Origin of the sequence: Bacillus sp. SIMBA_008 (assembly GCF_046535495.1) — a bacterium.
GTDB lineage: Bacteria > Bacillota > Bacilli > Bacillales > Bacillaceae > Bacillus > Bacillus subtilis.
Genome location: NZ_JAWRWL010000001.1, coordinates 859757 through 917427, shown reverse-complemented (window position 1 = coordinate 917427; position 57671 = coordinate 859757). Strand labels below are relative to the sequence as shown.

General features: G+C 38.1%; 61 protein-coding genes, 1 other RNA gene, 2 pseudogenes and 1 riboswitch (1 of these 65 cut by a window edge). Of the genes and pseudogenes, 9 read left to right on the top strand and 55 right to left on the bottom strand.

Features of this window, described 5'->3' with window-relative positions:
- From dynA to SB658_RS04975, 11 genes and pseudogenes are all read right to left on the bottom strand, one after another.
- A protein-coding gene (dynA, locus tag SB658_RS05025; RefSeq protein WP_410601258.1) for a dynamin GTPase crosses the window boundary here: on the bottom strand, positions 1–2660 show its 5' portion. Its footprint begins 922 nt before the window's first position; the window shows 2660 of its 3582 coding nt (coding positions 1–2660); it begins with the start codon at positions 2658–2660; its stop codon lies beyond the left edge, outside the window.
- A 175-nt stretch (positions 2661–2835) separates the two neighbouring features.
- Entirely contained in the window at positions 2836–2925 is a 90-nt protein-coding gene (gene fbpC, locus SB658_RS05020; protein ID WP_100069434.1) for a Fur-regulated basic protein FbpC, read from the bottom strand.
- 70 nt (positions 2926–2995) lie between these two features.
- Positions 2996–3502, bottom strand: a complete 507-nt coding sequence (gene bpsB, locus SB658_RS05015) for an alkylpyrone methyltransferase (RefSeq protein ID WP_004398552.1) — start codon at positions 3500–3502, stop codon at positions 2996–2998.
- Between the two features lie 3 nt (positions 3503–3505).
- The gene (bpsA, locus tag SB658_RS05010) at positions 3506–4603 is read right to left on the bottom strand and encodes a type III polyketide synthase BpsA (RefSeq protein WP_015714140.1); all 1098 of its coding nucleotides are present in this window, start codon (positions 4601–4603) and stop codon (positions 3506–3508) included.
- 72 nt (positions 4604–4675) lie between these two features.
- A pseudogene (pbuX, locus tag SB658_RS05005) lies at positions 4676–5611 on the bottom strand (xanthine permease PbuX); the annotation flags it as partial.
- 24 nt (positions 5612–5635) lie between these two features.
- Positions 5636–7180, bottom strand: coding sequence for a recombinase family protein (locus SB658_RS05000; protein ID WP_208476266.1), 1545 nt, complete (start codon positions 7178–7180; stop codon positions 5636–5638).
- Between the two features lie 673 nt (positions 7181–7853).
- Positions 7854–8273: a hypothetical protein gene (locus SB658_RS04995; RefSeq protein WP_064815005.1), complete on the bottom strand. Its 420-nt coding sequence runs from the start codon at positions 8271–8273 to the stop codon at positions 7854–7856.
- Positions 8274–8291: 18 nt separating this feature from the next.
- Positions 8292–8795: a hypothetical protein gene (locus SB658_RS04990; RefSeq protein WP_064815004.1), complete on the bottom strand. Its 504-nt coding sequence runs from the start codon at positions 8793–8795 to the stop codon at positions 8292–8294.
- An 814-nt stretch (positions 8796–9609) separates the two neighbouring features.
- The gene (locus SB658_RS04985) at positions 9610–9855 is read right to left on the bottom strand and encodes a hypothetical protein (protein ID WP_208476265.1); all 246 of its coding nucleotides are present in this window, start codon (positions 9853–9855) and stop codon (positions 9610–9612) included.
- Positions 9856–10048: 193 nt separating this feature from the next.
- Complete coding sequence (locus SB658_RS04980) at positions 10049–10441, bottom strand: hypothetical protein (protein WP_153912185.1); 393 nt, start codon at positions 10439–10441, stop codon at positions 10049–10051.
- 14 nt (positions 10442–10455) lie between these two features.
- Positions 10456–10770, bottom strand: coding sequence for a hypothetical protein (locus SB658_RS04975; RefSeq protein ID WP_208476264.1), 315 nt, complete (start codon positions 10768–10770; stop codon positions 10456–10458).
- Between the two features lie 180 nt (positions 10771–10950).
- Between SB658_RS04975 and SB658_RS04970 the strand changes: the two genes are divergently transcribed.
- Both SB658_RS04970 and SB658_RS04965 read left to right on the top strand, forming a co-directional pair.
- Positions 10951–11169: a helix-turn-helix domain-containing protein gene (locus SB658_RS04970; RefSeq protein ID WP_166849125.1), complete on the top strand. Its 219-nt coding sequence runs from the start codon at positions 10951–10953 to the stop codon at positions 11167–11169.
- A gap of 47 nt (positions 11170–11216) precedes the next feature.
- Positions 11217–11519 (top strand): hypothetical protein, encoded by a 303-nt coding sequence (locus SB658_RS04965; RefSeq protein WP_208476263.1) that lies wholly within the window; start codon positions 11217–11219, stop codon positions 11517–11519.
- A 267-nt stretch (positions 11520–11786) separates the two neighbouring features.
- Here the strand turns inward: SB658_RS04965 and SB658_RS04960 are convergent, their stop codons facing one another.
- Positions 11787–12092 carry a hypothetical protein gene (locus SB658_RS04960; protein ID WP_064814998.1) on the bottom strand — a complete coding sequence of 102 codons (306 nt, stop codon included), beginning with the start codon at positions 12090–12092 and terminating at the stop codon, positions 11787–11789.
- 12 nt (positions 12093–12104) lie between these two features.
- Complete coding sequence (locus tag SB658_RS04955; RefSeq protein ID WP_410601252.1) at positions 12105–13520, bottom strand: lipase; 1416 nt, start codon at positions 13518–13520, stop codon at positions 12105–12107.
- A gap of 50 nt (positions 13521–13570) precedes the next feature.
- Between SB658_RS04955 and SB658_RS04950 the strand changes: the two genes are divergently transcribed.
- Complete coding sequence (locus SB658_RS04950; protein ID WP_326219458.1) at positions 13571–13936, top strand: DUF1433 domain-containing protein; 366 nt, start codon at positions 13571–13573, stop codon at positions 13934–13936.
- 139 nt (positions 13937–14075) lie between these two features.
- Complete coding sequence (locus SB658_RS04945; protein WP_208476124.1) at positions 14076–15143, top strand: DUF4917 family protein; 1068 nt, start codon at positions 14076–14078, stop codon at positions 15141–15143.
- Between the two features lie 28 nt (positions 15144–15171).
- On the opposite strand, the gene SB658_RS04940 is transcribed toward SB658_RS04945, so the two are convergent.
- From SB658_RS04940 to SB658_RS04895, 10 genes are all read right to left on the bottom strand, one after another.
- The gene (locus tag SB658_RS04940; RefSeq protein ID WP_208476123.1) at positions 15172–15879 is read right to left on the bottom strand and encodes a hypothetical protein; all 708 of its coding nucleotides are present in this window, start codon (positions 15877–15879) and stop codon (positions 15172–15174) included.
- 50 nt (positions 15880–15929) lie between these two features.
- Complete coding sequence (locus SB658_RS04935) at positions 15930–16880, bottom strand: SH3 domain-containing protein (RefSeq protein ID WP_208476122.1); 951 nt, start codon at positions 16878–16880, stop codon at positions 15930–15932.
- A gap of 139 nt (positions 16881–17019) precedes the next feature.
- Positions 17020–23829: a phage tail tape measure protein gene (locus tag SB658_RS04930; protein WP_410601248.1), complete on the bottom strand. Its 6810-nt coding sequence runs from the start codon at positions 23827–23829 to the stop codon at positions 17020–17022.
- A gap of 76 nt (positions 23830–23905) precedes the next feature.
- Positions 23906–24244 (bottom strand): hypothetical protein, encoded by a 339-nt coding sequence (locus SB658_RS04925; RefSeq protein WP_017697633.1) that lies wholly within the window; start codon positions 24242–24244, stop codon positions 23906–23908.
- Positions 24245–24247: 3 nt separating this feature from the next.
- Complete coding sequence (locus SB658_RS04920) at positions 24248–24562, bottom strand: head-tail connector protein (RefSeq protein ID WP_017697634.1); 315 nt, start codon at positions 24560–24562, stop codon at positions 24248–24250.
- Position 24563: 1 nt separating this feature from the next.
- Entirely contained in the window at positions 24564–24704 is a 141-nt protein-coding gene (locus SB658_RS04915) for a hypothetical protein (protein ID WP_017697635.1), read from the bottom strand.
- 63 nt (positions 24705–24767) lie between these two features.
- On the bottom strand, positions 24768–25658 hold the full coding sequence (locus SB658_RS04910; protein ID WP_208476120.1) for a phage major capsid protein: 891 nt from the start codon (positions 25656–25658) through the stop codon (positions 24768–24770).
- A gap of 24 nt (positions 25659–25682) precedes the next feature.
- Entirely contained in the window at positions 25683–26267 is a 585-nt protein-coding gene (locus SB658_RS04905; protein ID WP_208476119.1) for a DUF4355 domain-containing protein, read from the bottom strand.
- Between the two features lie 78 nt (positions 26268–26345).
- Positions 26346–27716 carry a phage portal protein gene (locus SB658_RS04900; RefSeq protein ID WP_208476118.1) on the bottom strand — a complete coding sequence of 457 codons (1371 nt, stop codon included), beginning with the start codon at positions 27714–27716 and terminating at the stop codon, positions 26346–26348.
- A gap of 12 nt (positions 27717–27728) precedes the next feature.
- On the bottom strand, positions 27729–29411 hold the full coding sequence (locus tag SB658_RS04895) for a hypothetical protein (protein WP_410601243.1): 1683 nt from the start codon (positions 29409–29411) through the stop codon (positions 27729–27731).
- 443 nt (positions 29412–29854) lie between these two features.
- Here SB658_RS04895 and SB658_RS04890 point away from each other — a divergent pair, with 443 nt between their 5' ends.
- On the top strand, positions 29855–30493 hold the full coding sequence (locus SB658_RS04890; protein WP_208476116.1) for a recombinase family protein: 639 nt from the start codon (positions 29855–29857) through the stop codon (positions 30491–30493).
- Between the two features lie 17 nt (positions 30494–30510).
- Here SB658_RS04890 and SB658_RS04885 read toward each other — a convergent pair whose 3' ends face one another.
- The 18 genes from SB658_RS04885 to SB658_RS04800 form a co-directional block, all read right to left on the bottom strand.
- A complete protein-coding gene (locus tag SB658_RS04885; protein WP_208476115.1) occupies positions 30511–30924 on the bottom strand; it encodes a phBC6A51 family helix-turn-helix protein in 414 nt (137 codons plus the stop codon).
- Between the two features lie 19 nt (positions 30925–30943).
- Positions 30944–31405 carry a hypothetical protein gene (locus tag SB658_RS04880; RefSeq protein ID WP_208476114.1) on the bottom strand — a complete coding sequence of 154 codons (462 nt, stop codon included), beginning with the start codon at positions 31403–31405 and terminating at the stop codon, positions 30944–30946.
- Positions 31405–31764 (bottom strand): WDGH domain-containing protein, encoded by a 360-nt coding sequence (locus SB658_RS04875; protein ID WP_252516129.1) that lies wholly within the window; start codon positions 31762–31764, stop codon positions 31405–31407. Before SB658_RS04875 ends, SB658_RS04880 begins: the two co-directional genes overlap by 1 nt.
- Complete coding sequence (locus SB658_RS04870; protein WP_208476113.1) at positions 31757–32251, bottom strand: hypothetical protein; 495 nt, start codon at positions 32249–32251, stop codon at positions 31757–31759. The genes SB658_RS04875 and SB658_RS04870 overlap by 8 nt, the downstream gene beginning before the upstream one ends.
- Before the next feature lie 64 nt (positions 32252–32315).
- Positions 32316–33098 (bottom strand): hypothetical protein, encoded by a 783-nt coding sequence (locus SB658_RS04865; protein WP_208476112.1) that lies wholly within the window; start codon positions 33096–33098, stop codon positions 32316–32318.
- Between the two features lie 28 nt (positions 33099–33126).
- Complete coding sequence (locus SB658_RS04860) at positions 33127–33837, bottom strand: hypothetical protein (protein WP_208476111.1); 711 nt, start codon at positions 33835–33837, stop codon at positions 33127–33129.
- Complete coding sequence (locus tag SB658_RS04855) at positions 33837–34313, bottom strand: hypothetical protein (RefSeq protein ID WP_208476110.1); 477 nt, start codon at positions 34311–34313, stop codon at positions 33837–33839. Before SB658_RS04855 ends, SB658_RS04860 begins: the two co-directional genes overlap by 1 nt.
- A gap of 159 nt (positions 34314–34472) precedes the next feature.
- The gene (locus SB658_RS04850) at positions 34473–34658 is read right to left on the bottom strand and encodes a hypothetical protein (protein WP_208476109.1); all 186 of its coding nucleotides are present in this window, start codon (positions 34656–34658) and stop codon (positions 34473–34475) included.
- 252 nt (positions 34659–34910) lie between these two features.
- Positions 34911–35129 carry a helix-turn-helix domain-containing protein gene (locus tag SB658_RS04845; RefSeq protein WP_208476108.1) on the bottom strand — a complete coding sequence of 73 codons (219 nt, stop codon included), beginning with the start codon at positions 35127–35129 and terminating at the stop codon, positions 34911–34913.
- A gap of 315 nt (positions 35130–35444) precedes the next feature.
- A complete protein-coding gene (locus SB658_RS04840; protein ID WP_208476107.1) occupies positions 35445–38351 on the bottom strand; it encodes an RNA dependent RNA polymerase in 2907 nt (968 codons plus the stop codon).
- Positions 38352–38575: 224 nt separating this feature from the next.
- Positions 38576–39217, bottom strand: a complete 642-nt coding sequence (locus tag SB658_RS04835; protein ID WP_252516128.1) for a hypothetical protein — start codon at positions 39215–39217, stop codon at positions 38576–38578.
- A 57-nt stretch (positions 39218–39274) separates the two neighbouring features.
- Positions 39275–39436 (bottom strand): hypothetical protein, encoded by a 162-nt coding sequence (locus SB658_RS04830; RefSeq protein ID WP_189319785.1) that lies wholly within the window; start codon positions 39434–39436, stop codon positions 39275–39277.
- Between the two features lie 59 nt (positions 39437–39495).
- On the bottom strand, positions 39496–40008 hold the full coding sequence (locus SB658_RS04825; protein WP_208476106.1) for a hypothetical protein: 513 nt from the start codon (positions 40006–40008) through the stop codon (positions 39496–39498).
- Complete coding sequence (locus SB658_RS04820; RefSeq protein ID WP_208476105.1) at positions 40005–40550, bottom strand: hypothetical protein; 546 nt, start codon at positions 40548–40550, stop codon at positions 40005–40007. Before SB658_RS04820 ends, SB658_RS04825 begins: the two co-directional genes overlap by 4 nt.
- On the bottom strand, positions 40547–40729 hold the full coding sequence (locus SB658_RS04815) for a hypothetical protein (RefSeq protein WP_208476104.1): 183 nt from the start codon (positions 40727–40729) through the stop codon (positions 40547–40549). Before SB658_RS04815 ends, SB658_RS04820 begins: the two co-directional genes overlap by 4 nt.
- 29 nt (positions 40730–40758) lie before the next feature.
- Complete coding sequence (locus SB658_RS04810; RefSeq protein ID WP_192852097.1) at positions 40759–41310, bottom strand: hypothetical protein; 552 nt, start codon at positions 41308–41310, stop codon at positions 40759–40761.
- A gap of 87 nt (positions 41311–41397) precedes the next feature.
- On the bottom strand, positions 41398–41523 hold the full coding sequence (locus SB658_RS04805; protein WP_159376941.1) for a lysogeny pheromone AimP family peptide: 126 nt from the start codon (positions 41521–41523) through the stop codon (positions 41398–41400).
- Between the two features lie 36 nt (positions 41524–41559).
- On the bottom strand, positions 41560–42741 hold the full coding sequence (locus SB658_RS04800; RefSeq protein ID WP_410601235.1) for an AimR family lysis-lysogeny pheromone receptor: 1182 nt from the start codon (positions 42739–42741) through the stop codon (positions 41560–41562).
- 625 nt (positions 42742–43366) lie between these two features.
- Here SB658_RS04800 and SB658_RS04795 point away from each other — a divergent pair.
- Positions 43367–43633 (top strand): hypothetical protein, encoded by a 267-nt coding sequence (locus SB658_RS04795; protein ID WP_017696977.1) that lies wholly within the window; start codon positions 43367–43369, stop codon positions 43631–43633.
- A gap of 47 nt (positions 43634–43680) precedes the next feature.
- Here the strand turns inward: SB658_RS04795 and pbuX (SB658_RS04790) are convergent.
- The 7 genes and pseudogenes from pbuX (SB658_RS04790) to kdgR all read right to left on the bottom strand — a co-directional run.
- Positions 43681–44070 (bottom strand): annotated as a pseudogene (pbuX, locus tag SB658_RS04790) (xanthine permease PbuX); the annotation flags it as partial.
- Entirely contained in the window at positions 44067–44651 is a 585-nt protein-coding gene (gene xpt, locus SB658_RS04785) for a xanthine phosphoribosyltransferase (protein WP_003230744.1), read from the bottom strand. The pseudogene pbuX (SB658_RS04790) and the gene xpt, both read right to left, overlap by 4 nt.
- 89 nt (positions 44652–44740) lie before the next feature.
- Positions 44741–44840: riboswitch (purine riboswitch) on the bottom strand.
- 140 nt (positions 44841–44980) lie between these two features.
- The gene (gene ypwA, locus SB658_RS04780) at positions 44981–46486 is read right to left on the bottom strand and encodes a carboxypeptidase (protein WP_017696980.1); all 1506 of its coding nucleotides are present in this window, start codon (positions 46484–46486) and stop codon (positions 44981–44983) included.
- Between the two features lie 111 nt (positions 46487–46597).
- Positions 46598–47590, bottom strand: a complete 993-nt coding sequence (kdgT, locus tag SB658_RS04775) for a 2-keto-3-deoxygluconate transporter (protein ID WP_129092492.1) — start codon at positions 47588–47590, stop codon at positions 46598–46600.
- A gap of 44 nt (positions 47591–47634) precedes the next feature.
- On the bottom strand, positions 47635–48225 hold the full coding sequence (eda, locus tag SB658_RS04770; protein WP_124058487.1) for a bifunctional 4-hydroxy-2-oxoglutarate aldolase/2-dehydro-3-deoxy-phosphogluconate aldolase: 591 nt from the start codon (positions 48223–48225) through the stop codon (positions 47635–47637).
- 1 nt (position 48226) lies between these two features.
- Complete coding sequence (gene kdgK, locus SB658_RS04765) at positions 48227–49201, bottom strand: 2-dehydro-3-deoxygluconokinase (RefSeq protein WP_015251846.1); 975 nt, start codon at positions 49199–49201, stop codon at positions 48227–48229.
- Positions 49202–49238: 37 nt separating this feature from the next.
- On the bottom strand, positions 49239–50258 hold the full coding sequence (kdgR, locus tag SB658_RS04760) for a pectin utilization transcriptional regulator KdgR (protein WP_144500729.1): 1020 nt from the start codon (positions 50256–50258) through the stop codon (positions 49239–49241).
- Positions 50259–50479: 221 nt separating this feature from the next.
- Between kdgR and kduI the strand changes: the two genes are divergently transcribed.
- Positions 50480–51307 (top strand): 5-dehydro-4-deoxy-D-glucuronate isomerase, encoded by an 828-nt coding sequence (gene kduI / locus SB658_RS04755; protein ID WP_086344004.1) that lies wholly within the window; start codon positions 50480–50482, stop codon positions 51305–51307.
- A gap of 1 nt (position 51308) precedes the next feature.
- Positions 51309–52073, top strand: a complete 765-nt coding sequence (kduD, locus tag SB658_RS04750; RefSeq protein WP_124058490.1) for a 2-dehydro-3-deoxy-D-gluconate 5-dehydrogenase KduD — start codon at positions 51309–51311, stop codon at positions 52071–52073.
- 41 nt (positions 52074–52114) lie between these two features.
- On the opposite strand, the gene SB658_RS04745 is transcribed toward kduD, so the two are convergent.
- Together SB658_RS04745 and SB658_RS04740 are read right to left on the bottom strand one after the other, a co-directional pair.
- A complete protein-coding gene (locus SB658_RS04745) occupies positions 52115–54040 on the bottom strand; it encodes an ATP-dependent DNA helicase (RefSeq protein ID WP_021481519.1) in 1926 nt (641 codons plus the stop codon).
- Positions 54041–54142: 102 nt separating this feature from the next.
- On the bottom strand, positions 54143–54334 hold the full coding sequence (locus tag SB658_RS04740) for a hypothetical protein (protein ID WP_003246090.1): 192 nt from the start codon (positions 54332–54334) through the stop codon (positions 54143–54145).
- Positions 54335–54497: 163 nt separating this feature from the next.
- On the opposite strand from SB658_RS04740, the gene SB658_RS04735 reads away from it, so the two are divergent.
- Positions 54498–54650 (top strand): YpzG family protein, encoded by a 153-nt coding sequence (locus SB658_RS04735; RefSeq protein WP_010327933.1) that lies wholly within the window; start codon positions 54498–54500, stop codon positions 54648–54650.
- Between the two features lie 52 nt (positions 54651–54702).
- On the opposite strand, the gene SB658_RS04730 is transcribed toward SB658_RS04735, so the two are convergent.
- The 5 genes from SB658_RS04730 to cotD all read right to left on the bottom strand — a co-directional run bounded on the left by SB658_RS04730 (position 54703) and on the right by cotD (position 57639).
- Entirely contained in the window at positions 54703–55860 is a 1158-nt protein-coding gene (locus SB658_RS04730) for a THUMP domain-containing class I SAM-dependent RNA methyltransferase (protein ID WP_009967571.1), read from the bottom strand.
- Positions 55861–55960: 100 nt separating this feature from the next.
- Positions 55961–56341: RNase P RNA component class B (gene rnpB / locus SB658_RS04725), an RNA gene on the bottom strand.
- Between the two features lie 65 nt (positions 56342–56406).
- Positions 56407–56703 (bottom strand): cell division regulator GpsB, encoded by a 297-nt coding sequence (gene gpsB, locus SB658_RS04720; RefSeq protein WP_003225629.1) that lies wholly within the window; start codon positions 56701–56703, stop codon positions 56407–56409.
- A gap of 77 nt (positions 56704–56780) precedes the next feature.
- The gene (locus SB658_RS04715; protein ID WP_029726791.1) at positions 56781–57323 is read right to left on the bottom strand and encodes an SLOG family protein; all 543 of its coding nucleotides are present in this window, start codon (positions 57321–57323) and stop codon (positions 56781–56783) included.
- An 88-nt stretch (positions 57324–57411) separates the two neighbouring features.
- Entirely contained in the window at positions 57412–57639 is a 228-nt protein-coding gene (gene cotD, locus SB658_RS04710; RefSeq protein ID WP_010886551.1) for a spore coat protein CotD, read from the bottom strand.
- Positions 57640–57671: the final 32 nt, after the last annotated feature.

Here is a 57671-nt window from a genome sequence, read left to right as displayed (position 1 = left end):
TTATAAAATGACTCCGGTTTTCCCACCAGTTCCTCCTTACTTGATACGGTAAAGAGCTGCGGCTCATAAACCCCTTCTTTTACAAGCTCTGTGCTGACATAATCGGTCACTGTTTCGAGTTCTGTTTTATCTTTTGCAAGGTCTGCAGCATTAATAATAAAAAACATTTTATCCATGCTGAGCGATTCTTTCACAAGTCCAAGCTTTCGCAAAAATGAACGGTCTCCTTTTGAAAAAGAGTGCTGATAATAAGTCATATAAAAAAATGCATCAGCATCTTTGATATATTGGAATGCCAGTTCTGTATGCCGTTTATTCATGCTGCTCGCGCCGGGTGTATCAACAATCGTAATCCCTTTTTCAGTGAGCGGGCATGTATAGTAGACCGTTACCTCTTTCACAGCACAGGCCGTTGTTTCCTCTGCTACATACGGCTTTAATTCAGATAGCGGAATCGTTAATTTCTTCTGTTCCTGTATATACTGCTGATACTTCTCATATGCAAGCAGGAAATTGCTGATCAATTTCACGTGTTCTTCCTGCAGCCTGTTTTTTTTGACTGCCTTTTCCCACTTCTCTGTGAAAGAACGGCCTGCCGGTTCCTTTGGTATTCCGGTGAGCTGCAAAATTTCAGCCGTTATGTCATCCTCTGTCTTAAACACTACATCCGCTGTTTTGTTTAAGTTGCCATTGATTGGCTTTGTGATCTTGTTAATTGTCGCTGTGGTTGGCGTTGGTGAAGATGGCAGCACTCTTTCGCCGACAAGCGCATTGGCAAATGATGATTTCCCCGAGCTGAAGCCTCCAAAAAGAGCGAGTGTAAATTTCCGTTCCTCAAGCCTTTTCACCCTTTCACGAAACGCTGAAGTTTGCTTTAACAACATGCTGCATTCGCTTAAAAGGTCAGACAAAGTGTAAAAGCGTTTGATTTGGTCTTGAAGCGGCATTTCTTGTTCCATTTTGATTTCTGATTTCGGCATCGGCTGCGCCGTCAGCTGGCTTCGGCCTTGTTTCTGCTCTGGAGCCGCCACTCTTGTTTTCTTCGATTTAAACCATTCTGTGTCTATATGCATTGGGCATGCGGACTCTTCTTCCCAAATGGCCCACAGGCGATCGGTTTTCTCTCGGGCATTATTCTCTAAACGTGCCTGTTCTTGAAGAAAGACAAGTTTTTCTGATTCTTGGACGAGCCGGTCGTTAATTGTTTGCACATCTTTGGAAACACGCTCTTTCACCATAGCGGAGAGCACCTTTATGATGTCTGCGGCTTCTCTTTTCGCCTCTTTCCGGATGAGCTCTGCCAAGTCTTTTGTATATTGCAATACATATTCAGAGGAAAAGGCTGCACCATGCTTGACCGCGCGTTCAATGATGCTTATATCAAGCGGTGTGCGATAGGCCTGAATCAGCTTTTCACTTTCAGCAGTATAAACATCAAATGCCTTGGCGAGTTTATGAAGCGTGTCTATCATATGCCAATCCGCTTCGGCCTCTGTTCGTTTTGCCACATCAGAGAAAAAAGCATTCCGCCTTTTCTCTCTTTCCTGTGCAGTTTTCGCTTTAGAAAAGAAAAAGCCGGTTTTAAAGGAAGGCTCTTGCGATTCTAAAAATGCAGCCGCCAATTCACGCATTTCAAAAGGCGTCAGGTTGGCGTTTTTTAAAATAAGATTGATTTCTTCCTGCATCCTCGTCTCTGCCTCAGTCGTTTGTTTTTCGGCCTCATTCAATTGATCACGCAGCGATTGGACCAGTCCAATTTGGATATTAAGCTGTTCAGCGAAACTCGGAGCGTCTGTTTCGTCTTTCTTCAGCATTTCCGTATGTTCCTTTAGCAGATTACGGACTTTTTGTTCCGTTAAAGCCTGCATATTGCTTTTTGATTGCTGTTCTATTCTTCTTAACTCTTCTCTCAGGGCCCCCATCTGATTGAACGGGTGATCCGGTTCTGTTACTGATGTAAAATAGAGCGCTTCCCTTGAAATCCCTTCATTGCAAAGCATCTCCTCTACCTGCGCTTGATAGTCTCCAAATTTTGTCTCCGTCTCATCATGGCGGTCAATTTGATTGACGATAAAATACACATTCGGAATGCTTTCTTTTATTGATCTGAGAAACTTTACATTTTCCTCAGCGTGCACGTGATTATAGTGAACGACGTAAAACAGCGCATCCGCCTGGTGAAGAATAGAAGCAGCCGATAAAAAATGAGCATCATCTGTTGAATCTATCCCTGGAGTATCAATATACGCAACCCCGGAATCGATCTCAGTATACCTGTCAAAAATTTCGACGCTTTCAATCTGTTCCCCGTCTTTACAATATTGCTGCACCTTGTCTTTCTGGTAAGCCCCTTCCAGCTCAGCACACGCTCCGTCTGTTGTATGAAGCCGAACTCGCTTTTCCCCGTTTCTGATCACAACAAGGTTAGCGCTTGTCGGAATCGGGCTTGTCGGCAAAATATTCTCCATTAACAGGCAGTTCAGCAGTGACGATTTTCCCGCTGAATAATGCCCGGTAAACGCGATATAAACCTCTTCATCAGCCGCTTTTTTCATGACCGCAGCCAGTTTAGCAGCCCTTTGTTCATCTTGATTCTCAATAAATTGCTTATAAAGTTCCCCAGTTTTATGCAAAAGCTTTTTTCTGTTTTGATCTGTCATAAGTCTGAACCCCTTTGTGCCGTTTCAATTGTGAACCTTTTTCGAAAGATCTGAATTCATTCCCTTTTCATTTTACACAAGAATAAACCAAATTTCTTTAGGAGAATAGAAAAAAGCCGCCATTACGGCAGCTTCTATAAAAGAAAATCTGCAACTTTTACAAGTTCCAGATTCATCAAACAGATTTATTAGAGATTCCTTTTAATACAAAACCAATTAATACACTATATGTACAAACCGCTCCAAGCAAAAACAGCATTGTCATTTGCTTCACCATCCTGATTGAGAATCTTTTTCAAATTCATTTTAACATGGTTGAGAATGATTTTCAATCGCTATTTTACGCTGTATTCCTGTAATGCTTTGTCTTCTGCGCGAATTCTGACGCTTAACAACACGGCATTGAAAATGGAAAACAGACACATGGTGACGTATGCTTGATAAAGCAGCGGAATCAGCAAGATTTCGAGTATAACAACGGCATAGTTTGGATGTTTCATCCATTTATATGGACCTTTTTTTACAAGCTCTACACCTGGAACAACAAGGATTTTCGTATTCCAATATGCCCCTAAGGAACAAAGCGCCCAATACCGTACGATCTGTACGCTTAAAATCACTGCAGCGATACCGAGCCACCAGCTGGACGGCTGTTTATTCATCAGCAGCACCTCGGCAATTAAGGACAGGAAAAAAAGGATATGCATCGTAATGATATACGGATAGTGGCTCTCGCCAAATTCAATTGCTCCTTGCTTCTTTACCTTTTGTTCGTTTTGCCTGGCCACTGCCATTTCTGCTGCTCTTTGAACAATGAGAATGGCGATCAACAACCAAAACATGAGTCAGGCCCCCTTTTCCCAGCTGAATAACAGCAACTCTGATGAGAAACCCGGCCCTAATGCGCCAATCAGTCCGCGTTCAGCTTCCTTTTTATGTCCGTTCTGCAGATGGTCTTTGATCACATACAAGATTGTGGCTGAAGACATATTTCCGTGCTTTTGCAAAATGCTTTGCGCAGATGAAAGCTTTTCTGACGACAGCCCGAGACTTTTGATGTATGCATCGATCACTTTTTTTCCGCCAGGATGCGCCAAAAAAACACTGATATCATGGAATGACAGCTTATGTTTGTCCAAAAAAATCTGTACATTTGTTTTGAGCCATTTTTCCACCAAGGTCGGAATGTCTCGTGAGAAAATGACTTTGAATCCTTGATCGGTAAAGTCCCAGCCCATGACATCTTCTGATTGTTTCATCAAAACAGATTGGGCGTCCATTATCTTCGGCGCAAGCTTCAGCTTTGACATCCTGCGGTCCGCCTTCTCTCCGCATAATAAAGCTGCGGCAATGCCGTCACCAAAAAGCGAGGTGCCGATCAGATTGCTTTTTGTTTTATCTTCCGGCTGGAATGTCAGGCTGCACAGCTCGGCAGCAATGACAAGCACAAAAGCCTCAGGATACGCTTTGCAGTATTCGGCTGCACGCGCAAGTCCGCTGGCTCCTCCTGCACAGCCAAGCCCCCAAATCGGAATCCGCTTCGTATATGGAGAAAACGGAAGTTCATTCATAAGCCGCGCCTCGATACTCGGTGTGGAAAGACCTGTACTGGAGACGAAAAAAACAGCTTCCACTTTCTCATAAGGAATGGCTTCTTGAAAAAATTCCGGATGAGAGAGGCACTCACGAACAGCCGCTCTGCTGTGTTTAAGTGTTTCTTCTATGTATATTTGATTTTTTTCTTCAAAGCTGTGCCCCTCTTTATACCATTCAATCGGCTTAACAAACTGTCTCGAATGGATTTGCCCGTTTTTAAAGGAGGATAACAGCCGGTCAATATCCTTAAAAGAATGCTGAAACATATAGCGGGCGAACTCGGCCGCTTTCTCTTGGTTTACATTATACGCAGGAAGACTTGTTCCAATGGATAAAATAAACGCCATGCGATCACCTCTTTGCATACATTGTGCCGCAACAATCTTTTTTATATGCAAAAAAACTCCGCCGCGGCGGAGTTAGACTGCTGTTTTTTGTTCAGCGAGGTCAGCTTCTTGTTCTATTTTTTTAGCTTTAGAAAAAACGTTATATACAATATTTAAGACGACTGCAGTAAAGCTGCCCGCCACAATGCCATTCGTTGTAAGCAGCGTTAAGGCACTCGGAAGCTGTTTGAAAATATCCGGCACAACGGTCACACCGAGCCCCAATCCCACTGAGCAGGCAACAATCAGCAGATTTTCCTGTTTCGCAAAATCAATGCGGCTGAGCATTTTAATCCCGTAAGCGATCACCATTCCAAACATCGCCACCATTGCACCGCCCAAAACAGCGGATGGAATAATGGTCGTAAAAGCAGCGATCTTTGGAAACAGCCCAAATGCCATTAGGATCACACCTGTGACCACAATGACGGCATTTTTTTTGATCCCTGTGAGCTGAACAAGCCCGACATTTTGAGAGAATGCCGTGTAAGGAAAAGCGTTAAAAATACCGCCCAGAAGCACAGCCAGTCCTTCAGCTCGATAGCCTTTAGACAGATCTTTCTCTGTCAAACGGCGGTTTGTCAGGTCACCTAAAGCAAAGTAAACACCAGTTGACTCCACAAGGCTGACAATTGCAACGATGGACATCGTAATGATAGGCGCTGCGTAAAAAGACGGCGCTCCGAAGTAAAATGGCTGAATCATTTGAACAACTGCCGCGTCCGAAACATTATCAAATTGAACTTTCCCCATCAAATAAGCGATGAAGGTGCCAATCAAAATACCGATCAAAATCGAGACAGACTTGATAAAGCCTTTTGTAAAACGGTATAGAAGCACAATGATACTCAACACGGTAAAAGCAAGAGCAAGATTGGAGAGATCTCCGAAATCTGCACTTCCTTCTCCGCCGGCCATGTTATTCATGGCAACCGGCATCAGTGTAATACCGATAATCGTAACAAGCGACCTTAATTGGGTACTACCTAATATCTAGTTGAAATTCACCCTTAAATCAACGTCAAACTCCCCATATTCATTCTTTACCATCGTATATGAGACATGGCTAATAATCAATTTGAGAATTAAATTGATCTCTGACGGAGTAAAGCCTTGATCTGATTCGATAAACTCTTGCACCTTTTCATGGTTCCACTTTATTTTACGCTGCTCATGCTCTATTTCATCATGATAATCAGCGCTTTCTTTAAGTTTCCTGATCTCATTTTCAGCTTCTTGTATGGATTTCTTTTCTTTTTCAATTCTTGACTTAAATTCATCCTTATCAATAATCTCATCCATATACATTTCTTTAATCTTCTCAATACGTTTATTTGACTTAGATATAGCCTTTTCATGCAAGGACAATATTTGATTCATATACGTTCTTGCTTCTTCATCTTTCTTTTCGGATGATTCTTTTGAGAATAATATCTCATTGTACTCTCTAATTTTCATTACGATTGCTTTGTACAGCGCTTCTTCTGGTATACCAGTTGTATTGTTACACTTAGTAGTCCTTGTCTTTGATTTTTTCAAACATTTTCTAACATGTGGGTTTCTATTTTTAGGCGTATGCACAACTTGCACCTTCCCACAATGAGGGCATCTTACTAGACCGGATAACTTAAATGTATTTTTGTTCAACTTTCTCCCTGGTTTAAATGTGCGCAGCTTAGAAATTCTTCTAATAATAGCTCCATGTTCTTCATCTGATTTCATTGATTCATGGTTTCCCTTATGCATAATAATACTTGAATTATCTGGATTTTTTTCTATTCCAATCCCATTCTTTTTGGCACGATATTTTCCATACCATACTAAACCTCGATGAAAATCATTAGTTAATATGTCAGCGACTACTTCTGAATACCATGTAGAACCTCCAGATGGTGAAGGAATCCCAAGCTCATTTAATTTATCAGCAATCTCAGTTGCAGAATACTCTTCATCAAGAAACCATTTAACCATTAATCTATAAATTTCATGTTTTTCTTTATCAATTTTTGCAGTTTTATCGTTTTTATCCCATTTATATCCGTATGGTACGTTCCCTGAGTGTAATCTGCCATTTCTTACTGCATTTATTTTACCCTGCTTGAGTCTTTTCTTAATAACCCTATATTCACTTCTTGCAATCATAGACTCAAACTCAGATAACATTTCATCTCCTTCAATTGACCAATCATAAGTCCTTGTTGGTGTAATTAAAAGAGTTTCAGTGTCTTTAAATGCTTTTGAAATGATTCCTGATTCAATTTGATTACCTCTTGAAAGACGATCATAAGCCACAACACATACAGCATCATATTCATCGTTCTCTATTTTCTTCAGTAAATCAGAGAACACTGGTCTATTTTTTATTGAGTCAGCTGAACCTATTTCTTCGTACCAGTCCACATTTTCAAAACCACGTTGTTTAACTAAATCAATAAGTTGTTTACGGTGCCTGGCAAGTGTGTCTTCTTGATCAGCATCTTCCCTGCTCTTTCTTAAATAAGCTGCAACTGAAACTGTTTTAGTAAGTTCTTTAGCCAATAAATCACCTCATATCTATATCGCAAAATGTATCTCTTGCTGTTGGAATCATTATAACATGATTGATATTTTGCGCCATCCTATCTGACTGGGCAAAACACCCACTCAGCTTCTGACGTCGTGAAATGCGACTGCAGCCAGCTATTTCATATGTTAGAGAAACAGGTAGGTCTTCTATTAATTCTTGATTGTGACAATTTGTCACAATCAATTCATATCGTTGTATTAACCGAAGCGTTTCTCCCAAAATGGGAGGATCAATATATAGTTGTGACAATTTGTCACCCCACATGATAAAGGTCAATTTGTCCGTTTGCTCTAAGGGTATATACACTATATACACCCCCTGCACCAAGGGTAGGAATAGTATTCACACCCTTTTAGGCACTATATACAATATATAGAGTGGACAGCAACACATTAGGTTCGGAAGAATGTTCCGATCCTTTAACGCCCCCAAATTTGGGGGTTGATATCCTGAGAGCGCAAAGTTATGCTTTCTAAAATATGTTGAGTTTCTTTTTCCCCATTGACCCGACACGTACAATATACGTTTTAGCTTTAACCTGCACTAACTATTAGTTCGTTTAGGTGATCGGAACATTATTCCTGTCAGGCCCGGTAAACAGTTAACACACATAAAAAAGACCCCCATCTACAGGGAGTCTAAATCTTAATAAATCTCATCTAATAGTTTTTCACTTAAATCCTTAAATTTCCCTTCATCTTTCAGAGCATTAAGGAGCGCAATCACTTTCTTTTCTTTAATTCCAAGAACTTTAGACAAGATATCACGCACTTCTGCAAAATCAGGAACTTTCTCATTATGTAACTCCTGACTTGAAATGCCTTCAATCTCTTTTCGATATTGTTCTGGTGGCTGAGGACTATTTAGAATACGATCATTTAAGACTGATAAAACATATTCCAATTCTCTTCTTTTCTCACTATAAATATTATGTTGAATTAACCAATTGGAATAAGGGTATCTTGGATCATCCAGTTTTGCATTACTGAGCTTTAAGATTTGCCATTTAAGATCTTCAATTTCTCGTTCAAGTAGTTCAACTTTTTCTTCTAATGGATTAGTCATTTATAGCCCTCCTGTGAATTATAGAAGTATCCAAAGTACCCCTTCAACAGCTTCAGCTATCACTAATGCATCTCCTGAATCTAATTCTAAATCATTTACTAGATAGTTATAGAGTTTCTTTCTTACAGTATCAACAGCTAAATCAGGTATTTTTGCAATGTAATCAAGCTCGTCCGCAATATCATCGGCATGCTTTCTAAATGCTTTTGCAGCACCTTCATCTAACCAACCAATAATCTTTGAGACCACCCATGAGCCACTACGAATTCCTTGAGCTAAGGCTCTTACTGCCGCAGAAACAATTTTACCTTTAATACCTTGAGTAGTGAATTCTCCACTAACCTCTTGATTTTTCACCTTAACACTTTCTTGTAGTGGAGTTGTGTAAGCGTATGTATTAGCAATAGTTACATTTTGCTTCACTGACTCTTCTTTTTTAATTTCTTTTGCGCTCGCAAATGGTGCAAAAAGTGAAACTGAAAGGGCTACTGAGGATAAAGCCAATATACTTTTTTTGAACATACTTCACAATCCTTCTTTCTCTTTATTTTTTTGAAACTATTATCAATATTATCAAAAATTTGTAAAATTAAGGATAGTGTTTTTCTCACCTTTTTGTTCCCCTCATTTATGCCCATGTTCTTTGTGAGGTCGTTGTTATTTCACCAACGAGCATCCGAGGTCGTGGTTGTTTTGTCTACGACCTTATTGTGGTCGTGGATTGAGTCGTTGCTAATTTGTCAACGAGTGATACAAGGTCGTATACGTATTGGGTACGACCTCACAAATTTCTCTGTTATTTGTCTTGACTTTTCTTTTGATTTTTTGCTTGATTGGTTGAGACTGTGGACAACGGCTGGGCAAGTTGTCTGCCTGAATTTGCTTGTAAAAAAATAAACAAATTCAGGCAGGCGACTGAAACTTGATTGTATATCCACTTGTGGTATCCGTGTGTATCACCCTATTTGCCGTTGGTTATTCCCCAAACAAGCCTACTGTGTCAAGTGTCCCTAACAGGTTCAGAAAGCGCAAAGTTGCGCTCTCTTACTTGTGGCTTGTCCTGCATCGTCAGAAACGATACACCCTTCCTTCGTCAGCACTTAATGGCAGCTTTCGCCTTTCAGATGCATGTGTAAATAGGGAAACACAGAAGGCATCCTATCCTCATTTATTGCGTCGGCTGAGTCACTACCCTGTCAAGTTTTACGTGTGTTAGCGCATTCCACGGCAGCCTGATCCTTTAAAAAAGGCATCACTAAAGACAACACCTTAATTCAGGAGTATAGACTGACTTTATTTAATTGTAAGGAGACCTGCAAAGTGCAGATCCCTTCTATTAAACTGCTAACACTTCATCATCTGCTTTCCATAAGATGAAAATGTCTACATACTCTCTTCTAAATGAATCTTCATCATTCTTGATTACAGTGCATTCAACTACATCAACATCTGGATATTTCTCTTTAACATGCGCAACAAAGTAAGGTAAAGTTTTTTTATAGTCACAAGATAAACCAGAAATTAAACACTTGTTCTTCCTGTCATAAGACTTCAATAAGTAAGAATAATAAAATGATTCCATTCAATTCATCCCCTTGATTAAATTGTTGAGTTTAAATACAATGGGAAGGTATCAACCCTTTTACGATTAGGAGAGTGTGCCCGCACTCCCTAATCACCCAAACCAAGCTACAAACTGGATACATATAGCCGGTACAGCTACAAGTAATACTCCAAAAGCAACCTTACAGAACCACTCGTTATGTACCTCAGTTTTATTCATCAGCGTCAGCTTCCTCTACGTCATACTCACCAATCCTACACAAATTATCGCTAACTCTAGGGATAACCGTTTGTCCTCCGCCCATTTCAAACATCACATGTATATGATTAATTGCCATTTGCAACATTGATTCTAAATTGTCTCTTGCGTCCTCTATATTTTCACCATCTATATTGAAGGAAACAGGAATAGTGATTTCAGTATGTATGTTGAAGCGCTTTGTAGGCGCTCCATTATTACTTGTTTCAATGAAATTAACTTCTTCTGATTTGTTATTCAGGATGAAATGGTGAAAGTGATTAGCTATATCCTCAAAGCGTTCCTCGTTAGTGATTGTCCCTAAGCTCGCTACGTTAGTTCCTACAGTGTGTCGGTTAATTTGCATTGTCAGTATCCCCTTTAGTATGTTTTGTTTTTGTCTAAAATTTGAAACTTGTCATACGTGATAAACAAACGACGATCATCAATAAGAACGTTCCATAAGGTTGTGTGAAGTAACTTAGCAACCACTGCATCAGTCAGACTAACGAGACTTTTGTATTGGATATCTTCACCTAAGAAATCAGAATGAAGGCTATCGTATGTCCCATCTCCTCTTTTTAAGACGTGATACAGATGAACTTGACCCTCTTCAGCACCAATTGCGAACTGCTTATAAAAAAGTATTGCAGGTAAATCTCCTAAGTCACTTCTGCGAATGATTATGTGTTTCAAATAAACGCCCCCTATAATGTTCTTAAGGTCATTTTTTTGAACCTTATGCACATTTCACTGTGCCTCATGTCTTTATAATAAACAGTGCACTGTGCAATGTCAACAATTAAATTGCATTTTATTTTATTTGCTGTATACTTTTATTAAACAAAACCATTGAAATAAAAGGAGTCGGAGTAATTGATTAAGGTTCATTTATCAAGAGTAATGGGTGAACGGAAAGTAAATATAGCAGAGGTTTCACGATTAACTGGTCTCCATAGAAATGGAATATCCAGGCTTTATTACGAAGAAACTGATGGTATTAAATTTGATACTCTTGAAAAGCTATGCAAAGCCCTTGATTGTGAAATAACTGATCTATTAGAGATAATAGAGGTCGAAGACACAGACTCTTAAACAAAAGTATTGCAATAGCTGTTATACTGTACGGAGAGGTGAACGGGATGGAGAACAATATGCTTCAAGCAATATTGGATGAGATAAAGAAAATTGATAACAAAATTGATGGTGTGTCATCTGAATTAAAGTCATTTAAAAAAGAGATGCACGAATTTAAAGAAGAGATGAATGAATTCAGAGAAGAAACAAAAAAGGAATTCAATCAGATTAATGTTAAATTAGACAGACTTGAAGAAAACCAACCTCAAGATATTACAGCTCATCTTAAACATATACAAAATGTAGACAACAAAACTGAGCTATTGAATAAAAGATTGTTTGATGTTGAAAGTCGATTGAAGAACTGAGTATTTTCACCGACGTCGGCGAATTTGAGAAACGGACGACGTAGTCCTATTTGCGACAACATAAGGGGATGGAATAAGTGAGAATCAGTAAGATTAGAAGCTTTCTGTATAAGTCCTCACGTATCTTAGGAGACGTTCAAGCAGCTAAGAATGGTACGTTAGGTAAACGTGTGGCAAGACGTGCTGCAGGTAAAGCAACGGGTAAATTATTTAGAAGTATATTCAAATAAAAACACCCCCTCACAATTTGTGAAGGGGTTATTTTAACTATTTAGTCTTAATACTTCTCAGAAAAGCACTTCTGTTCTCAGTGGCATTTGTAAGCATTGTTGCATTTTCATTTAGCCTTTGTACTAATGCTTCTTTAGCTTTCCCTTCAAATGAAGAGAGTAAAGCAACATACACTTCAGCTATAACCTGTTGTGCTGAAGAAAAGTCTGATGCGTTTTTTGTGTCTTCTTTTAGGCTCTGACAATGAGTTTTTAAACTTGAACCCACAATTTTTTTTAATTCCTCATTCTGTTGTAACCGTCTGTAAAACTCATCTGCATCCATATTAACTCCATATGGCAATTTAAATCCCCCTTATAACCGTAACCAGCTTGCTAATTCATTATCCTTATCTTTTAAATCCTCAGCCATTTTAACAATGAACTCACTAATATCCTCTAAATCTCTAATCAAATAATGAAGAGAAGCCTCAGTTTGATACTGTTCTTCTGAGTCATAAAATGCTGCCCCATCTTTCACATAAGGTGCGTGAAACAATACAGCTTTATCAACATCGCTTGGATCTAGATCCTTGAATTCTCCTAATCTCTTCCCGCAAATAGATTTTACGTCATAAACCATTTTGCTGTGATCAAGAGGGAATCGTTCAATTGCTTGTTTCTTTGTTTTTAAGTCTTCGATAGCTGCCTGTAATCGTTTAGCCAATTCTTTTGCATACTTAGCATCCACTTTAATGGTTTGCCCATTCATACCTGAATAAGATGAGAACGCTTCGATATTCTGGTTATAAACACCGTTGCTGCCATCAACACTCTTGATGTTACCATTCTTATCAAATGTAAAGTTGGAATCATTTAAACTATGAGTATCAGGATTTTTTGCAAATGCTTGGCCATAGAAGGAAGTAATAAGACTCCCTAGAACACCTGGAATACCTAAAGATGTATTAAGCCGGTTAGCTCGATCTTGACGTGCGATGCTTGGGTCTTTCGTGTATATAGTTGTTCCGTTGTGTCGGTCGTATTCTAAAAACCAACCTGAACCCACCATATCATCAGGATTAATGATTGCTTTGTGATACAGATCAAATTCGCCATTTCTGATTTTCTTCTGTGTTTCTTTATCATGCAGCTTAACAATGGAAGGGTTGTTAAAAGCCACACTGTAAACGCTATTGTTTACACCAGCGTATTCCGCATCTGCCCCTCCAAGTGAGTGGCCTGTTGTCGAAATCACTGTGTTAGTGCCAGCATATTTTTTCACTTCATTGGCAACGAGCTTATCACCTTGATCAAATTGAGATGTCTTAGTGACAATTTTGTATTCTCCGCTCTTTATCATCATTGCTTGTTCCATACTGCCGTTATACTTGGCAATAGCTTTAGAGTTTTCAGATGCATCTTTTTTCATTATGTATTGGACTTTCTTTTTCGGGTCTTTACCCATTACTACGTTGCCGCCATCTGCACTTATAACATCAGCTTTAATTTGTTCCTGGTTTGTTCCTTGAAAACCTACAACCACATTTTCTGGTTCTTTTGGTTTTACCCATTTACCTTCTTTTTTCTTGGCTTGGACAAATACGTAAACATCTAGGCCTGTATCTGGATCTTTTTTTATCTTGTCCACGTAAAAAGCCTTGTTTGATCCATTTTCGATTGGAGTCTTATTTTCATAGGCTTTTTTCATTTTCTTTTCACTGTATGTATTTTGACTGAGAAAATAATAGTCTTTATCTGTTAAATTAGGTATGTCAGTCTTTGTATTCATGTACAATACCCCTTCCCTCATGTAAAATGTAAGACAGAAAGGATGGTTTTATGAAAAAATACATAATTATCCTTATAGCTCTGGTTATTATAACACTTGGAGGGATATTTATGAAGGAACAACACGACAAAAAGATGGAAGCCCAAGAAACTCAGCAAAAGGAAGAGTTGTACTCTTTGGCTAAAAAAAGAATGACTGACTTTATTAAAACAAACTATAAAGATATTGAACGAATCAATTACACTGACGATTATGAAATTAATCCAATGGGCGGCATTGAAATCAATGGTTACCTCAATGGAAATAAGAAAAAAGAAATCTGGGGAATCTATGATAAAGGAAATGATGAAGTAGGTTCATTTACTGTCGATGCCACACGGAAACCTGAGTGTGAAGATAAAATATGTAAGTATTAAACAATCATCCCCTTACAATAAGTAGGGGGATGATTTTGTTATTGGATCAGAGTATTTCCTTCAAAACAACATATTAAATTGCCGAAATGTGGTAAAATAAAATCAACAAAACCTATTTTTTAACTAAGGAAGAGAAAAAATGACTGAATTGTATGATTTTAAGACACTTGCAATGGAGTACCCCTCTATATTAGACAACGTACTTATAGGCAATGGATTTTCAATTGAATTTTTTGATAACTTTAAGTATGGTGGACTATATGATTATCTAGTAAAAAATCAATTATTAGCCGGACAAGAACTAGACTTATTCCAAGCGTTTGATACGACTAATTTTGAGTTAGTTTTAAACTCACTTCTCACCGCACAAAAAGTTAATCAAACATTGATAAAAGTCACCGACTATTTAGATGAAAGATATAACACAATTAAAGATCTACTCATTAAAGCAGTTACAGATATACATCCTTTATACAAGCAATTACACAATAATAAGTTAGCTTGGAGCCTCAATGTATTCAAGAAGAATATTTTCACCACTAACTATGACTTATTATCATATTGGGCTTTATTAAGATTAAAACGTAAGCCCTTTGAAAGGAATATACAAGACGGCTTTTCCTACAGAAATTCAAGCGATGAGACATTGAGTTTTCAACCTACTACCTTTAAAAATAATCATATAAAACTACTTCATCTGCATGGCGCACTTCATTTTTATGAAGACCAAGGAGAAATCATAAAGATTAACTCTAAAAGTGAAGATTTATTAACAGAGATAAAACAAATGTATGAAGAGAAATTCTTTCCTATTTATGTCTCAGAAGGCGCTTCAGAAAAAAAGCATTCTCAAATCAAAAATAATTATTATCTAAGGTATTGTTTTAACAGTCTTTTCAAAGCTGACGGCGGCATAACAATTTTAGGACAAGGGTTAAATCCAATGTACGATAAGCACTTGATAGATACAATAAAACGTTCAAAAGTAAATTATATAGCTTTTGGAGTTTATTCTACTGAAACTGATTCTAGTCAATTTATTATAGAGAGTATTAAAAATCACTTCGGCAAGTTAGAAGGTAAAGAGCTCATTTTTTATGATTCAAGGACTTTTTATGAGTTTACAAGGAGAAAATCTTGGGAGCATTCCCCCTTCCAAGCACCAAATAACAATGAGTACTACCCAATATTTAATGAACAAGAGTAGCTCTATCCATTTAAGGATAGAGCTTTATTTAATCCTGTATTGTTGTTAGTTCCCCGTCATCGAAATATAAATATCTGTTGCCGCTATATATCCATTGTTCATTAGTTCCATAAGCTGTTGTTGTTTTGTTTACATCTAAAGGTTTTCCCCAGTCATCCAATAACAACACATCTGATTTTGACATTCCAATTTGAATTGTTTTTTCATTATGATCAGTCTCACCTTGGCTTAGTTTCACTTCTGTTGTATTAATAAGGGTTGAATCTTTATCATCATTTTGATACCTATAAACCTGTAATACATTATCTTCGGGTTTTGCAACTGGATCATATTTTATTGTATAACTGTGTGTCTTATCATTTTTATTTGGCAACACAAATACTTCATTTATTGAGCATGATTTATTCCTTCCACATTCAATAACATTTAACCTTGAATTCTCTTGGATTGTATCAGTGACATTCCCCAATAATTTTAACTTTTCCTCATCAGATAAGTCTTTGAAATTGGATTTTGCTGATAACGAGATATCATATACATGACCAGGTATTTTTTCCACTTCTCTCATCCATACATCATCAAAATATTCACTTACTTTTTTATTATCCTTAGTTTTTTGAGCAATTTCATCTAGCTTTGAAGTGTCTAATCTGTTTATGTACATAGGTATGGATACTGCTAACCCTAGTATAACTATAAGGAGAGACACAAGCCCAATAACCTTCTTTTTTTTCATGTAAACGCCCTCCTAAAAAGGACTCCTATTGGAATCCTTATAAATAAAAATCACTTTTTTGTATAATCAATCTTCTTTATATATCTAGTAAATACCCATCCCTGCTGACTTTCTCCCTCTTCATTCAGAAATAAAACTAAACTCCAATTGCGTTTTTTCTCTTTTACTGCCACAATTTCTGATTTATTTAATACATACAAAACATTTGAGTTGGTTTTTGGACTTGAACGCACAACTAAAGTTTCTTTTGTAACCATTCTATAATTCTTTTTAAGCTCTTTTTCCATAGGAATTTCTTTAAGTACTGCTTTGGCCTCTTTTGTTGTTTCAGGCTTTTTTTCTATAAATTCTTCAATAATAAATTTATTAGTCAGTGCCTCAGTGACTGGATTTAAAACATTGTTACACAAGAAAATACCAACTAAAATAATTGCAGGAGTTTTGGGTTTTTCAATTAATTGCTTTATATAAGAAAATAAATCATTTATAACAGCAAGAAACTCTTCTCTAGATAGCGCATTTGGGTTTGAAATTGCACCTAAAGAATAGTTTACTTCCTCCATTACTTCTTCAGTGAGATTTTCTAACTCTGTATCATCCTCATTAATTTCTTCCGCAAAAGTTTGGGTGAAGTTTGCTGCAAGTTCTTTTTGTATTGCATATGATTTATTTATAAGTGCTTTAATTTCATTTATTTTTAATTGAGTTGATCCCATGTTTATTGTTTTAAGTGCATGGAAAACGTTATGTGCTCTAAAATAAGAAGATGGATTTTGTAATGGCAAACTAGCAGCCAAAGATATAGATGGATATGATTTTGCCAAATTAGAAAATACTTCACGGCTTGGCATAATGACATAATTGGCCTTAAAATTTGTTGGAACTATTTGAGCCAATGCAGACATGACATGAAAAGGATTAGATTTAAACCTCAAATTTATATCTCTTAAAGTACTATTTAGATATTGTTGAGCTGTTATCAAATCTGATGGTTTGTCCATTGAATTTACCCCTTTATTACTTTAAAATAGTCATTTTTTTCTTGACCTCCTATAATTATACACTATCCCCCTTCAAAAGTATTTAAACAAAAAAAAGGCGTACTTCCCACTCAATAAATGAATGAGAAATACGCCTATGTTATACCATGTTAAAATTAAGTCCTTTTCCTCTCAGACCATTTGTGATCTGTTTATAAACTAAGTTCGCTGTCTCTTTTGCATTGTTGGCTTCAGTGATTGTAAATTGGAGTTTTACATCATTATTAACCGTTGAGTTTTCAGTATTATTGTTCACTATGGAATTTGGTACATTTGTTTTTACATTTGCATTTAGGTTTGGCAATCCATATTTCCCAGCTGCAAACGATACAGAATTGAGAATATCTTTGTACTTGCTTAGGTCGGGTTTAACTTGTTTCTCAGCTTCTAAATCACTATTAGATAGCTTACGCACTTCTTTTACAGCTTGAAGCATGTTCTCTGTATCTGTCTTATTTAAAATAAGTTCTTTGTCATGCAGGAATGCAAGCTTACCAGCACCTAAGCCTGTTCCAGTGTATCCTCCTGTATCAAATGACGATACTTTTTTACCGGTTGTGTTCCCCTTAACTACTGTGGAGAGGGCATTTGAAGCCTCTTTTAGCTTATCAATAAGGTTGTTTGAAATACTCTTACCGATAGACTCCATATTGCTGTTAATAAACTTTGAAAACTCGTTCAATTGCTTGGTGATATCAGTTATCTTTCCATTCATGAGTTTGTCTTCAATCTTCTTAAATGCTCTTTCGTCATTCGTTAAATTGTCGTACTTATCATTTATGGCGTCCTGATCTTTTTCAAGCTGATCCTGTAGGGCTTCTTTTCGTTTTGTGTTGCTACGATCTTTAATGAATTCATCTAATGCTTCCTGTTGTTCTTGAAGCTGTTTCTCCAGGTCTTTGACTTGCGATTTAGCCTCAGAGGAGTCGTCCATGGAAAGTTTATTGATCTTATCTTTTGTTTCCTGTATTGCTTGGTTTTTCTCCTTCAATTCCTTTTGATACTTAGCTTCGTCATCAGTCTTGTCTATCTCATCAATCTTATCTTGAGTTGCTTTCTGATGCGCCTCTAGCTCAATGTCACGCATTTTTTCGTACATCTCTTTGTAGATGGATACAACTTCATCAGCTAATGATTTATAGATGTCCTTGATCGACTTCTTGGTGTTATAAAGCTCAAGGTTAAAATCTTTCTGTTTATCTTTCCAGTTTTCGATCTCATCTGTAATTTGCTTCTGAATTTCAGGGAAACCTTTCGCAGCTTTCTTTTGTGCTTCCAGTTGCTTAATATACTTTTTAGCTTCGGTTTGTTGCTGCTGGATTAGTTTAACCTGTTGACTGTAATACTTAACTTTATCCTCGTCTTCCACAGTCATCTGAATCTTATTATCAACATCTTTTAACTTTGACTCAGTTTTCTTTGAAGACTTTTCAATTTTGTTAAACGTTTCATCAACTTTAGATTGAATTAACTGCCCTTGAAGCTCTCTTACTTCTTCTTGGAAATTGATTAGATCAATCTTTGCTTGCTTTAACTCTTCTTTAAGTTGAGCTTTCTGTGCAGAATTAAGACTCTTATTGGTGCTGATTTCTTTTTGAATCCAGGCAACCTTTTGACTTTGTATCTTTTGCTGCTCAGTTAAAGCCTTTTTCTGTTCAGTTGTATACTTTCTAAATTCTTTACTGTCTGACAAGTAATGACTGGCTAAAGCTTGATTCTTAGTGATCTTTAAATCATAATCACCAATACGCTTATCAAACTCATCAAGTTTAGATTGGACAATTTCATATCGGAGCTCTTGAATTTGGTCATCAACCGAATCAATATCTCCCTGTAATGAAACAAGATCAGACTTAGCTTGAGCTATAGCTTGTTGTCTTTCTGCCTCTGCTGAGGAAGCATCAGATATGGACGTTCCGACGCCCTCCATATACTTCTGAGGATCAATTGGAGTACCATTTTGTTCAATCTGAAGGTGTAAATGTGCTCCTGTTGAGTGCCCTGTGCTACCTACTTTACCAATTGTCTGTCCTGATTTAACTGTATCCCCTGCACTTACTTTTAATCCTTTTTGCATGTGCATGTACTTCGCAACAGTACCGTCATCTTGTTGAATAACTACCCAGTTTCCAGCTGTCTTACTATAGCCAGCAATTTGAACCTTACCGCCAAGCAATGCTTTTACAGGATCGCCTTGTTTTCCGTTTGCGAAGTCTACCCCTTTATGCGGAGTCGAGCGAAGTCCCTTCTCTTGTTGACCAAACTTAGAAGTTACTTTGAAATTTTTCTTATAATAATCAGCTACAGACGAAGTTGCTGATACTACACTTTTATTGTAGTTGGCCATGATTTTCTTAACGTAATTCTGTGTTTCTTTAAAAGGAGGGATTCCTCCATATTTAACTACGTTACCAGGCCCAGCATTATATGCAGCTAAAGCTTTTTGAACATTACCGCCAAACTTTTCAAGCTGTTGAGCGAGATACTTTGTTCCGCCCATAATATTCTGATATGGGTCATATGCATTGTTAACACCTAAGCTTTTGGCTGTTGAAGGCATCAATTGCATCAAGCCCATCGCACCCACACCAGACCTAGCTTTACTATTGAAACCAGACTCTTGCTTGATTACTGCAGCTATTAGAGCTGGATCAACGTTATACTTGCTTGCTGCAGAGTTGATATAGCTTGCGTATTTACCTGAGTAGGAACCAGTTGAGGAATACGAAGAACCTGAAGAGGAAGAACCAGTTGAAGAGGTAACAATTCCGTATTGAGTAATGTTGCCAGATTTAATTTGATCTTTAAGAAGCTTTGCCTGTTCCTGCATAAGCTTTTTCTTTTGTTGTAGAGCTTTGATTTCTTTTCTTAATGAGTCTCTATACTTTGCAGACCATTTAGCATAATCATTCAGTTTCTTGTTCTGCTCATCAATCTCGGCATTAACTTTTTCTAATGCTTCCTTGTATTTATCAACAACATACATGGAAGTTTTTACTTCTTCAGAAGCTTTTTCCGCAGATGAAGACATATCTTCCATTGATGTACCAGTCTCTGATAGGGAAGAAGAGGCTAAATTAGCTAATTTATCAAGTTCATTAAGTTGATCAGTAATGTCAGTAACTTGATTTAAATCTTCTTGAGTTTTAGGAAGGTATTGAATTGCTCCGCCATTACCTTTTTTCATTTCCTCAAGAATTTTCTGCTTTTGTTTTTCAAGATCTGATTTCAAATTATAAGCATCTTGAACAGTCTTGATCGCTTTAACTTCGGATTTATACATATTAATCTTCTTGTTTAAAGCATTAGCTTGATTTATTAGATCCTGCTTAACAGACTGTTGCATGTCATTGTATGCTTTTAGCTTGGTGTCACGCAGCTTAACAACTGCATCTCTGTTTATTTTCACAACGCCATTTTCAATTGAAATAGCGTCTGCAAGATCGTTTTCCTTCTGAATTAGCTTCATAGCTTCAGAAGCTGAAATACTCTTACCTTCTGCCATTTTCTCAAGCAATTCATTTAAAGGGGAGATGTTATCAGCCATTGTGTCGTATGCTTCATTTTGCATTACTGAAATTGCAGCATCGTTTTGTTTTGAATCAATTAGCTCATCAATGATCCCTTTTATTGCTTCAAAATCACCTTTGGCCTCATTGAGCTTATCAGATAGATCGCCTACTTGTTCACCTAAAGCATCTACACCTTCGCCGTTTTCGTCCCAGGTAACTTTTGCGCTCTTTGCAGAGCTGTTAGTTGAGTCAATAGCATCCTTTAAATCTCCATAAGAAAGCACAAGCCCATTATTTTTGTCTTTTCCGCTCAGAGCTTGATTTATAAGCTGTTCAAGCCCTTGTGAAGCTCTTGAGAAGTTATCTTTGTTTCCTGATTGTAGAGCCTTTTGTATCTCATCCATATATTTTGCTACATTAATGGAAAAAGACTCAAGTTCCGTAGGATTCATTTTACTGAAATCAATTTTATTAAATGCATCATTAATTTGTTTAGAGAGGTTTGGATTGATCTTTACTGAATTGAAAGCATCAACAGTTTGAAGCACTTGCTCTCTGATTTTAGCCTGATAGCTAGACAGTTCCTGTTCAGTACGAAGAGCATCTTGCTCAGCTTTAATTCCTTTATTTTTAATTGAACTGTCATCTGCAAAGGGATACTCGAAGAATGACCAAAAATCTTTACCTTTGGAGTAGGTATCAGTCATCTTTTTGTATTGATCAATTTCTCCCTGAAGACTCTTAATTTCTTTTAAACTATCTGAAAAAGTGTCTTTGGCACCTGTTTGTATATCTTTCTTTTTGAGATCTGCAAGTTCTTTAGTATACTGAATAGCGTCTTTTAGAGCGTCATTGTTTTTGATTATTGCCTGACCTTGTGAATCGTATCCTGCAACTAAATTTGGGAAAGTCTGAGCTAGTTGTTGTGTTACTTGAAGGTATTCTTGTTCTTTTTCAGAACTTAAAATACCTGATTCTTTTGCTTTTTGAAGCTCTTTATATTGAGCAATTAACTTATCAGTCGAATCTTTGTTTGTTGTTATAGCCTCAACGCTTGTATTCTGACTGGCTTCAAATTCTTCTCTAGCTTGTTTAGCTTTAGAATACATTGAAATGACTTTTTCCAAGGCAAATCCAATTGCTGCAAATGCTAATCCTACACCAGTGGAGGCAAGCATCCCTTTCCAAGCAACGGAAAAGGCTCTTGTGGCGATGGTAGCTCTAGACATACCAGCCTCTAACCCAATTGCAGCTCGTTGTGTCTCAGTTAGCGAGCCTGCTCCAAATACCATTGCAGTCTGAAGGAGTCTCATATTCTTATTAAAGGCAACTAATGCAAAGTTGGCTGTCATAAAAGCTGTTGGAAGGAACCCGATACCTTTGACCACAGAACTAATAGCTCCCAGAAGATCACCTAAAGCTGATGTAGTAGCGATAAGTCCATCCGAAATAAATGCATCACCTGCAGCAATAGCAAGCTCTGTGAACTTGTTTTGAAGTTTATTTAACCTTGCTTGGAGGCTGTCAGCATACTTTTCTTGCTCACTCCATGCACTGCCCGCAGAATTGGCAGCAGTTGTAGCTGCATTTTGAGCAATAGAGAAATTGTTCATCATTGCATTAAAACGAGATAACTGATAAATGCCCGCAACACCTATTGATGTATTCTGTTTCTGAGCATCACTTAACGTATCCCATTTGTTAGCAACCTCACCAATTAGTTCACTTGCAGACTTAGCTTCGCCCCCAGCTGTTTTAACTGAGATACCAATCTGTTCTAACGCTTTAATTGAACTTTGATTATTCCCAATCCGTGCGAAAATTGTCTTTAAAGAGTTTCCTACGATATTCCCTGATTCACGTGTTGTACTAGCAATTGCGGTTGTGTAACCGATTAAATCATTTAATTCCACACCAAAAGTTGATGCAGTTGAACCAGCTTTTCTAATACTATTAGCCAAATCCATTGTACTAACGGCATAGTTGTTATCAACTTCATTCAATTTATCAGCAATTGAGATTGAATCGCCGGCTGCAATATTAAAGTTGAGCATTGCAGCTGTGAGTGTATTTACTGTATCAGTAGGAGTTAGATCAGATACGTTTTGAAGAACTTGTGCTGTTTTAGTAAGAGTTGATAATTCACTCTCATCAAAGCCCATTCTCCCGAAGTCACCTGTCATTTGAAGGATATCTGAAATTTTATTTGAGAGGGTATCCCCTAAATCAATTGAAGTTTGAAGAAGATCATTGAATTTATAATCAGGTTCGTCCATAACACGGCGAATATTCGTCATTAGGGTGTCAATTTGAACAACCTGGTCAACCATTGATTTTAGCGCAGTTACTCCACCAAACCAGGCAGATCCAGCAAGCATATATGCAGGCATCCCAGTAAACGCTTGTTTGAACGTCTCACTAAAGCCTCTCACTTGTCCTGCAGCTGTTCTAGCGTTAGCTTGAATTTCTCTGAATTGCATACTAAGGTTCTGCATTTGCCTTGAGATATTAGGAGTACGAGCACTTAATTGATTTACTGAATTGATGTAATTTTGAAGAGCTCTAGAGCTTTCAGGACTGATTGAAGTCCCGTACCTGTCATTAAGTGACTTAACGTTTAATTGTGCCTGTCTTTGATAAAGACTAATCTGATGTTCAAGTTCCTTTGTTCTTGCCTTTAGAGCTGCTGAATCATCCAGGTGTTTCATTCTATTAGCGATCTGATCTATTTGTGAGGTTGTTCTTGCGGCATTAATGGAGCTGGAAAGTCTATTGAGGACTGCTGCGGAGAGTTGCCCTTTTTGTCTGAGCTGTTCAAGTTTCTGATTTAATTTTTCAATTGCCTTTTGCTGTTGATCATAGTTTTCAACTGTTTTGACTGAAATAGTTGATCCATGCCTGTCTGTACTATGAGTAACATCTTTAAATTCATCTTTATACTTTGTTACAGTTCCAGTCACACGGCCTGTAGCATCTTTTTTAGTTGTTTTCTTTTGCGCCTGACCTAAACGTTCTAATTGCCGTGTAAGTTGACTAGCCGCCTTTGATTCTCTCTCTAAGCTTTTAGTCGAGTTATCAATAATGGTTTTAGACTTCTCATGAATCTCACCGCTACGCTTATACTGCTGTGTGAGTCTTGTTATTGAGCCATCAGCATTTTTTGTTTCTGTAACGTTTTCTTTAATCGTCTGGTTTAAATGTTGTAATGCCGCTTCACTTTGTTTAAATGTAGCTGCTATTCCTTCTATAGTTTTTATTGCTTTAGTGTCGAAGTTTACTTTAACTTCTAAAGGTTTAACTTTATTTTGGAGTAAGGCTACATCTTTATTTAATTGTTGTACCGTCTTAGTTGAGGTATCAACAGTTGGGGTTAAAATGATTTTTAAATTCTGAGACACTTATTCTTTCACTTCCTTATAATTTTTCAACAAATAAAAAAAAGAAGTGCCTCAAAATTTAAAGCACTTCCTTCGTCTACTTAGTAGGCTGATATTTTCCTATGTATTTCACATACACTTCATAATGCCTCCCCCAGTCTCTAGGGGGATAAAGAACTTCATACTCTTTGTCTTTATGTACAATTTTCACTCCACTGTTAAGTTGCTCATTTGGAGGACAGAAAATCATATTGGTTACATCAGTGATTCTTCCGACAGCAGTTGGAGAACTAATGGATTCTACATAAGGCTGAAAAGAACACTTGTATGGAATCAAAGTTTCTCGATTTTCATATTTTGGCGTTCCTATTTCAGTAAATTCCCCTGTCTTAACCCTTTCAACTTTAACAAGATTATAAACATCACAGTATCTCATTGATCATCCTCCGGCTGTTACATGAGGGATTTTATATCTGTCCAATTCAAGCTTAATATCACTAGGAAGCGAATCATAATAATTTTCTGAAACCCCTCCTCTTGTTTCAGCTTTTGTAGCTTCCACACCTTTTAATCTATATTTAAAAACAGCTATATCTTCAATAACGCTCAATAGATTATCAGAAATCTCATTCTCTTCAATTTCACAATAATTAATCACAAATCGCCGAGCTCTTTTTAAATAGAGCTCTAAAAGAGCATCTTCAGTTGTATTATCAATTTCTAACAGTAATTTAATGTTTGATAATGAATCCACCTTATTCACCTGTTTTCTCAGTTTTCTTCTGCTTTCTTACTGTTTTCTTCTTCTCCTTGTAGCCCTGTTCTTTATAAATTAAATTAAATGCCTTGTCTGTCAGTTTTACTTCATTACCATTTGGATCAATGTAATCTTTCATGTTTCCGCACCTCATATTATTATTTTTCAGTTAAAAAAAGAGAGGGTTTCCCCTCTCTCAAAATTAACCTTGTGTAGTTGCTTTAGGTGTGATTGCTGCAAAAGCATCTTCTTTAATTGGCAAGAATCCAAGTCTCATAGTTGCTTTAATGGCAATCATATCGTTTTCTGCAAGTGAAAGAGGTTTTCCATCTGGCATTGTTTGGCTATGTAAAGTTGCTTCTTTCAAGATTTCATATTTAATTCCTTCACGAATACCAACTAAAGAATAGTCGAAGTTACCCATGATTAAGTCAGCCTTAGTTTTATCAAAGCCTCCTTTTGATGCGAACTCAACTGTGCTGCCATAAAGTTCATTTTGTGTAACTCCAGGGACATAAATCTGATTTCCATTTGTATCTCTAAGCGTTCTCAATGTATTCTTAATACCTCGATGTCCAACATATCCAGTCACATCATGTCCTGCCTCCTCAACTAAAGCCATTGCATTGGACACATCAATATCAAACGATTCACCAGTTCCGTTTACAACCAAGTTTTCAGAAGCTTCTGCTACACCGAAAAGACTTTTAGCGAAAGGAGAATTAATACCAAATAGTCCAGCTCCATCAATGGTAAGATAGAACGCTTTTGCAATTTCAGGAGTGATTTCTTTAAATACATCAATAACAGTGTCACTTAGTTTTTCTTTAGTCACTGGCATAATAACAGCGATTTTCTTCGCTACAAGCTCTGGATGAATCCATTGGGCATTAGAAGTTTGGATTCTCTCACCTTCTCCAACCCAGTAAGCCCCTGGCCCTTCTGTTAAAACAGGAATTGACTTTCTATCTGATTTCATAGGTTCAACTTTAGACAGTTTTAAAAGAGTAGATCCTTTTGTAACTTCTTTCAAAATCTCTTTTTGTTGTTCTTTTGGTACGAAACCTTCTAATTGATCTTTTAAATATGACATATTGTATTTCCACCTTTGTTTTTATTATTTTCTTGTTTGGTTTTCATAAATTGCTGACATAAAACTAGAGGAACTGCTAGATTGGTCATTGTTGTTAGAGGAAGGCGGTGTATAGCTGCTATTCTTCAATCGGTCTTCAACCTGTTCTTGAATATACGGCTTCATTGCCTCTTCAAATTTTGTCAAGTTCTCTAAAGTTGCTTCTTCTTTTTCTGAAACAAACAAATCAATTAAGTCAGTTGGGATCTTCTTCTCTGATGCTGTCTTTAATGCAATAGTTCTCATTTTTTCAATTTTGGCATTACGCTCAAATTCTTCATTTTTCAGTTCAAGTTCCCTAATTCTTTTTTGCTCAGGAGTTTCATCGGGATAGCGTTTCTTAATTTCTTCTTCAAGTTTTTGAGGAAAAGTGCTCTCCATCCATGTGTTTAAACTTGTGGAGAAAAATCTATCTTTTTCTGATTGCATCCATTTTTTAGCGTCTTCATCTGCTTCAACAAACTGTTTAACACCTTCAAGTGATACAGACTGTAGCCCTTGGAGATATTGTTTTACCTGTTCATTATCTTTTTGTTCTTCTAAAAACTTTTTAACATCTTCTAAATTCATATCAATTCACTCCATCTGCCCTTTCCAGTGTCAATGACCCTAAAAAGTGCATATTTTTGTATAAGAAAAGACCCTATATTATAAAGGATCTTGAATTTTGTTATTCTCTAGAGATTTAAGCTTCTTTTGATGTTCAATTTCTTGTTCTCTTGCATATTCTTGTTCTTGTCTCCTCTTCTGCATCTCTACCGCAGGATTTTCAACAAATGGTATTTGAGCTAAAATGGTTTCCCATGAACATACTTCAGACAATTTGCTTAATGAATCAGCTAAAGCAGTAATATCTGAAGGGATGTTCATTGTTAATTTTAGCTTGATCTTTCTATGATCGTACTCTTCGCCATCTTTGATTTTGATGAATTTAAAGAAGTTCTTTAATCGCTTCTTAATCGCTGTTTCCAACATAGCTTGCATCAGGGAACATTTATTTTCTAAGGAGATTAATCTTGATCTGAGGGCTGCAGAAGACAGATTAGATTGAAGTTTTTCATTTGTATCTACGTGGCTAGCCAGCTTGTACATTTTTTCTTCAAGTTCTTTAAGCAAATTCTGCACAAACTTATCATCAATCTTCTTGATAAGGTAATCAACTGTTGCTTGTGTAGGGACTTGGAGTATGCCAGTTTTCTTAAATTTCTGTGCTTCCTCTTCAGTAACTTTAGCACCGGTTATTTTCAAAAATGCCTGTCTAAAATCTGATACTTCATTTACCAGGTCAGATAGCGTGTTATTATAGGCATCATTTTCTGATTGGATATCATCTAACATGCTTTTTCGCTCATGATTTGCAGAGGTTACTTCAATTGGGGGTGTACCGAAGATATGGGTTCGCTGATCCACATAGGTTAAATTGTCGCTTCCGTCAACATCAAAATGCAAAATCGAGTTACTTATGTAAACGTCTACTTTTTCATTATCGGAAAACAAGTCGTTTTTATAGATGTGTAATGCTAAGATGACATCTTTTTCAACATCGCCTTCTTCGATTACAAAGCAATTCATTGGTGTTAACACTGCACACTTAAACTCATTATCTCTTGTAGTATATTGAATTTCATATGCCTCACCAAATTTAGTTGCTTCAAGCATTAGTTTTTGATCATGAACCTTTGACCAATGAGAAAAACTGTAATCAATAACTTCGATTAAATTATTGTTTCCATCTGAGCTTATGTATGTAACGGGATTTCCAAGTGCATATGCAATTTCGTCATGAATAAACTTCTTAAAGAAATTCACAACAACTTTCATATTACTTCTGCTATCATTCATAGCGTAATTCCTGATTATGTTATGATTCCCGTTATAGTAGTCTTCATATTTTTTATAAATCTCCTGATTTTCTCTAAGCTTTCTAAGGCATTTCCTTAGCAATTCCTCTAATTCAGGAGTTATTTGAATTTCTTGATTTCTTTTTCGCTTTAAAACTGAATCAACTATATTTCTCAATTACTCACCTCCTTAAAATAATGCCGACTTATCTAAAAAGCTAATGTATTGTACTTCCTGGATCTCATCAATTAACCTATCAAACTCAGCTGTAATATCAGGAGCATCATCAAAACGGGTAAACTTTTCACCTTCATAAGCCAGTATCTGATCAGTAAACTCTTTATCCTCTTGAGGAAAAACAATAAAACCACTGTCTATCTTTCCACCAATGGCTCTAATCTTAGCTTCTTTATTTTTCGTTTGATGTTCATTTATGATTTGAATATCTCTGGCTATAAGTGAAGGATCTTTATTAATTTCTCGTTGGATATCACGTACATCAGCACCGCTAAATACGTTCTTCTCAATCCATAAATGCGTGATATCTGGGTATTCTTTCAACAAGGAAATAACCTTTTTTATATAGTCATCATATTCAAGTCTCTCAATAGATGCTTTTCTAACCCATCTAAAGTTATTAGGGGTCTTAGAGCCAACAATAAAAGCAGAATAATCGTGACTATCCTGTACCTCAACGGCTGGATCACAACAAAGTATTGTTTTTATGAAATTGTCTTTTTCCTTCTCAATTTCTTTTCTAGGTAATGTCTTGATATCATGAAAAGCTTTCTGCCCCAGCTTAGACGCATCATTCATCATTTCTTGTTTGAATGCTGAAGGATTAGGATAATACTTTCCAACGGCAAGATCATAGCAATCATACTTGTCTTCCCAAAGAACTGGGAACTTCATTTCTTCTTCGTGCTCTAGGTAGAACTTTTTAGCATCCTCTTCTGCATTGGGATTAGTTGCGTCATATCGAATTTTCTTTAATTCAGCCCATTTGCCACTATTGAATAATTTATCAATATCGTCAACAAGAACTGCTTTCTTCACGATCCGTTTATACTGGCTATCCTTTAATATCCTTGAAATAAGACAGTCTCTATGTAGAATTGTACCGAGCATAATAAACTTTGTGGCCATCTTAACCTTCTTGCCATCCCTGTAAACAGGATCATCTCCAGCATATTCAGCATCTTGTGTCCATGTATTGTATTTCTTATCTCTTGCTTCCTGAGTTATTACATCAGCTGCTGATTGATAGTCATCACCAATAATACATGTAGGTCGTACTCCATTGTGCTTCAATCCACGAATACTTGTTCCAGAACTTATAGCTTGGATTTTGCAGCCGTTTGAGAAGTACATTTTCAACTTAATTGAACGTGTGAGCATATGTCCAAAGGTATTGATTATGTATGGGTTCTCAACAAATGCTTTTCGAGTATCATTGATAAATTCAACCGCATCATCCTCTTTCTTCCCAGCCACAAGCGTAAAGTAGGATATTTCGTATGCAGCTAAATATGTTGATAATGCAAAGTTAACAGTTGTTGTTTTAGAGCTCCCACGAGGCATACAAAGGGAAAGCTTATCAAATTCATCTTTAATGAACATATCATCAAGCGTATTCCATATTTCAAAATGGAAATCACCAAGTTTACGAGCTGTGTTTGTGGGTTTTGCTTGGAAAGTATCCTGGAGGTAATATAGACAAAAGAATTCAAAACTTCGAGCCCCAAGTGAATGAGCTACTCCATTTTTACCGAAGAGATTCTTCTCCTTCATCATTCTGTTTGTCCTCATTACTGCTTCTTCTGGAGTTGATCCATTTTTCAGGAAATCCTTATACAGATATTCTCTAAGCAAATTCCTGTTTTCTCTAGTGTTGATTAATTCGGATATATGAACCACCTCCGAGTTTTAAAATTATAATAAAAATTGTGTGGGTTGCTATCGGATGAGAGGGTGTTTAGTCATTTAGAATGCCCCCTATCATTGATGCCTAACATCCTTTCTAATACGTTTTAAACACATTTAGTCCTATAGGTATCAGGTTATACATCAATGCTTATACAGCCTGTAAATGCATTTGAAGAGCAGTCTATTCGTATAGTTTCATACTAATATAACGACTTACTTGTACCTTAACAATAGTTTATAAAGGCATACGTTTATAAACGCTGTCTATCTCAGCAACATAACGTTTAAAAAGGTTCGTTTTTATTTTTATAAACGTTTATAAAATATAATAGACCTTTACAAACAAACATGATATAATAAAGGTACAATAAATGAGAGGATGACAGGCAATGACTTCTAAAATATTTGGGTACATAAGAGTAAGTTCAAAGGATCAAAACGAAAACAGGCAGATCACCAATATGCTTAAAGAAGGAATTGCTGAACGTGATCTATTCATTGATAAACAAAGTGGTAAAGACTTCGAAAGACCTGCATATAAAACACTTAAGCAAGTTGTAAGAACAGGTGATACTATTGTGTTTGATTCGATCACTCGTATGGGTCGTAACATGAAAGAGACTCAAAAAGAATACGATTGGTTCATTGATAATGGCATAAAGCTTAAATTCATTAAAGAACCAATGATTAACTCAACTGAAGATCAAGACGATATTCTTAAAGAAGCTATACAGAAGATTGTATTGACTATCCTTACAGCCTTTGCTGAGAAGGAAAGAGAGGATATACGAGAGAGACAAGCAGAAGGAATCAAAGAGGCCAAAGAAAAAGGAAAGCACTTAGGCCGACCTAAAAAGGGATTTGACACACTAACAAAAGAGCAACGACTCACCCTTGAATCAGGTTACTCTAAATGGAAAAGCAAAGAGATTACAGGTGTTCAATTCGCTAAAGACTTGCAGCTTACTAAGAATACTTTCTATAAAGTGATAAAAGAATATGAAGCACAACTGACCCTAGCCAACTAATAAAAGCTAAGGGTCTTTTATTTATCCTCAGATAGCTTTGAAGCGCTCCATTCCTCTTCTTCTCTTTCCAATACATCCCCTGATACATTGTCATTACTTCGTTCATCTTTGATATTTAAAATGTTCTCAGGATTCCCCTCTGTATATGCAAGTAATAGCTGCGTAGCCTTCACCCTTGCATTATCATTTGTTGACGATTCACTAATCTTTTTTAAATTTTCAAAGAAGGCTTTTGTATCTCGACTTACTTCACGTCTAACTGAAAGTTTTTTGTAATGTAAAAGTCTGTCGTACTCCTGTGAGTATTCTTCTTCCTTTTCCCAGTTATACAGAGTTGGTCTTGTCACTCCTACTTCCTTAGCAATCTCAGTCCTATTCAACTTTCCTTCCACTAATAATTCAATCGCTTTTAACTTTCTTTCATCAAGCATAATAGATTTTACACCTACTTTATTTTTTACATTTCTCTTGTGATAATAGCTCTTTAAGATTGCATTTACATTTAGCGTATACAACCCCAGATTCAGTTTGGTGTAACCCTTCAGTTCCTCCACACTTTTCACAGCAATCCATTTCATTTTCTACAAAGTCATTCTTGTATTCGGCTAACCCTTTATCTCTAAAGTACCTTTCAAATGTGACTTTCTTAGACTCAGTATCCTTAAAACTAATCTTTTCTGAATCAACCAACTTATTTTGTTTAATGACTTTAATGGTTTCTGTAGATTTCGGATGAATTAAGTGAAGTGCAATCTTAACCCCATAAAGCACTCTTTCACCTTCATCTGAATTCCACAAATACTTATCGTAATCACAAACTTCAAGATACAAGTCCAAGTCTAAATTTGCATTAATTCGACCTATTTGTTTAGCTCCACCCATTTCATCAACATTAAAATAAAAGTTACTCATTACAATTCCTCCTTTGTATGTTGTTTTATGTCCTTACATAAGGTTAGTAACCTAGTCACATCTTCAGGCTTATGACCGTCCCATTTTGGCGCAGCTTCTAACTCCTTAACCTCAAATAAATCCCAGTGATCTTTGTGATAATGATAAGTGTAATGTCCTTTGACAGTCTCAATGCCAACAATAAAGTAATCATCATACATTGTCCCATCATCATGCTTCCAAGACTTCCATGCTGAATCCTTATGCGAATTACAAATAACAGCAAACAAGATCATTCGATGATAATACAACTCATCAAACGTATGATATCCATCACTTATCTGTCCTTTTTCTTCAACATTAAATTCAAACTTAGCCATTCAACTTATCCTCATTTTCATTTTCTAATTCAGCTACAGCATCAATAATCACTTGTTCGAATTCATCAGCTTTAGCATTTCCCAACTTATCAAATACCGATTGTAGTCTACCTGCTACAGTATTCACTTTTTCAAGTGACTCTTTCGGGAATTCATTGATGATTGGATAAAGGAAATCAATATTCATAAGCTCATAATAAAACTCAATCTGTTTCTTAATATCTTTGGGAATATCTAGATCACAAAATTCCTTCACAATATTAAAACTAAGCCAATCAACTGAACTGATCTTACTCATATCAATTCCTTTTTCTTGAGCTTCTAATGGTACTTTCAAGAAATTCTCAAACATCTTTTGCAACTTAATCAACCCAAAATGAGGATAGATATATACGTGGTATTCATCATTTAGCTGAACCTTTTGTTTTTTATCAATATTCCTTGAAAGTGTTTTAACTCCTGATACATTTAATTTTTTTGATGCCAATTTAATTCCTCCTTTTAATAAGAAAAGAAGACCTTAATTAAAAGGCCTCCCTCTGTATTCAGTATTAAGATACTCCACCTAGATCAGCTGTTTCTTGTGTAGTCCCAGATGGCTGTTCACCTTTACTTCCATCAGCTTTCCGTTTCACACGAACAAAACGTCCAAGTTTGTTATTTTCTGATAAAGCAGAGAATTTCATTTCTGGTGTAATAGCATTACCTGCTTCGAATCCTAACTCTGTTTCACCTGAAGGAGAAACTTTATCAAGTTGAATATAGAGATCACTATAAATCTTTTCTGTTACTGGATCATACTCAAGAGTGTGATATTCAAGTTCATAAGCTTCAGAGAACGTGTCGGCTTTAATTTCAACAATTTCCCCTTCAACCTCAACTTTATATCTTGCTGTGACCTCTGAGTCTGGTTCTGCAAATGTTGACGGGATTGTTGCCTCTGTGGATGTGCTGTCTTGAGTGAACACTTCCCCATCTTTGTTTTCAAATAGAACTGTATCAATTGGTGATTTGCTTAGAGTTACTGCTCCACCTGCACCAACTGTAAGAACTTCATCTTCCCAAACCTTTACAGTACCATTTTCCACACTAACACCTTGTTGTGCTGCAAGCCAATCTAAACTAAAGAAAGCATTTTTGACTGTACCTGTGATATTCTTATCTGATTTAATTACGTAGAGGTTACGGTTACCCCATCCACCCTTCAGAAAATCCTCCTGGATACTCTGAGAAATACTTGTAGTCTGCGCTTCGCCAGTCGCAATTACTTTCCCATCAGATTTTCTTTTCATAGTAACGTTACACACGTCATGAATTACTGTCTTTTTACTCATTAATCGTATTCCACCTTAAAATTTAATTTTAGTCAGAGAAAAGTTTCTCTAGTTTTCTTGCTTCATCGTCAGTTATGTAATGTTTCTCTTCTTCAAACAGATCAATATGTTGACTCCAAGACCCTATGTTCTTAGCCGCATCAGGACTAACCGTTGAAAATATCACAGCAGCATGATTGTTTAAAAATGCCGCACCTCTAAAGAAGTGAGAATGAAGTTGAGGAAGCGTCAAATCAAGCACATCTGCAGCTGAATATCCAGTAAACTGAACAACGCAGGTCACAAGATCAGAGAAATCGGTTTTGTTTTCACTCTTTAGTGCTCTACTTTTCTGATTGAACCGTTCAAGTTCGGGGTTCTTACTCACTTTTGCCTCACGGATGCAATGCATATCCAGAATTAACTTGCGAATCCGGTAGAAGTTATCTTCGTTAATTGAGGCAAAAATATCAGAGTTGTTGAACACCTTTGTGAAAACCCTTAGATAAGCATTTTTTAACTGCTCCATAACGTTCACTATGTCCAACAAACTTGAAGCTTTTAGATCATTAATCAAGTTATCCAATTGACCAAATTTATTCTGATTTTGGAAGTTATAAATTATTTCTTCTTTTGATTGAGCTATTTGTGAAAGATCATTTACATATTGAGGGTAATCTTTGAGTTTAATGAAGTGGCATTCTCCTATCTCTGTAGAAACAGGAGTGCCTAAAATAAAGAAGTCCCTTGAATACTCCATTATTGTGGAGCTCCAAAGGAGAAGATGAGTTTATAACCGATGTATCCATCAGGGGGATTTCCAATCAGCATTCTTTTGATATTAGCCACTTTACCCACGCCAGCAACATTTTTATTGAATACGATATCTGATAGCCGGTCAATAATTTTGAGACTTCTTGGATCATTCTCCTCAAATTCTTCAATGTGGGTATAGACATCAATCATTACATCTTGAGTGGAAACACGTAGGTTGTTTGTAGAATATCCGTTACCAAAGTACATACAGATACGGCATTGAGGGTTATCTTGTTTTAAATCATTGAATTTAGGAGCCCTAACAATAATCTCTTTGAGGATTTCATAATAATCTTCTCTTTGCTGTACATCAATATTCTTTGGATCATCTAGATCTTTATAATAGGCAAGCCTTAGCAACTCACTGTCTTTTGAAAAGATCTTGAATATGCCAATTAAATCATTTGTCAGTTTGCTCACGTTTTCACCTCCTTCCTAAAAAAATTCAATTAAAACCTATAAAGTGGCTGCTTTCGAGCCATCTCTACAATATGCTCGTTTGCTTTCCTTAACACTTCTGGATCAATACCTTTAAGCAACTCCTGAAAAGACTTATCAGGTTGGCCCCATTTAGGTTGCTTACTTTTTTCCTTTATCATTATTAAACACCTTCTCTAGCATCAATATTACTTTACTGGCTTCATACCACTCTTCACCATGGCAATAGCATTCCATATCCCATGTATCTTTAAAAAAATGATCGCACTTTTTGCAGTAGCATCCTGACTTAAGAATCTTCATATCTTGAGCTTTATTTTCAATCATTTTTGTTATCCTCCAAATATTATTGAATTTCTCATTAAAACACGATTACGGGGGCACTGTGGATGCCCCGCACATAGTCATGTTAAAAGGAGAAATTCCGAACCAGATAGCTCGGAACCACAATAAAAATAAAATTAAAGGAGTTTTTTAAATGAAATTCCGAAACCATTTATTTATTGTCGCTGGAGTCGGTCGGTACACCTCTTCAACACTGTTTCCGCAATGCTGTTCAGTGTAGTAACGACAAGGTATTTATTTAACCTTAATTACTCTACGTTTACCATTTTCATATTCAGGTTTAGAGTACACGTATTCTTTGATTCTCTGTAAAAGTTCCGGTGCCATGTCTGTATCATAATTCAGAAAAGAACTAATTTTAGACTGAGCACAACCACATTGTTTTGCGATCTCTGTCTGAGTTAGTCTTCTTTTACGCATATCCAACCATAGTTTATGTCTATCAGTTTCCACGTTTGATACTCCTTTCATAAAGGGATTTTATTTAAAAATAATTATCTAAATAGGGAGGACTGGCCAATACTGACCAGCTTTTTTTGATCAACTAGGAGGTATAATCAAAAACTAATGAAAATTGAACTTAATAAGGGAAAAATTGCTCTGTATTGATTTTTGTGATAAATTATAATTACGGGATCGTATTAATAATTATCAGTAAACCAATACTTCTTTTTTTCTTCCCTAGAAGAAGATTATAGATGGCACTATACAAATAGAAAAACCCTTGTATATCAAGGGTTCATCCATCTTTGTTTATTTTCTTATGAATTATGCGGGACATTTTTCTCTTTTACGCTGCCTTCTTTTTTTCAGCTTCTCTAACTCTCTTTCTCTCTTCTTTTCACAATCAGTGCATCTAGTTCCCTTTTCAATTTCCTGCCTACACTCTACACATTCAATAATCCCTTTGATGTTCTTTTTTAAGTTCCTGACAATATGATATCCGAAGCAATTGTATAGGGTATCCTTATGTTTAGAATCTTTAATGTTGAATAGATATTCAACCAATATATCTGTTATGTAACTGCTGTCTCTCTTAATACTTAGCAAGGTTTCTCTAATCTCTTTTGTGACATGCCATTCTGCATCTTGGCGGGAGACGTCTTGCTTTTTCTGCTGTTTAGCTTTCCAATGCTTACCCCTATCAAGCAGTGTGTAAGTTCGCACGATCATTGTATCTTCTACTTTTTTTCTGCTGAAGTCTTTGAGTAATTCATCTTTTATTTGCAAGAAAATTTCCTTTGTATCTAATTCCTCTTGCTGATCTGCATACAATTTATAAAGCGTATTGAATCGTGCAGACACTTCTTGATCAAGTCCAAGAGTAGCTTTTTTATTCTTCAGGTTCGTGTAATCAAATTCACCCGCCAGCTTCTTAAAGTTAATTCTGTTATTTGGAATTCTCTCACCTAACCGATTAACTACAGATTTATTTTTAGGTCTAACATTCTTTATTCTCTTATCTTTTGCATAAATAAAGAAATGAGGAACCATTTTATTTTGCTTCCCTATCAGATAGCTGTTAATGCGTTGATCAACATGGTCTGGCCGTGTTGGTTTGTATAAGGTTTTTGCATAATCAATCTCAAAGTTATTCTCCATCGTAAGCCATTTGATTACATCTAAGTCAACCTTGTCACTATTCCATACCTTGGTGATATTGTTACTGTACTCACCAATATTTACTCCAAAAGCTAATTCCAGGCTTTTATAGATGTTCTCCTTGTTGATTTCCTGCTTTTCAGCTGTCTTCATTTCATAATAAAGAGGAACAATATCATCATTTTTCATATTTCTTTCAGCTATATCAACAAAAGTTTCATCACTAACTAAAAGCGCTTTATCTCCATCCACATCAAACTGCAAAAGTCGGGATAAAGCGTCCTTACATGATGTGTATACTCCCTTTGTGATAAACCAGTCTTTTAAATCTTCATTTAACTTATTGGTTCTAATGCCATGCTCTCTGGACAAATGCGGCGATCTAAGCACATCTAATTTTTGATTATCCTCGAATAGCTTACAGCTGACTTCTCCATCATTTAATAACACTCTAGGCTCCGATTCTCCACAGAACCAAAAGCCACATGCTGCAAATAAATCAGGAATAATAAAAGTGTAATGAGATCCTTCTAATAGGATTTTCCCTGCTTTCGCTTCCTTTACAAGTCGTTTTTTGTTCTTCTTGATGATTTCCTTAGAGTGCTTATCATTAAGCAACTCAGGATAAAGCAAATGAGCGTTTTGAAAGCTATTTTTACGTGCGTTGCTTTCGACTGCTCCAATGACACTTAACATTGATTCTTTATCTTTGTATAGAGTTTGAATCCTGTTCACTGTCTTTTCCGTAAGCTTATCTAATTCCTCATCACTAATATCAGTTAGTGTCTGCAGCATCTGATAATTGAGCTCACTGTTTTTGAACTCATCCTCTTCTTCATTTAACTTTGCTGCTTCACATCCATATTTTTTAAATTTATAACGGTAGTCATCCCATGAATCATAATACTTCCAGAGTTTAAATTGACTCTTTGTCAGGATGATTTTAATTCCGTCTTTCACAATGTCCCATTCTTTACCGTAGATGTCTTTAATTCTGGATTGACCGTTATTCATGCAGAATTGATCAAATGGAAAAGGAACTAGCATTCCCTTCATAAAAGGCGCTCTAAACATAAACGCATTCACTGACAGCTCAGGAAGGATCATTCCGCAGCCATCTGTATGATTTATTGGAATTGATTTGTGTTCCCTTTTGATTTCGTATGTTTCATCATTTATGTAATCAACCTCAGTGGACACATTCGTTTCAAAATCATCCACAACTATACATTCATCAATGTTAAAACCTTCCCATGGTGTGCTGGCGCTATTTGATAAAGCAAGGTAAGCGATCCATTTGTTGATGCTCATCCCACCATTAGAATTGATTATCTCCTCATTAAGCCCACACATTAAAGTATTTTTCTTTGCCAGGTATGTTTTCTCTTTGATGAATACGCCTTTCTTTTGCCTAATTTGTCCGGCTGATGAAGCGTAATAAACGTATTTCTCATCATTAAAATAATAACCATTCTGAACTAAGCTTCTAAAAACGTTATGGTAAAATGATTCAACTATCATAATCTCTTCCGTAAGCTGATTGTATTCCAATCCAAGTGTTCTAATTAGGGTTGAATCAAATAATGAGATTACCTTTTGAGACTTAACTTCTCCATCTTTTGTTTTTAGTGAATCGCCTCTTAGCGTTCTAGTCCCTTTAAAACTTTGTTGCTCCTCAAGCAATTCTGATCTATTTTCATTAATCCAGCAGTTGGCAATTTTTTTAAGACGATTAATTTTTGCTTTGTTGTATTTGCAGGCCATAAGCTCATCAATATTGTTCGAAAGCTTAGGCTCGCTATCACCTTTCCCCTTGATATATGTAATTAATGATTGTTCCAACTCCTTAAAACCCTTCTCTTCTACAAGGAGTGTGCCAGTTAGCTCTAATTGATTATCAATGCCATTTGAATTATTTAGTTTGACTACCTTTTTAGCTAACTTTTGCAAGAACTTTTTATAAAGGCGAAGTTGAAGTAATTCCTGATTTAATTTTTCTTCTTTATCGTTATAAAATGCAGATGAATCCAAAGAGTAAACAAACACTGATTTAGTCAAATTTTCATTTTTCAATAAGTAATCCTCCAATTGATCAAAGTTTATAAATAATACGAAAAAGAGACAATTAAACTGGAAATTGCAAAACTTGTTTTTGCGATTTGCAGATACTGTATCTAAAATGTATCTTTTATCTTAAATACTCTTCTATATACACTCCTCACAGTGCAGCACACAGAGGAATTTAGCTCTGCATGTTTAGGGGTTACCTCTGCATATTCAGGAGTTAGGTGAAAAGCCTAATATAGCGGGCTTAAAATATGGTAATGATTGTTCCATTTATCAAAGATCAAAGCGTCATTTTCATCGTAACTTCCTCTATCTTCAAGCCGATGTTTTACAATCTTAAGAAGCTTAGCCTTTTTCAATGACTTGTTAGCCTCAATTATTGTTGTATTCCCCATCTTTAAACGGTTTTTCAACACTTCAAAACTTACATAACAATAATCGATTTTTCTCTTATCATTTAGGTTGATATGACTTTTATAGTAGAAAGCTAACCGAATTCCGTTTTCATCAATTTGATCATTTTTGAAATAGGTAAAGATAGACGGATTCATTTTGCAAAAGCTTCCATCACTTTTGGCTTTTGAATTTAAAAAAATAGACAGGTATCCTTTTGTCGGCAGTTTGTCTATTCTGTTGTCTATTAGTCCATGCTTATGTAATGTATTAAATCGCTTCTTTAATGTCCTCGTATCATTGATTTTCAACTCATTCATCAGTTTCTTATGGTCTAACACTATCTCGTCCTTGTTACCATTCCTGAAGTGTTTATAACAAAGATTTGCGTATAAGCTGAACTCTTGATTGGATATGTAAAACTTTTCGTTTCGGATAACACTGGATGGTACTTTAACAAATAACTTTTCCAATAACATTCTCCTTTTGTGCTTAATTTTCCGATGCTTAAATTGCCCTATGAGAGCTTTTAGCCATCACATTTCACTTAGTATTCTATGAACAGTTTCATCTCTCTCATAAAGCCAGAAACGCTTATTTCGAGTACTTAAAGCTTCACAAATAAATGACGCTCCCGCTTCTCTTAACTTGCGATGAAGATTAATGGAATAACAAAAGAAATACTTCGGTTGTTTCATTTAAAATCTCTCCTTTTAAAATAAGGACTCATCCAGATAAGGACGAGTCAGATATGTAGTCAAATTAAATTTAAGTATTCTGATGGCTTACTGATCTCTATTGCTGTTACTATTGGTGCTCTGTTCTCATTAACTTCAATCTTGCACCACAGTTGCTTGCCGATTTCCCCATTGATGCCAGTAAAGTTTGAAACATCCACATAGACTTCAGGACAATATGAGGAAGATAACTTGATTAAACCGGTATCAAATCGTTCTGTAACAGTCATTTGATGAAAACCGTTAGATGAGAATTTATCCAGGTTCTCAAGCATTATTCTTATGTCATTTTTTAAATTTTCCGTTGATTTTCTGTATGTAACTTTCTTGCAAACACCATCACGCAATATGTAAGGCAGCCCAATAACCACTGAATCATATGGTTGAGGACTAATAACCTCTGCTATGTGACCATTCGTGCTAAGAATCGCATTATGTTTTTGGTTATAATAAAGCGACTTATCTTCTCTGATCCGTTTAAATCCGTTGGCTGATGCTGCTAAGTCGATGCGTACACTTCTTCTAACAGTCATCTATTACTCTCCTTTTTGAATATTAGAGTAATCTCATTGCCAATTAGATTTTGAAATATACTAATGAATTTTCTTATCCCTTCACCCTCATATCCCTTTCTCACTGGAATATAAAATACATGCTCATCTATTGCTCCGCTCTCCAAGTATGGCGACTCTTCTAGGATATTGTTCCATAGCTCATTCTTAATAGCCTTAACTCTTTCCCAGTAGTCATTTGTAGTTGTTTCTTCTACATATTCCATGACTATACAGTCATCAATAATGTAATCCACAGTATAGCTAGAAACTTTTTTCATATGTTCGTAGTATTGTCCATCAAGCATTCCACTGATAACAATGTCTAATACAGTTCTGTTTTCACCTTTAATCAATTGTTTTAGGTCTTCAATTTCTCGTTTCAATACAACCTTTTTTCGTTCGAGTTCGAGTGCAATTCTTGGCTCTAATTCATATACCTCATCAATTTGTTTTTGCAAAACCTTGAGGGAACATTGTTTTTCTTCAAGATGTTTCTTATGCGAATTCATCAGAGCGCTCATTTCTCCCCCTTATTGTCAGGATGATTAGAGATCAACCGTTTTACTTCGGTGATTTGTTCCTTTAATTCCTCACGTCTCAGAACTAGAATGCCATGGTCTACTAGTTTTTCTTCAACAGCTTTTAAATTTATTTCAGCCTCTTTAAGCTCATCCTGTAGATCAAAAATATCTTCCGTCACATTAAACCTCCACTAATTTTATTTTTATCCTATTTAAATTTGTTAAGAACTTCAATAAAATCTTTTCTTCGCTCGCTTTTCATTTTTTCGAGTGTATCACTATCTTCAATAAACGCACCAGTATCCTCTAAAGCTAATTCCGCACTATGCCATTTTTCCAAAAGATCGTCAAACAGATTCGTTAATTTTTCTTTTTGCGAATTGGATACTGCTGTATCTATTAAAGAAGCAAACCTTTCGTTATGATATTCATCATCTTTATTCTCAAAAACCTCATTGTGCTCCCCAATAACATTGTTGTAAGCATCTTTATAAATTGATTCGAGTTTAACTTGAATATACTCTTCTTTATCCTCTTCCCAAAAAAATGCTCCTTCTTTGCAAATTAAGATTTGCCCGTCCGAACCGTAAGCATGTGCATTTACCTCAGGAACAGTTAGAAATTGAATTTTTTGATCTGTATAATGTTCTCTAATATCTTCAATTGAAACTAATTCGTTTTTCGATACGGGTTCAAACGAACCGTAGAAGCCAATCCCATCAGAATTCTTAACAAACCACTGGATATTTTTAAATGTCATTTTAAATCTCCTCTAATTTTATTTTTATTCTTAAAAGTGTAATATGAAGGGAAGCCAATTAAGGCTTCCCTATAAGATTATGTAAGATTACGCTCCATGACCAATACTAGCGACTTGAACGTCTCCAGACGCAGTGTTTACAGAATGTTGCCCACCCACAAAGCCGATAGCTAGAGCTGCTACAATAGCAAGTCCGATAATTACCTTTTTCATATAGTTTTCACCTCCTTTCAAGTAATATCGCGCGATTTAGATGGTTAATAACTCAAGTAACTGAGCATTCTCTCCATGTTTTTGTAGTTCAACTAAAGGGAGAGTCACACAAAACTTGTCTCCAGACAGTTTAAAATGCTTGGCAGATAAATAAAAATTGGCAATATTCCCATCAATCAAACCTTTAAAATAGTAATGATATCCTTTAAGGTTGTCATTTTGTTTTTGATCCTCAAGTTTTTGCAACATATCCAATGCAGCTTCCTTACGACCATTTTGAATATGATTATAGATAATACCCTGAATGTCTTCTGTCTCATTTGATTCATGATTTAGATACGTCTTCCCCTTGTTCCAATAGTTATCCAGGAAAACCATACTTCTTCTTAATTGTTTAAACCGCTCAGGGTGATTTTTCGCACATTCCATACCCAATAACAGCTTTTCTTTCGACTTCTCATAGCTTTCAAATAAATAAGAGTTTCCTAAGTGCAGATAACCAAAGGCTAAGAATCTAGGATTATCAGACTCTGAGATAGCTAATTCAGCGTGTTTCCGTGTATTAACCAAGTCACCTTGGGTCAATGACATATTTGCCAATAATGTTTGTATACGTGAAGAATACGATTTACTTATAAAACTATCCTTTTCAACTAATTCGCTATGTATGTCTTTGGCCATATCTGAGAGCGTATCGAATTGTCTTAACTCTAAATATTTGTAAAGTACCATAAGCCTAGAAAAAACAACTGTCTCCATCTGTTTTAAACCTAACTTTCCACTAGCAACGAGTGCTTCGTGAGCTGTTATCTCCCCTTTTGTTAATTGTCTGTGGAGGAAATAGACATTACCATATTCTTTGCATTTAAGGTTCCTACAATTTTTTAACTTATCGACGAGGAAATCAGTTAGCTCTGATCTTTGGCTTGCGTCTGCCCACTCCATTGCTTCCACAATAACCATCCTATTAGGCTCTCTATCTGCAATTGAGTATACAAAGTCCTCTAAGTAATCCTCATATGTATCAGGGAATGAACAACGGGCAATTCCTATGGTGTTCTCAAAGTCTTTAAGTACTTCTCGTTTACCATTAACAAAATCGTACAAACAATTAGCATTTTTATGATTAGTTGAGCGTAAAATATCGCTCATCTTTATTTTTTCATCCTCAAGTAAACACTTGACTTCTCTAGCTAACTTTGTATAATGCTCCATCATTTGCCCCCTTATTATTCTGTACATATTTTTTATTTTTGTCTGTGAATTAAATATACCTCACATTTCCATTTAGGTCAATGATTATTTTATTTTTATTCTAAATATTTTAATATTCCCAATCGTGCAGGCCAGCTTGCTGGACAAACCGTTCGTAAAGCGCCCTTCTTTACGGACGTATGTACTTAAAATGTTCTCCCTTTTTTAAAATTTATACCCTTTCCCTAAAGACTTAGGCTCTGAAACCCTTGATATGACTGACTTTTTTTCAAAGTTTAAGAGGTTTGTTCTATTAACTTAGTCGGGTTAGACATTTTCGCACTTTATCTTCAATAGATGCTGACAATTTCTTTATCTTTTAATAACACCTTCTCTTCTACAAGAGACTCGTGATAATCCCTTGGATATCAACGCTTCCAGAACCCTTTTATTGCTTTTGTTTTCACACCTCCTAAATATATTCATATTTTTTGCTTTTGTATTGTCGTTGATGGTGCTATAATCAAAACAAATATCAATAAAGGGGGAATTAGAGTAAAAATAAAATTAGTTTACAGGAATGATCTGTTGCTCACGGATAGAGTTGTAAGATTATAAAGAGTAAAATTAATATCAGGAAGGTGAATGAATGACAGAAGCATTTACACTGTACGCAGAGCAGCACATGCAGCAGAGCGTAGAAAGGCTACAGAGTTTTGTTCAGGATTTATTCGATACATATACAGTTAATTTAGAAGTACCCTCTATAGAACAACCCATAAAAGTAAAGCATGGAAAGTTCAACATAACCGTAAAAGCCAATAATGAGCCGTCTGAGCATGCAATAAAGAGAACTAATACCAAAGTGAATGAACTAATGAATGACGTGTACAGAAGAGATCAGAGCCTATTTTAAGGGCTCTTTTTTCTCGACAAATAATGTAGTACCCAAATAATGTTTCACACAACAGAGCCTGTCACGACCGGCGGAAAAAACGATACGAGCTTTCCAAAGAAAAATGAAATAAGAATGACAAGAATGCCTGAAGCGATAATGCTGCCGTAAACAGTTGAAACCCCATATTCAGATCCAATCGCTATCATCGGCGATACAGCTGTAAAGGTACAGCCAAGCACTACCGGAAGCCCGATCCCAAAAAATCGGTTGCTCCACACTTGCAGAAGTGTAGCCACACCGCACATAAAAATATCAATTGATACTAAATAAGTCAGCTGCTCGACGGTCAGTCCCATTGCTTTTCCGACAATCAGAGGAACAACAATGGCGCCGGCATACATGGCAAGAACATGCTGAATCCCTAAAGACAGCGTTTTGCCGAATCCATTTCTCATGAATGAACCTCCTGTACGAAGGACACTTTTCCTTCTTCTAAAGACTGAATTCTTGCCAAAGATTCCACTCGATAGCCCAGTTTTACAAGTTCATCTCTTCCCGGCTGAAATGACTTTTCAATAACAATGCCGATTCCCGCAATAGAAGCTCCCGCTTGCTTCACAATCGACACAAGCCCGTGCGCTGCCTGTCCATTTGCCAAAAAATCATCGATAATCAGCACATGATCCTGATCCGACAGGTGGGTCCCAGACACTGCGATTTGGCTTTCTGTTTGCTTCGTAAAGGAATAAACAGACGCTGTCAGCAAGTTGTCGGTGAGTGTTAACGATTTATGCTTTCTCGCGAAGACAACTGGCACACCCAGCTTCAAGCCCGTCATTACAGCGGGAGCGATACCTGATGATTCGATTGTCACAATTTTGGTAATACCGTCTTTTGCAAACCTGGACGCAAATTCATCACCAATTCTCTGCATAAGCAGCGGATCAATTTGGTGATTCAAAAAAGAATCCACTTTCAATACCTGATCAGATAATACGACGCCTTCTTCCTCTATTTTCCGTTTCAGTGCTTCCATCCTGTCTACCTCCGTTATGAGAATAAAAAAAGCATTGCCCGCTCAAATAAAGAGCAAGCAATGCTGATATCACAAAAAACCGTACACGTGCGGTTCCATTGCTCACCCATAGTCGGACATTTACGGTGCCCGGTAGAAACTTGCGTGCCATATCCACGCGATTATATGAGTGTTCCTATTATATTGTAATAAATTATATCAAGATTCTAATCTCTTGCATAGGCTGAAAATAAAAATTCCCGAACTTTAATTTTGTTTTTTTAGATATCATTCGTATTTCAAGGGGATTCGATATAAAAGAGCCTGACGACGCGCCGCCAGGCTTTTGATTATGACAGATAGAGATTTGAATATTTGTTTGATAAATAATCAATTAAATAGCGAACATTCAGCTCTTCTCCTGTTGCATCTTTAATAATGTCTAACGGCTTTTTCCGTTTTCCGTGAATGTGCACCTTTTCCGTCAGCCATTGCTTTATCGGATGGAACTCTCCTCTTTCCAAGAGAGCGTCAAATTCAGGGAGATCCTCAAGCATTTTTTGTTTCAGCTGAGCCGCATACATGTAGCCGAGCGCATAGGATGGGAAGTAGCCGAAATCTCCACCTGCCCAATGGACGTCCTGTAAAATCCCCTCTGCGTCGGTCTGCGGTGTAATCCCTAAATAATCCTGGTATTTTTGATTCCAAAGCGACGGCAGATCTTCCACAGACACTTCATTGCTAAAAATCGCTTTTTCAATTTCATAACGGATGATGATATGAAGAGGATACGTTAATTCATCCGCTTCGACCCTGATAAATGAAGGTTTTGATTCATTGATTGCCCGGACAAAATCATCCAGGGAGATGTCCTTGAACTGTTCAGGTGATGCTTCTTGAATCTTCTGATAGTACGGTGTCCAAAAATGCTTGTTGCGGCCGATAAAATTCTCGTAAAATAATGATTGCGATTCATGAATTCCCATTGATGCGCCGTCTGACAAATTCGTGCCACTGAGTGCTTCATCAATATTTTGCTCGTATATCGCGTGCCCGCACTCATGAATGGTGCCAAAGATCGCCGTCCGGAAATCTTTTTCATCATATCTCGTCGTGACCCGAACGTCTCCCCGATTCAGCGTAGTTGCAAACGGATGAACGGTTTCATCAAGTCTTCCGCCATCAAAATCGTAGCCAAGCTCCTGTAAAAAATACAGACTGAGCTCTTTTTGCTTTTCTTTCGGGAACGCTTTTGTAAGAAAGCTTGTATCTGGTTTATTTCCGGAAGCTGTCACCTGTTTAACAAGAGGGATAATCGCTTCCTTCAGCTCAGTAAACAGCTGATCAAGCACCTTTACCGTGACGCCGGGCTCAAACAAATCAAGCAATGCATCATAAGGATGCTCTTGATATCCCCAATACGTAATAAAACGTTTATTGAATTCAATCAGCTGTTCTAAATAAGGAGAAAACAAGCTGAAATCAGATTTTCCTTTCGCTTCCTCCCACGCTGTTTCTGCCTTTGAACACAGAATCACGTATTCTTTGTATTCAGCCTCAGGGATTTTCTTATTCTCTTCATACTCTTTTTTCGCCAGTTCCACTGCTTTTTTCGTATCTTCCGACAAGTCATCAAATCGTTCATACAGGACATCGATAAGCTCCTTCATTCGATCTGATGTTTGGATATTGAATATATCTGTTGAAAGCTGGCCGATGCTTTCGGCACGATCCTCTGAGCCGTTTTTCGGCGCTCCTGTTCTGGAGTCCCAGTGCATTAACGCAACTGCTTCGCTGTAATGTGAGATTCTTTTTAAAAGATCAAAAAATTCTTTTTCATATGTATGTATCTCCATATCCATTCCCTCCCTATTCTAGCCGTTCCATTACAGGCTAATGGAAGGGGGTATGAAAGTCAAATTGTTTGTATAAAAGGCTGCCGGTATGTTTTGCGGCAGCCTTTTTATTCAGTTGATCGTCATTTGATTTTTTGGCGGAGGTGTTCTCCGCTTTTTCTGCTTGATTTTTTTATCTACCCACACTGTTGCCAGCGGGGTTAAGAGCGAGGTGACAATAACGCTTGTCGCGATAATTGCAGTTGCCGACTCAGCAACTGGCGCAAATGAGGCATTCGCTTCCGCTAATGCGTATGGCACGGCTACAGCCGCCCCTGCCGTAGAAGAAGCGGCCACACCCGCGACACCGTCTCCCCGCGCGACAAAACGATCAAGTAAAAACAAGGAACTGCCCGATAAAATGACGACAGAAACTCCGATAAAAATGCCGAGCAGCCCTGATTGGATCAGCATTCCAAAATTCAAGGTATTGCCGAGCGAAAAGGCGAAAAATGGAATGATCGCCGGCACAACCTTGCTGAATAAGTCTCTGAGATCGTGATCCAGATTTCCAAGTATACATCCAAGTAAAAACGGGATGACTGTCGCTGCCAGCGTTTCCCATGGGAATGCGGCAAGTCCCGTCACACCAAACGTCACCATGGTCATAAAAGGACCAGATTCTGTACTGATAAAGGCGAAAGCGCCCGCATCCTCTTTTCTTCCCATATGGTTCATGAGCGCCAAATATAGTCCGCCGTTCGTTTCATTCATTACCGCGACAATTGCTAAAACAGAAAGGCCTGCAAAAAAGCCGGATTGTATGCCTTCGTCAGGTATAAATTGCGATGCAATCACGCCGAGCAGCGCCGCAAATCCGACCTTTCCCAATAATAACGTGATTCCTTTTCTTGCGATATAGCCTGAAGAACGAAAATCAATCGTTGCTCCTACGCAAAAGATAAAAACACCCAGTATCGGCAGCGTTCCGGTAATCAAAGCACCCGTAAACCCTCCAAAGAACTCCGCTGTTCCAGGCGCAAACGTGTTGAGCGCCGCTCCAAGAAATAGCGGAATAATCATCATTCCGCCAGGTACCCGTTCAATTGTCGCCTTGATTTTCATATTGTGGATTCTCCCATCCTCCGGTTATGAAAAAACAATTCCACTTACACTTGGAAAACAGCCTGCAAATCCTCTTTTGAACAGCTGCCCAGCTGGCTGCCGACTCCGACGGCGCCAGCTCCGGCTCTAAGCCAATCCGGCACTTCAGACGGATGTATCCCGCCTGTCGGAATAAAGGTCACCTGCGGGTAAGGACCCGCTAAATTTTTCATAAACGGGATGCCAAACACACCGCTTGGGAACAGCTTTAATGTCGTAAAACCGAATGTCAGCGCTTCCATAATTTCACTCGGAGTCAAGACGCCGGGGATATAATGTGTCTTTACAAAAGATAGATGTTCAGCAAGATCAGATGAAAACCCCGGACTGACAATAAACTGCGCGCCAGCCTCAGCAGCTTCCCCAGCTTGCTGCGCGGTGATGACCGTGCCCGCGCCAATTAAAATATCTTCCCTATTACGGAAGGATTCGATAATATCTGATGCCCCGGGGGTCGTATACGTCACTTCAACTGCACGAATCCCTTTATCTAATAAACTCTCAATCTGCTGACAGGCCTCCTGCTTATCCTTTGAACGAATGACTGCAATCAGCTTTGCTTCTTTCAGACGGTTTTCAACGACTTTGGACTCCATATTAATAATCCCCTTTCTTTTGGTGAACCGTTCTTTGAGCAGATAAAAAAGAAGCTAATTTCTCCCTGGTCGGCAAACCGTCCATATCTCCCGGTGCCTGCACTTGCAAAGCGCCAATCGCATTTCCCCTTTGCACCGCATCCTTGTACGACAAGCCGTCTAGGATACCGCTGATTACACCGACTGCAAATCCGTCTCCGGCGCCGACCGTATCAACCACCCGGTCGACCCGGCAGCCTTCTAGAAATCCTTCACTTGTCCCCGTTTTAAAGTAAGCGCCTTCTTTTCCGAGTTTAATAGCGACAAAGCTGGCACCTTTTTTCAAATAATAGTCGGCAATGCCTTCAGGTGTTTTTTCTCCGGTCAATAGCTCTCCCTCTGCGATACCCGGGAAAAACCAGTCTGCAAGCCCAGCCAGATCGTTGATTGTGTGTACCATTGTTGCTTGATCAGGCCAAAGCGAAGGTCTTACATTAGGGTCGAATGAAATGGTTTTCCCTGCGTTTCTCATGTCGTTCATGACATGGTACGTGAAGTCTTTCATCTCGGCTGATAAGGCAGGCGGAATACCTGTCACATGCAAATGGCCTGCGCATTGAAAATAATCTCTCGGATATTCAGCAGAAGTTAATGTGCTTGCAGCTGAGTTTTTCCTATAGTAGGTAACTTGCGGGTCGCCTTCTTTCACTTTTGACTTAAGCAGCAGCCCGGTGGGATTTTCGTCCTGCGAGCGGATCACGCGGGACACATCCACTCCCTCTTTTTTAAGCTCTTGTAAAATAAACGTTCCGAGCTGATCATTGCCGACCTTGCTCATCCATCCCATTCGGAATCCGAGTCTGGCAAGGCCGCAGGCGACATTGCTTTCTGCTCCGGCAAGCCCTTTAGAAAAAGTGGATACTTCATGAAGGCCTCCATACTCATTTGCGTAAAACATGGCCATTGATTCCCCGAATGTCACCGCATCAAGCTTCATCTCTTCCCAACCTCCTCTTAGTTGAGGGCACCTAGGATTAAAGTGACTTTCTCATGATGACTTTTGCCTCTAATTCAATGGTTTGAGGCGCTCCTTTGTCACCTTCAATCCTTTTTAATACACGTTCCATCGCCGTCCTGCCCATATCATGTGACGGCTGGGCGATCGTTGTAATGCCTGGACCGATCAGTTTGTACCACTCCGTATCATCGAATCCTGCAATCCCTATATCTTGAGGGATGCGCAGGCCAAGCTCTTCCATACAGCTGATGATTTTCAGCATAATCAAGCCATTCAAAGCCAGAATCGCTTTTTTTTGCTCCGGCATTTCCTTGTGAAAAGAACGAAGCGCCGCCTTAAGCTGCTCCTTGTCTTTTACGTCAATTTCATGCAATCTGACAAGCCCGTGCACATTTTGAACCGAAGCCATTTCCTGATACACAGCTGCTCTTTCTGCACGAGGGCTGATAGAGGAAATCGGTTCGGTAAACAGCGCGACATCAGTATACCCTATGCTGTACACCTTCTGAAGAATCTCTTTTGTGATCCATCTGTTGTCAGTCGTTACGGTATCCAGTTTCAGATCCGGCAGTTTCCGGTCAATTAAGATGGTTGGAATTTGCTGTTCAGCAAAAGCGCGCAGTACATCCTTGTTTTCCCCTGTTGCGTTTAAAATCAGGCCCTCAACCGAATGGGCTTCTAGCTTTAAGAGCATTTCCCGCTCTTTTTCAGGACTGTTATCTGTGTTGCACACCATAATGCTGTATCCATATTGATCACAAACCTCTTCGACTCCCCTGAAAGCAGCGACCGAAAAAGGATTTGTAATGTCAGCCACAACAAATCCGATTAACTTGCTTTTTTTTATTTTCAAACCTTGTGCCATTTTACTCGGCCGATAATTCAATTCTGCGATTGCCTTTTTAATGTTTTTCACTTTTTCAGGAGAAATCGCGTCAATTTTTCCGTTAATATAGCGGGAAACTGTCGATTTCGAAACTCCTGCACATTCAGCTACGTCTTTGATGGTTGTATGGCCTGTTGTTTTCTTTTTCATTCAAGTGCTCCTGTATCTCATATATTTGAAACCGATTTCAAAACCGTTACAACAAAAGAATACCATAATTTTAAAATTTGGGAAGAGTTTTTTTAATAATGTGCCAATTCATTATTTTTTCGTTGACTCTTTTCACTATTTATCCTAAAATTTTCTTTGAAACCGTTACCAAAATATTTTCATTCAAGTGATGCTGAAATCCTAACCAAGGGGGAAATATAATGGAAAATCGTTATTCTGTACATCCTGAACAAGTAAAACGCTTTACAACAGAGGAGCTTCGCAGTCATTTCTTAATGGATTCTTTATTTACAGAAAACAAACTTACGATGTATTACTCACATGAAGACCGGGTTGTCATCGGCGGAGCGGCTCCAGGGCAAAGTGAACTGAAGCTTGATGCAGGTGATTTTCTAAAAACAGACTTCTTTTTGGAACGGCGTGAAATCGGGATTATTAATGTCGGCCAGCCTGGCGCTGTCAGGGTTGGCGATGATGAATATGTGCTTCAAACAAAGGATTTTCTCTATATTGGAATGGGCAATCAGGATGTATCGTTTTCAAGCCTGAACGGGGAAAAAGCGAAGTTTTACTTCGTCTCCGCTTGCGCCCACAAAAGCTATCCGACACAAAAAGCCGCCCTACCTGAACTGACACCGGACCGCCTTGGTGATGATGCAGCGTCTAATGTCAGAAGTCTGTACAAAGTCATTCATCAGGATGGCATTAAAAGCTGTCAGCTGATGATGGGAATAACGATGTTAGATCAAAACAACAACTGGAATACCATGCCAGCACACGTTCATGACCGTCGGATGGAGGCTTATCTTTATCTGGATCTTGAAAAGGACTCAAAGGTATTTCATTTCATGGGCCAGCCGGATGAAACACGCCATCTTGTTGTTGGAAATGAGCAGGCTGTCCTTTCTCCCGCCTGGTCTATTCATTCTGGCGCAGGAACATCAAACTATAGCTTTGTGTGGGCGATGGCTGGAGAAAATTACACATTTACGGACATGGATCTCGTTCCGATGGATGGGCTGAAATAAGATGGGTTATCTACATGACGCCTTTTCATTAGAAGGAAAAACAGCGCTGGTGACAGGCCCGGGAACAGGGATCGGTCAAGGAATAGCCAAAGCCCTAGCCGGGGCTGGCGCTGATATTATCGGCACATCACATACAAGCAGTCTGTCTGAAACACAGCAGCTTGTGGAACAGGAAGACCGGATATTTACATCTTTTACATTGGACATGAGCAAGCCGGAAGCGATAAAGGATTCTGCAGCTGAGCTGTTTGAAAACAGGCAGATCGACATCCTTGTCAATAATGCCGGCATTATTCATCGGGAAAAAGCGGAAGATTTTCCAGAAGAGAACTGGCAGCACGTACTGAATGTCAATCTAAACAGCCTGTTTATTCTGACACAGCTTGCTGGCAGGCACATGCTGAAAAGAGGTCATGGAAAGATTATTAATATTGCCTCTCTCCTGTCTTTTCAAGGCGGCATCCTCGTTCCGGCTTACACCGCGAGCAAACACGCTGTTGCCGGTTTGACAAAATCATTTGCAAATGAGTGGGCAGCGTCAGGTATTCAGGTCAACGCAATCGCCCCAGGCTATATTTCTACTGCGAATACAAAGCCTATTCGGGATGACGAAAAGCGAAATGAGGACATTTTAAAGAGAATTCCTGCCGGCCGCTGGGGCCAAGCGGATGATATCGGGGGGACTGCAGTCTTTTTGGCATCACGTGCTTCAGATTATGTAAATGGACATATTTTAGCAGTTGATGGCGGCTGGCTATCCCGCTGACAAATAAAAAAAGCTGACGAACGATCGTCAGCTTTTTTCCATTACATCATGTGCGGTTCAACAGGCAAGACCTTTTTGACCTCATCAATGATGCGTTCATTTTCTCCGCCAGCGTAAATGTGAATCGAGCCGCTGTCTTGATTCGAGCGAATCAGGCGCCCGATGCCCTGCCGTACACGTAACAACATATATGGCAGATCAACTTCTTCGAACGGATCTTTTTTCGCTCCGTTGCGCTTCGCTGTAAATACAGGATCGTGTGGCGGGAACGGCAATGACCAAATGGTAACATTCTTCAATGCGTCACCGGGAATGTCGAGTCCTTCCCATAAGTGAACTGAACAAAGTACTGTTTCCTCTTCCTCTTGGAATTTCTCTACTAAGCTGCTGATTTCCTCATCACCTTCGAAGAAAATTGGATACGGCAGCTCCCATGCCGCCGACAGCTCTTTAAACTCGTTTAATTCTTCAAAAGAAGGGAAAAGCACCAGCGTTCTTCCTTTGTAACGTTTGATTGTTTCAATCGTTTCAGCCGTTTTTTGTTCAGCGGCCATATCTGTTTTTGCGTATAGATTAATACTCATTTGCTCGTCATAATCATAAGGGGAATCAACAGTTAATGACAAATAATCATGAATCCCAAGACTGTCGGCAATATAATCAAACGAACCGCCTTCTGACAGCGTAGCAGAAGAGAAGATATAAGGAATTTTCTTAGAAAACACTTTTTCGCCAAGTACTTCTGCTACCGTTCTCGGCATCACGACAAAGGTTGATTCTGCTTCCTTTTTCTCCAGCCAGCTGATCGCATCCTTTTGATATAGAGATAATGAATACGCCATTTGTTCAACATATTCTTCCACTACTGACAGTTCGTATTGATCAATCGTATACATTTCAGACTCAAATACAAGTGCCTCACCGATTTTATCAAGTAAACGGCAAAGCTCGTCCGCCGCCTTTTTGACACGCTGGTCATTTTTTATTTCTAAACGGTGTGAACCGGCTACTTCCTTTGATTCTTCAGAAAGAACATAGAAAAATTCGTCGTTTGCGAGAAGCGCATCTTCAATCAATTCTGCAAACTCTTCTCTGATGTCATTTTGCAGCAATCGTTCTAAAAACAATTCAAGAGTAGACTGCTTCACTCTATAGGTTAGCGCTTTTTGCGCAGCAAACTCTAACAAGTGCCCCTCATCAAATACAACTGCACTATGATCAGGCAAGAGCGGCAGCTGGCCCTCTCGTTTGCGTGATTCTTCCGTCCACACATGCTCCATATAAAAATCATGGGAACATATGATTAAGTCCGTTGCCTTGCGATAGTAATCTCTGGAAAGTGTCAGACCGCATCTGTGTCTCATATCACAAGTCAGACAGTCCTGAAACGAGTCGTAGCTTACGTCAGACCACTCTTCATTCGATAGATTTGCGTACTGCTTACGGTCGCCATACGGATAAAAGCGCTGCATCGCCTGTGACTCGTGGACAAATGACGGTAACGACTCATAAAGATCCAGCCATTTATCATCATCAGAACGCTGCATTGTTTTTTCAAGCTTCTTCAAGCATAAATATTGTTCATGTGATTTTGACAGTCTTGTATCAATTTTCAGATCAAGATGCTCAGCCAGCTTAGAAATATCGCCCTCTTTTTTCACCAGCTGTTCAATTAATGTTTCATCTGCACAAGCGATGATGGCGGGTTTGCCGACATACCTTGCATAGCTGATTGCAAAAAGAAGATAAACCAGCGTTTTCCCCGTTCCCACTCCAGCTTCGGCGAACATGACTTTTTTCTCTTTAAACGCCCGCTCCAGCTGAAAAGCCATAAATACTTGCTCGTCCCGAAGATCAAACCCTTTTTCGGGAAGGATATCGTAAAACACGTCACCAATCCAATTGTTCAATTCTTCATAAAAATTCTTTGTTTTCGTTAAAGAAAAAGGCAAACGTGATGTTGTCACCTAGTTCCAACCCCCAACTATTCGACATTCAGACCACCAATAATATCATTTTCCGCTGATGAATACAATAAAAAAACTTGGCAATGCCAAGTTTTTTGCAGTTTACTTACGATTGATCACATGCGACGATAAAAAAGGATGGTCTGTTGAATAAATATGTTCTACCGCTTTTTCTAAATCAGTTTGCGCATGCGAAATCACAGACGGAGACGAATCAGTTCCGAGCTCCTTCAGCTCGTTTGCTGTTGCGTCAAGCGCCCTTTGAATAAGATTAAAATGTTCGCTGTTCAGCATGAGATCACCTCTGATGGAAATAATCATCATTGTATGCAAACTTTTCATTTTATATACATGCTTTACCGCATGTTATCACCGAAACATGCACAAACTACACTTGATATTCCGTCTCCGGATTATCCGTCTTATCAACAATATTCTATCAGGGAGTGATGTTGACATGAGTTATAGAAACCGATTAGATCAGCATTCTGAACTGTTTCATCACAATTGGACGCGGCCTAAACGTTCTAAGTCTCAAGTAAACGGTCACACTGAAATGTCCCAAACCAACATTATATTGAGAAGCAACGCGAAAGCTCACCGTTGGTAACGATAGAATAGGGCTGAAAGATGAAAGAAGACGCATGCAGAGCGTCTTCTTTTTATGCGTTTTCTGTTTTCTTGCGCTGCGGTCTTACTTTTGACCAGTATTGATAATAATCCGTTTTAATAAACCCGTTAAAGAGTTTTCGTTTCTTCGTTGCTTTTCTGCCATATGCTTCCTCAAAGTTTTCATTTGATGTCAGCATATACACAGACCAAGTATCAAGCGGCTCGAACGCCTGCCCCATTTCTTTGTACATCTGCTCAACGGCTTTTTTCTCGCCGAGACGCTCTCCATATGGCGGGTTGCCGACAATTACGCCAAATTCCAGATTTGTGGTAAAGTCTTTGACCTGCATCTGTTTGAACTGGATTAGATCTCCCAATCCTGCTTCCTCTGCATTTTCTTTTGCGATTTGAACCATGCGGTGGTCTATGTCGCTAGCGAAAATTGTAAGCGGCTGATCATAATTTGCCTTTTCTTCGACTTCAAGCCGCGCTTTGTTCCACAGATCTTTACCGATCCATTCCCAATCCTCTGAAACAAAATCGCGATTGAATCCCGGGGCGATGTTTTGGCCAATTAGCGCCGCTTCTATCGCGATTGTTCCGGAGCCACAGAAAGGATCAACAAACGGGCGGTCCGGCGTCCAATTGGTTAATTGCACCAAAGCGGCAGCAAGTGTTTCTTTAATCGGCGCACCGCCCTGATCGACACGGTATCCTCGTTTGTGAAGGCCTGTCCCTGATGAGTCCAGTGTAATCAAAGCCTGATCTTTCAATAAAGAAATTTCGACTTTATACTCGGCACCTGTTTCTTCAATCCAATCATTGGCTTTGCCGGACTGCAGCTTGAGCTTTTCGACAATTGCTTTTTTGACGATCCGCTGACAGTCGGGAACGCTTGCAAGTGTTGATTTTACCGATTTTCCGATGACAGGGAATTTCCCGTTTTCAGGTATAAATGAGCGCCAGTTAATCGCTTTCGTTTTTTCAAACAGTTCATCAAATGTTTTCGCTTTAAAAGAAGCAACCTGAACCTTTATACGGTCGGCTGTTCTAAGCCAAAGGTTCGCACGGCAGATGGCAAGTGCATCACCTTCAAAAATAACTTTCCCGTTATCAACCTTGCATTCGTATCCTAAATCTCGTACTTCCTTTGCGACAACAGCTTCAATGCCCATCGGCGCCGTTGCAATTAGTGTATACTTCTTCATCGTATCACCCTGTCTTTTAAAACTTTTCTCTTTTCAAGATAAAAGCTCTCCTTATACGGGAGAGCTTGTTTTCATCATTTTAAATGTAAGTGGTCTAACGTTCTGTAAGCCATGTTTTGTTCCGTCGTACTGCAAACGGCTCATCACCTCGTACTCAGGCGGCAATCATCTATCTACAGAAAGCATTCTGTCCTTCTCTCCGTTGAATTCCGTTAAGAAGGTTCCCCTACCAAAATTTGGGTTTCTCGCTCGAGGGGTTTACCGCGTTCCACTCTCACCATTTCTAGTGAGACTTCGTCACTGTGGCACTTTCAAGGATACTCAGCCATATCCGAAGACGTAGGCTTTTTTCCTGCCGTCAGCCTCTAAAGACTGCCCTAGCTTATGACTTCGCTAGGCACGAACACTACGGGCATCTCAGCACCGTGCGAGCATGGACTTTCCTCTACAGATTCAAGATCTGCAGCGATTACCCGAACGTTAAGAACATGAATTATTATATAACAACTGATTACAATTTACAAGCGCCATTTTTTTCAAGCGTGATCAATCATAAAGCTTGCTGCCAAAAACGTGTTTTTCTAAGTTAGACAGCCGTTTTAAAATATCAAAGTTTGTTGTGTTAGATTGCACAGGCTGTTTTTTGCTGGCTTCTTCAAGCTGTTTTTTCAGCTGCAGATTTTCCTGCTGCAGTTCTTCAATTTCTTGATGGAAGGTTTCATAATCCTTAATAATCATATCTAAAAATTTGTCAACGTCTTCTTGCTTGTAGCCTCTAACGCCTGTTTTAAATTCTTTTTCCAAAATTTCTTTCGCAGAAAGCTTTACTTTATCAGCAAGCATCTTTTTCACCTCGTATCGTGAATCATCACATATATTTTTTCAGAAATCTGTACGGTTGTCAAATTTCTCTCTCTTTGTTAGTAGCTGTCTTCCTCCACTGTCACTCTCAAGTCATCCATTGTAATAAAGTAGATGGGATAGCTATCCTGTTCGCGCCTTTTTTCCGCTGTCCCAAGCATATACTTAGGGGAGCCTTCCTTTTCCGGGTCATATAAAAGCAGAAGCCCGTCGGACTTATCAATGAAGAACTGATTTTTTTGTTTGAATTGAAGCGGGCTTTCATAAGGACGGTGAGTCAGGCTTGCTTCATAGTCTGCCTGAGCCAGAACTGCTTCATACTGTTCCTTATTCGGTTCTTTCCAGTTCTTTTCCTGCTCGTAAAATGGTGTGATGACAGCTACCTTTAAGTCAGGGTATTCCTCCTGCAAATCATATGCAACTTCTGCCGCCCACAGCTCAACTCCAAGCTGGCCCGAAATTAAAATCCATTCTAATCCTTCATCCAAAAAAGCAATCAGCCGGTTCTTAATGGCTTTTTTTATGTAATACAGCGCCTTGTCATCCTGCTTAAATATCCCCAGTTCAAACGGTTTATAGCCCGTTATTGCCAATACTTTCATCATTTCACCTGCTTTAAAAAATGGGGCTCCCGTGGGCCCCATTTGTTGTGCTGCATTGTTTACACCATCAAGCTGCACGTTTTCCATACTAGTAGTCGCAGCAAGGTTTTCCTGCTTGAAAATGCTGATGCGTAGCCGGGTCAACATTTGAGAAAGTGTGTGGAAAGTAGTGAACGTGCTGAAAATGCTGGTGGTTTACGTTTGTTGTATGCTGTGGGTGAATGTGCGGCACGATAGTCTTCGAAAACGTATGGTGTTCACAGCAATGAGTAGGATGGACAATTGGCGCCATCATATGCGGTCTGCAGTGATGCATGATAAAATCCCCTTTCCATAAACTTTATTACA

What these genes read in the sequence shown, in the direction of transcription:
- SB658_RS04860 (WP_208476111.1), bottom strand. Translation starts at nt 33,837, where the DNA reads ATGGAGTATTCAAGGGACTTCTTTATTTTAGGCACTCCTGTTTCTACA.
- SB658_RS04795 (WP_017696977.1), top strand. Translation starts at nt 43,367, where the DNA reads ATGACAGAAGCATTTACACTGTACGCAGAGCAGCACATGCAGCAGAGC.
- SB658_RS04995 (WP_064815005.1), bottom strand. Translation starts at nt 8,273, where the DNA reads ATGACTAATCCATTAGAAGAAAAAGTTGAACTACTTGAACGAGAAATT.
- gpsB (WP_003225629.1), bottom strand. Translation starts at nt 56,703, where the DNA reads ATGCTTGCTGATAAAGTAAAGCTTTCTGCGAAAGAAATTTTGGAAAAA.
- bpsA (WP_015714140.1), bottom strand. Translation starts at nt 4,603, where the DNA reads ATGGCGTTTATTTTATCCATTGGAACAAGTCTTCCTGCGTATAATGTA.
- kdgT (WP_129092492.1), bottom strand. Translation starts at nt 47,590, where the DNA reads ATGAAAATCAAGGCGACAATTGAACGGGTACCTGGCGGAATGATGATT.
- SB658_RS04830 (WP_189319785.1), bottom strand. Translation starts at nt 39,436, where the DNA reads ATGAAACAACCGAAGTATTTCTTTTGTTATTCCATTAATCTTCATCGC.
- bpsB (WP_004398552.1), bottom strand. Translation starts at nt 3,502, where the DNA reads ATGTTTTGGTTGTTGATCGCCATTCTCATTGTTCAAAGAGCAGCAGAA.
- SB658_RS04890 (WP_208476116.1), top strand. Translation starts at nt 29,855, where the DNA reads ATGACTTCTAAAATATTTGGGTACATAAGAGTAAGTTCAAAGGATCAA.
- kdgK (WP_015251846.1), bottom strand. Translation starts at nt 49,201, where the DNA reads ATGAAGCTTGATGCGGTGACATTCGGGGAATCAATGGCCATGTTTTAC.
- SB658_RS04800 (WP_410601235.1), bottom strand. Translation starts at nt 42,741, where the DNA reads ATGATGGAGCATTATACAAAGTTAGCTAGAGAAGTCAAGTGTTTACTT.
- SB658_RS04850 (WP_208476109.1), bottom strand. Translation starts at nt 34,658, where the DNA reads ATGATTGAAAATAAAGCTCAAGATATGAAGATTCTTAAGTCAGGATGC.
- SB658_RS04880 (WP_208476114.1), bottom strand. Translation starts at nt 31,405, where the DNA reads ATGAGTAACTTTTATTTTAATGTTGATGAAATGGGTGGAGCTAAACAA.
- eda (WP_124058487.1), bottom strand. Translation starts at nt 48,225, where the DNA reads ATGGAGTCCAAAGTCGTTGAAAACCGTCTGAAAGAAGCAAAGCTGATT.
- SB658_RS04985 (WP_208476265.1), bottom strand. Translation starts at nt 9,855, where the DNA reads ATGGAATCATTTTATTATTCTTACTTATTGAAGTCTTATGACAGGAAG.
- kdgR (WP_144500729.1), bottom strand. Translation starts at nt 50,258, where the DNA reads ATGAAAAAGAAAACAACAGGCCATACAACCATCAAAGACGTAGCTGAA.
- xpt (WP_003230744.1), bottom strand. Translation starts at nt 44,651, where the DNA reads ATGGAAGCACTGAAACGGAAAATAGAGGAAGAAGGCGTCGTATTATCT.
- SB658_RS04945 (WP_208476124.1), top strand. Translation starts at nt 14,076, where the DNA reads ATGACTGAATTGTATGATTTTAAGACACTTGCAATGGAGTACCCCTCT.
- SB658_RS04835 (WP_252516128.1), bottom strand. Translation starts at nt 39,217, where the DNA reads ATGTTATTGGAAAAGTTATTTGTTAAAGTACCATCCAGTGTTATCCGA.
- SB658_RS04865 (WP_208476112.1), bottom strand. Translation starts at nt 33,098, where the DNA reads ATGAGTAAAAAGACAGTAATTCATGACGTGTGTAACGTTACTATGAAA.
- SB658_RS04965 (WP_208476263.1), top strand. Translation starts at nt 11,217, where the DNA reads ATGGAGAACAATATGCTTCAAGCAATATTGGATGAGATAAAGAAAATT.
- SB658_RS04915 (WP_017697635.1), bottom strand. Translation starts at nt 24,704, where the DNA reads ATGAAAGATTACATTGATCCAAATGGTAATGAAGTAAAACTGACAGAC.
- SB658_RS04715 (WP_029726791.1), bottom strand. Translation starts at nt 57,323, where the DNA reads ATGAAAGTATTGGCAATAACGGGCTATAAACCGTTTGAACTGGGGATA.
- SB658_RS04905 (WP_208476119.1), bottom strand. Translation starts at nt 26,267, where the DNA reads ATGAATTTAGAAGATGTTAAAAAGTTTTTAGAAGAACAAAAAGATAAT.
- ypwA (WP_017696980.1), bottom strand. Translation starts at nt 46,486, where the DNA reads ATGGAGATACATACATATGAAAAAGAATTTTTTGATCTTTTAAAAAGA.
- SB658_RS04935 (WP_208476122.1), bottom strand. Translation starts at nt 16,880, where the DNA reads ATGGACAAACCATCAGATTTGATAACAGCTCAACAATATCTAAATAGT.
- SB658_RS04735 (WP_010327933.1), top strand. Translation starts at nt 54,498, where the DNA reads ATGAGTTATAGAAACCGATTAGATCAGCATTCTGAACTGTTTCATCAC.
- fbpC (WP_100069434.1), bottom strand. Translation starts at nt 2,925, where the DNA reads ATGACAATGCTGTTTTTGCTTGGAGCGGTTTGTACATATAGTGTATTA.
- cotD (WP_010886551.1), bottom strand. Translation starts at nt 57,639, where the DNA reads ATGCATCACTGCAGACCGCATATGATGGCGCCAATTGTCCATCCTACT.
- SB658_RS04810 (WP_192852097.1), bottom strand. Translation starts at nt 41,310, where the DNA reads ATGACATTTAAAAATATCCAGTGGTTTGTTAAGAATTCTGATGGGATT.
- kduI (WP_086344004.1), top strand. Translation starts at nt 50,480, where the DNA reads ATGGAAAATCGTTATTCTGTACATCCTGAACAAGTAAAACGCTTTACA.
- SB658_RS04990 (WP_064815004.1), bottom strand. Translation starts at nt 8,795, where the DNA reads ATGTTCAAAAAAAGTATATTGGCTTTATCCTCAGTAGCCCTTTCAGTT.
- SB658_RS04885 (WP_208476115.1), bottom strand. Translation starts at nt 30,924, where the DNA reads ATGCTTGATGAAAGAAAGTTAAAAGCGATTGAATTATTAGTGGAAGGA.
- SB658_RS04820 (WP_208476105.1), bottom strand. Translation starts at nt 40,550, where the DNA reads ATGAGCGCTCTGATGAATTCGCATAAGAAACATCTTGAAGAAAAACAA.
- SB658_RS04955 (WP_410601252.1), bottom strand. Translation starts at nt 13,520, where the DNA reads ATGAATACAAAGACTGACATACCTAATTTAACAGATAAAGACTATTAT.
- SB658_RS04805 (WP_159376941.1), bottom strand. Translation starts at nt 41,523, where the DNA reads ATGAAAAAGGTAATTATCGGACTTGCTATTGTAGCAGCTCTAGCTATC.
- SB658_RS04925 (WP_017697633.1), bottom strand. Translation starts at nt 24,244, where the DNA reads ATGAGATACTGTGATGTTTATAATCTTGTTAAAGTTGAAAGGGTTAAG.
- SB658_RS04950 (WP_326219458.1), top strand. Translation starts at nt 13,571, where the DNA reads ATGAAAAAATACATAATTATCCTTATAGCTCTGGTTATTATAACACTT.
- SB658_RS04940 (WP_208476123.1), bottom strand. Translation starts at nt 15,879, where the DNA reads ATGAAAAAAAAGAAGGTTATTGGGCTTGTGTCTCTCCTTATAGTTATA.
- kduD (WP_124058490.1), top strand. Translation starts at nt 51,309, where the DNA reads ATGGGTTATCTACATGACGCCTTTTCATTAGAAGGAAAAACAGCGCTG.
- SB658_RS04980 (WP_153912185.1), bottom strand. Translation starts at nt 10,441, where the DNA reads ATGCAAATTAACCGACACACTGTAGGAACTAACGTAGCGAGCTTAGGG.
- SB658_RS04740 (WP_003246090.1), bottom strand. Translation starts at nt 54,334, where the DNA reads ATGCTGAACAGCGAACATTTTAATCTTATTCAAAGGGCGCTTGACGCA.
- SB658_RS04730 (WP_009967571.1), bottom strand. Translation starts at nt 55,860, where the DNA reads ATGAAGAAGTATACACTAATTGCAACGGCGCCGATGGGCATTGAAGCT.
- SB658_RS04875 (WP_252516129.1), bottom strand. Translation starts at nt 31,764, where the DNA reads ATGGCTAAGTTTGAATTTAATGTTGAAGAAAAAGGACAGATAAGTGAT.
- SB658_RS04825 (WP_208476106.1), bottom strand. Translation starts at nt 40,008, where the DNA reads ATGACTGTTAGAAGAAGTGTACGCATCGACTTAGCAGCATCAGCCAAC.
- SB658_RS04910 (WP_208476120.1), bottom strand. Translation starts at nt 25,658, where the DNA reads ATGTCATATTTAAAAGATCAATTAGAAGGTTTCGTACCAAAAGAACAA.